Origin of the sequence: Methylobacterium indicum (genome assembly GCF_017347565.1) — a bacterium.
In the GTDB taxonomy this organism is placed as follows: domain Bacteria; phylum Pseudomonadota; class Alphaproteobacteria; order Rhizobiales; family Beijerinckiaceae; genus Methylobacterium; species Methylobacterium indicum.
This window is the reverse complement of sequence record NZ_AP024145.1, coordinates 2,414,259-2,471,287: the sequence shown is the minus strand read 5'-3', so window position 1 is coordinate 2,471,287 and position 57,029 is coordinate 2,414,259. Positions and strand designations below refer to the sequence as shown.

Sequence of the window (57,029 nt, the reverse complement as noted above, 5' to 3'; positions counted from 1 at the left end):
CGAGAGCCCGTTCCACGACGGCCTTCGGCGGCTCGGCGCATGCCGTGGGCGGCAGCGGCGGAGCGGGCGGCTCGGGCGGCAAGATCACCGTCCTCAACAGCGGCTCGATCGGCACCGTGGAGATCAACTCGGCCGGCATCCTGGCCCAGTCGGTCGGCGGCGGCGGGTCGGGCGGCGGCGCGCTGTCCTTGGCGAGCGCCGCATTCGGCGACGCGGTGTCGGTCTCGCAGGGCGGATCGGGCGGGGGCGGCGGCAACGGCGGCGACGTCTCGCTCAACTGCAACAGCTTCTCCGGCCTCTCGGCGAGCCGGGGCACCTGTCAGAGTGTGTCAGGCGCGATGAGGGCGGCAGCCCCGGCGACGAACGCGCTCGTCAGGACCGCCGGAGACGCATCGCCGGGCATGATCGCCCAGTCGATCGGCGGCGGCGGGGGCAATGGCGGCTATGCCATCGCGCTCTCGGCCAGCATGACCGGCGCCATGGCGCTGTCATTCGGCGGGTCGGGCGGCGCCGGTGGTCGCGGCGGCGAGGTCTTCGCCGGGACCAACGGCGTCGCGATCACCACCTTGGGCAACGACGCCCCCGGCGTGCTGGCGCAATCGATCGGCGGCGGCGGCGGCGGCGGCTCGGGCGGTGCGTCGATCGCGGCGGCGCTCTCGGCGGTCGAATCGCTGAGCCTGTCCATCGGCGGCAGGGGCGGGTCGGGCAACGACAGCAACTGGGTCACCATTCACAGTGCCGGCAGCGAGATCAACACCAGCGGACTGAACTCCGCTGGCCTGATGGCGCAGACGGTCGGCGGCGGCGGCGGCGGCGGCGGCTCGGGCGGCGCCTCGATCACGCTGTCCGCCACGACCAACAGGGCGGTGGGCCTGTCGCTCGGCGGGAGCGGCGGTTCGGGCGGCCGGTCGAGCGGCATCATCCTCTTCAACGGCTCGTCGGCGATGGACAGCCGCTACGGGACCGGAGCCATCACCACCACCGGCTACAACAGCAGCGCGATCCTGGCGCAATCGATCGGCGGCGGCGGCGGCGGCGGCGGCAATGGCGGCTTCGCGCTCAGCGGCGCGCTGGCCCTCGGCAATACCGGAGAGGCGGGCGCGATCAGCATCGGCGGATCGGGCGGGTCGGGCGGCGATGCCGGGAACGTCTCCGTCACCAATTACGGGACGCTGACGACGCAGGGCGGCGGCGCGGCGGCCCTGCTGGCGCAGTCGATCGGCGGCGGCGGCGGCAATGGCGGTGGCGCCATCTCGGGGGCGATCGGGGGTGCCGGCGGCATCGCGGTCGGCGCGGGCGGTTCCGGCGGCTCCGGCGCGATCGGCAGCCGGGTCGATGTCGACAACCGGGGTGCCATCACGGTCGTGGCCCCGAACAACGGCCTGGCGGGCCACGCGCCGGGCATCATGGCGCAGTCGATCGGCGGCGGCGGCGGCACGGGCGGCTTCGCGGCGGCGGGCGCGCTCGGCTTCACCGGCGCCGTCAGCGTCGCGGTCGGCGGCGGCGGCGGCCATGGCGGGTTCTCCTCGCCCGTCTCGATCACCAACTGGGCCGACATCTCGGTCGCGGGGCCGATGTCGTCGGCGATCGTCGGGCAGAGTCTCGGCGGCAATGGCGGCGCGGGGGGCTTCGCCCTCGCGGGAGCGGGCGCCATCGGCCTCGGCGTCGCGGCCTCGATCGGCGGCGGCGGCGGCAATGGCGGCCGGGCGGACACGGTTCACATCGCGCTCGCCGACCGGAACGCCGATCTCGAGGCGAACGGTACGCAATCCTCGGCCCTGGTCGCGCAGTCGATCGGCGGCAGCGGCGGCATGGGCGGCTGGGCGTTCTCGGGGGCGCTCGCCGGGGTGGCGGCTCCCGCGATCAGCTTAGGGGGATCCGGCGGCAGGGGCGGCAATGCCGGGGCGGTGACGATCGACACGTTGACGGGCCAGACGCTGACGACCCGGCAATTGCTGTCGCCGGCCATCCTGGCCCAGTCGATCGGCGGATCGGGCGGTGCGGGCGGCTTCAGCGCCTCGGCCGCGGGCTCGCTCGGGGTGTCCCCGACCTTGGCCATCGGCGGCGGCGGCGGCGATGGCAGTGCGGCGGGCTCTGTCTATGTGGACGGCGCCGCGACCATCCAGACCCAGGCGGCGCAATCCGCGGGCATCGTCGCCCAGTCGATCGGCGGCAGCGGCGGCAATGGCGGCTCGGCGGTGTCGGCGGCGGCCTCGATCGCCAATCCCGTCTCCAGGGTGTCGGTCAGCGCGGCCGGCGCGCATGGCGGCAATGGCGGCAAGGGCCAATCGGCCGGCACCGTCACCGTCGCCACGCGGGGCACGATCACCACGGAGGGCGCCCTCTCGCTCGGCATCGTCGCGCAGTCGATCGGCGGCGGCGGCGGCAATGGCGGGTCGAGCATGGCCTTCAGCGCCTCGGCCTCCTTCGGCGACAACAAGAGCGGCGCGGCCTCCGTGGCGGTCGGCGGCAAGGGCGCGGCGGGCGGCACCGGCCAGTCGGTGGCGGTCGCCCAATACGGCGCGATCAGCACCTTCGGGGCGCTGTCGATCGGCATCCTGGCGCAATCGATCGGCGGCAGCGGCGGCAATGGCGGGTCGGCGACCTCCAACGCCATCTCCCAGACGGGGTCCGCCGCGGTCTCGGTCGGCGGCGGCGGCGGCGAGGGCAGCCAGGGCGGCAAGGTCGCGGTGGGGTTCGACCCCTACGAGTATCTCGCGTCCTATCCCGACCTGATCCAGGCCTATGGCGACAATCCCAACGGCGCCATGGAGCATTACACCACGTATCCGGGACGGGCGCCGAACCGGTTCAACGCGGCGCAATACCTCGCCAATTACGGCGACCTCCGCGCGGCCTACGGCGACGACCTGACCGCCGCGGCACGGCATTATGTCGCCGGCGGCTATCGCGAAGGCCGCACCGACGCGGCGTCCGCCGGCGTTCCGGTCGTCGCCATGCCCCGGACCGGCGACATCACGACGGCGGGTGCCCATGCGACGGCGATCATCGCCCAGTCGATCGGCGGCGGCGGCGGCGGCGGCAATGGCGGCGCGGCCTCGGCGAGCGCCACCAGCAACAAGCACGCCGCCTCGGTCGCCATCGGCGGCTTCGGCGCGGCCGGCGCCGACGGCGCGGTGCAGGATGCGGGGGCGGCGGCCTGGACCGGCCTCGTCGGCCAGAAGGTCGGCAACGCGACGCTCGCGATCGCCGGCAAGCTCACCGAGGGATCCGGCGGGGAAGCGGAGGACGACGAGGAGGCGGATAACGGCGCGGCGGCCGGCATCAGCATCGGCGGTGCGGGCGGCAGGGGCGGCCATGGCGGGCCGGTGCGCGTCGAGACCGCCGCCACGATCACCACCAGCGGCAGCCTCTCGCACGGCGTGTTCGCGCAATCGGTCGGCGGCGGCGGCGGCAATGGCGGATCGGCGACCTCCGAATCGAAGGGCGGCAACGCCTCCGCGGCGGTCTCCCTGGGCGGCGGCGGTGGCGCGGGCGGCAATGGCCGAAGCGTCGACGTGGTCAATTCCGGCGTGATCAGCACCGGCGGCAGCCAGTCGATCGGCGTCTACGCGCAATCGGTCGGCGGCGGCGGCGGCAATGGCGGCGCGGCCAACGCGACGACGGAATCGAGCGGTTCAGCCGCCGCGTCGCTCGGCATCGGCGGCATGGGCGGCGGTGGCGGCACGGGCGGCAACGTGTCGGTTCGCAACAGCAACCGGATCGAGGCGACGGGCAGCAACGCGGCCGGCGTGTTCGCGCAGTCGGTCGGCGGCGGCGGCGGCAATGGCGGCGCGGCGACGAGCGGCGCGAAGGCGGCGGAGGCGCAAGACAAAGGGGACACGAAGACGAACGCTTCCGCCGGGCGGGGCCCAGCCGCGCCGTCGACCGGCAGCAATTCCGCGACCGCCGGCGATAGCGAGAGCACGAGAGACAAGAGGTCCAGCAAGGAAGCCGGCGCGGAGGCGGATGGCGGCTATGCGGCGGGTCTCGCCATCGGCGGCGCCGGCGGCGCGGGCAGCAATGCCGGCGACGTCCTCGTCCAGAACAGCGGCACGATCGTCACGGGTAGGGAAGGTCGGGTCGATTCCGGCGCCAACGCCCAGGCTATCTTCGCCCAGTCGGTCGGCGGCGGCGGCGGCAATGGCGGCTCGGCCAGTTCCGACGCCAATGCCGGCAAGGCCAGCGTCGCGCTGTCGATGGGCGGCTTCGGCGGCGGCGCCGGCGCGGGTGGCCTGGTGCGCGCCGGCTCCACCGGCACGCTGACGACCCATGCGGCCAACTCGGCGGCGATCTTCGCCCAGTCGGTCGGCGGCGGCGGCGGCGGCGGCGGTGCGGCCGGCTCGGTGAGCGCCACCAGCGCCGATAGCGGCCGCGCCGACGGCGCCATGACCCTGGGCGGCGCGGGCGGCCGGAACCAGCACGGCGGCAACGTCACCGTCTGGAACGACGGCACGGTCGCGACCAGCGGCGTCGGCGCCAGCGCGATCATGGCGCAGTCGGTCGGCGGCGGCGGCGGCGGCAACGCCGTGTCACGCTTGGCGACGATGAGCGGCGGCCAGACGAATATGGGGTTCAGGCTGGGCGGCGGCGGCAGCGCGGGCGACGGCGGCGCCGTCACCATCAAGTCCAGCTTCGATCCGGCGGTCTACACAGCCGGGTGGATCGACCTCATCAACAGCTATGGTACCGACAATGCCCGGGCGCCGAACGATTATAACGCCGCGGGCACCGGCCTTTGGTCGCCCACTCGGTTCAACGTCGCGCAATATCTGGCCAATTACGAAGATTTGCGGCGCGCCTTCGGCGGCAATTACGCCGGTGCCGCCAATCATTACATCAGCTCCGGCCGGCGGGAGGGGCGCACCGACGCGCATCTGCCCGGTGCCGCCGACTTTACCGGCGCCGAGTGGGGCCGCATCAGCACCACCGGCAACCAATCGACCGCGATCGTCGCGCAATCGATCGGTTCCGGCGGCGGTGTCGCGATCGCCGAGGATTCGCGCGGTCAAGGTAGCGGCGGCGTCTATGTCCCGATGGATCTGGGGGCCAGCAACCGCTGGGCCGGCGGACGCGGATCGTCCGTCACGGTCCTGACCGGAGACGGAACCGGCGGCAGCCGCGCCACCCTGGTCACCACCGGCGTGAACAGCAGCGGCATCGTCGCGCAGTTTTCGAGGGGACGGTCTCGCTGGGCAAGAGCCGCCTGAAAGGGGGCCAGAATGCCGGCGACGTCGATGTCGTCAATTACGGTGCCATCACCACCTACGAGAGCGTGTCGCCCGCGCTGATCGCCCAGAGCGTCGCTGGCGGCGGCGGCCTGTCGCTGACCCGCCAGCGCGCCGTCGAGCTGGGAGACGGCCGCAACGGCTACGGCGGCGTCGTCTCGGTGATCAACGGCGCGCCGATCATCACCCATGGCACCACCTCTCCCGGCCTCATCGCCCAATCCGTCAGCGGCGGCGGCGGCCTCATTTCCAATGGCGCCACCATGATCGCCCAGACCTCGGGAGGCGGGGGGCGGTCCGGAAACGTGAACCTCGGTTTCGCCGCGCCCATTCGGGCCTACGGTGAGGGCTCGGTGGCGGTCATCGCCAGATCGACCCACGACCCGATCATCGACATCGCCCAGGGAGTCGACATCGTCGGCGGCCCGGGCGGGTCGGCGCTGCTGCTCGACAGCCCGATCAACCAGATCACCAATGCCGGCCACCTCACGACGATGGACGGCGCGGCGGGGCAGACCGTCCGCACGCTCTCGGGCGATACGACCTTCACCAACAAGGGCGTGCTGACCGGATCGGTGACGCTGGCCCAGGGCGGCGCCAACACACTGCGCAACCTGGCCGAGGGCACCATCAACGCCGGCACGTCGCTCGACCTGGGCGGCGGCACGCTGCACAATGCCGGCCTGCTGGGCAATGGCGGCGCGTTGGGCAAGACCGTCATCACCGGATCGCTGATCCAGTCCGACACGGCCTCGCTCCAGATCCGGCTCGACCAGAAGACGGGGGCCGCCGACAGCTTCGCGGTCACCGGCACCGGCAAGCTCGCCGGTCAATTACGGCCGACGATCCTCGACCTCACGACGATCAAGCCCGGCACGGTCGTCAGGACGATCCTGACCGCGGCCGAGAACCTCGACGTCTCGGGGCTGCGGATCGGCAGCAGCGCGATCCTGGGCCACGCCTTGAACGCCCGCGACGGCAAGCTGTCGCTCGCCACCACCATCGACTTCGCCCCCCAGGCGCTGTCGCGGAGCGGCCGGGTCATCGGCCAGGTGATCGCCAACGCTCAAACTGCCGGCCAGGGCCATTTCCGGGACATGCTGCCCAGGCTGGTGGGGCCCGTCCAGCACGGCGATCTCGATCAGGCCTACTACAACCTGAGCGGCGCCGGGACCTCCGCGGTCTCGACCGTGGGCACGCAGATGTCGAACGCCTTCATGACCTCGCTCGTCCGCCAGCCCGGCGGCAGCGACAGGAACCAGACCTGGAACCTGTGGGGCCAGGATCTCGGCGGGCTCAGCCAGACCTCGAATCGAGGCGTCGGCATGGGGACCCTCTCGACGCGTCTCGGCGGGCAGGCTCTGGGCATCGATGCCCGGCCGGACAAGGACACGCTCGCCGGGCTCGCTGTCAGCGTCGGCTCGACCAGCTTCTCGACCAGCAACTGGGTGAACTGACGCAGCGACGTCTATCAGTTCGGCCTCTACGGCGTGAAGCGCGTCGAGGCGGCCTATGTCGCCGGGGCCTTGTCCTTCGGCAGTCACGACACCGTGCTCGACCGCATGCTGCCGCTGACCGGCGCGCGCTACTCTTCGCGGTTCCGCGGCTGGCATTACGGCGCGCGGCTGGAGACCGGATACCGCCTGGAGACGGAGGTCGCCGGCCTCACGCCCTATGGCGCGTTGCAGGTGCAGGACTTCCGGACGCCCGCCTCCACGGAGACCGCAGCCGACCCGCAACTCTCGGCGGCCGGGCTCCGGTTCGACCGGCGCTCGACCTGGGACACGCGGTTCGAACTCGGCGCGGCGCTCGACCGGACCTTCACGCTCGACGGCAACCGGGACCTGACGCTCCGCGCCAGCGCGGCCTGGCTTCACCGGGCCTCGTCCAACCCGGACGTGGTCGCGGGCTTCCAGGCGGCGAAGGCGAACCGCTTCAGCGTCGGCGCGACGGCCCCCGCGTCCGATCTCGCGCTGCTGTCGGCCGATCTCGGGCTGAACCTGACGCCCAACCTCTTCGTCGGCGTCAGGGTCGAGAGCGAGTTGGCGGACCGGTCGCACGTCTTCAGCGGCACCGGCCGGGTGAACTATCGCTGGTGAGCCTTTCGTTCGGGCAAAAGCGGGACCGTGGTTCGCATCGAGGTGAACGGGTCTCTTGCCTCGATGCGACCGGCCGATGCCGGGCTTTCGCCGAGACGCCTGCGAACCTCCCCTTGCCCGGCGCAACCGGCGGCCTGGGGGAGACGCAGGCCAAACCGGCCTCTCTTGCGGTCCTGACACTTCAGAGCCGACTGCCCTCCCCCGCACGGGGCATAGGGGCGAACTGATCCCTGGAATGCCGCAGGCTGGGAGTTCCCAGGGCATTTCGGTGCACCCACCGCTCATCGCAGCAGCGAAGCCCCGAAAGGCTCCGCTGCTGGCGTCCAAGTCGATCAGCGTAGCAGCTGCAATATGTCCTGGCTGGCCTGGCTCGCCAGGGACAGCGAGGACACCGCGAATGGCTATCGGGTCAAGGCCTGCGAGTTCACCGCCTCCTCGTTCACATCAGCGTTCGTGAGGATGATCAACCGGCGGGTCAGCGCCAGGCCCGAGCCGGCACGCGACGTGCCCCAGATCATTGAGCGCTGGTCCTCCGTCCCAACAGGGCCTCCCCGCCCCTTGGCTTGATCCGGCGCGGGAGCCTCTTTCAATCCACGACCTTGAGGTCGTTCACATTCACGTCGCCATTCTGAGTGGTGAAGCTCGGTGCGCGGCCGTTCGACTGGGAGACGCCGCTGATGCGATGGTCGCTACTGTCGTAGGTGACCAGCTTGCCGTCGGTCTCGACGAGGAGCCGCCGCTTATCGGGGAAGAATGCGTAGCGCATGCCGTCCTGGCCACCGCTGCTCGACGGCTGGCCCAGCTCCTGCGGCCACCAGGGCTCAGAGCCCTTCATGGGTTCCATCGGCTTCATGGGTTCTATGGGCTTCATCGGTTCCATTGCGCTCGGTCCTCTGGCTGGATGTCTGAAGCCAACGCTACGCTCGAAGCGCCGGAAGGTTTCCGGAAAAATCGGAACCACGAAGTCTGCTGTAGAGCTTGTCTTTTGACGACGTCGAGATAGGCGCCGGGATCACTGCGGAGCGGCGATTTGCGGACCTGCGCTTTTTCAACCAGCCGATCAGGGGCGGCCACTTCGCCGCAATGGAGAACCCGGCTGCGTTCGTCGACGACGTACGAGCAACCCTCAGCCCCATCCAGTCAGCGCGCCTCCCCAAAATAGGTGGATCCGGCACCGTCGATCGCTCTGCCGGTTCGGGTTCCAGTCGGAAGGCCCGGCTTGCCGGGCCGTCTTGCGAGCAGCCGCCATCACCGGGACAAAACGAGGGTTCGTCAGCCCGTTGATGGTGCAGGATTGCAGCCTCTGCCCAGTGCTCGTGACGAAGGCATCGTCGGCAGGCGATGCCACGGGAACTCTCGGCTATTCGGCCGCGGACCGGACCGGCAGCCGCCAATTCGGTCGGACGAAGTGGCAGGTATAGCCGTTGGGATGGCGCTCCAGATAATCTTGATGCTCCGGCTCGGCCTCCCAAAACGGTCCGGCGGGTGCCAGCTCGGTGACCACCCGTCCAGGCCAGAGGCCGGAGGCCTCGACGTCGGCGATGGTCTCCTCCGCTACGCGGCGCTGCTCGTCGTCGACGTAGAAGATGGCAGAGCGATAGCTCAGGCCACGGTCGTTGCCCTGGCGGTTCGGGGTTGTTGGATCATGAATCTGGAAGAAGAACTCGAGGATCCGGCGGAAGCTCGTACGCGCCGGATCGTAGGTGATTTCGATGGCCTCCGCGTGGGTGCCGTGATTGCGGTAGGTCGCGTTCGCTACGTCGCCGCCGGTATAACCTACTCGGGTCGCGACAACCCCTTCCTGACGGCGGATAAGGTCCTGCATGCCCCAGAAACACCCGCCCGCCAGCACCGCTCTCTCGTAGACCATCGTACTCTCCTCGTGCAGACCGGACCCCATCGTTCCAGATAGATAGGTAGCGGGGCCAGCGATCCGAGGCCTTGCGCGGATCATGAGGCTGCCCATGCCACACCCACTCATGTGTGCGATGGAGCTTCGCCGGGCGAAATCGGGAATTCAGCTCGGAAATGACCAGCGGACCAAATGCCAGCCGCCTCCGCGCACTGGTCAGGGTCCAGGATCGCGCTACCTCACAAGGGCCGATGCTCATCGTGAAGCATGTCATGCTGGAATGGGACGCGGTCTTGATCCAACCTCTTTCAACCGGCGATGCCTTGTTCGCGCCAGCCGTGGCTCGGAACAGAGAGCCGATCCTCGATGTCCTGCACCGTCTGCTCCCGGTGTCCGGCTTGGTTCTAGAGGTGGCCAGTGGGTCGGGCGAGCACATCATTCACTTTGCGTCCGCGTTACCCCGCCTGCGCTGGCAACCGACTGATGCTGATCCAAGAGCACTGAGAAGTATCGCGGCACACGCACATGACACCGGCTTGGACAATGTCCTTGCTCCGCAATTCCTCGATGCCCGCGCGCAGCCTTGGCCGGTGGCGTGCGCCGATCCGGTGCTGGCAATCAACATGACCCATATCGCGCCGTGGTCGGCAACGGTGGGGTTGATGGCGGGAGCCGGCGGCATCCTTCCTGAAGGTGGCCTGCTCTACCTGTACGGCCCGTTCAGGGTCGCGGGAGCCCACACGGCTCCCAGCAACGCGACCTTTGATGCGGACCTGCGTGCTCGCGACCCCGCGTGGGGCGTGCGGGATGTCGAAGCGATTTCTGAAGCTGGCCTGGCTCAGGGCTTGAGCCTCGTCGAGCGTATTCCGATGCCGGCCAACAATTTCAGCTTGGTCTATCGGAGAGGCCGCTACCGCAATCCTTGAGAATCTGCCGTGCGTCGCCGACCCTGCCGCGTTTGTCCGCTCGTGGTCGGCTTGAACATGCGCTGTATCGGTCTGATCAGCCCCCACGGGGTGGCCCGAGTGGAATGTTAGTGAACCGTGGGCCTTTGCACCACGGGTAGCTTGGCCGGCGGAGCCGGTCGGGCGAGCGCAGCCGGCCAAGCGGTGAAAGCTGGCACGAACACCTCCGGGGCCGGCGGGCGGTAGCCGAGCGAGGCGTGCGGCCGAACCCCGTTGTAGTGTCTCCTCCATCTCTCGATCAGGATCTGTGCATCCCGCAGAGAGTAGAAGATCTCCCCGTTCAGCAACTCATCCCGTAGCCTCGCGTTGAAGCTCTCGATGTAGCCGTTCTCCCACGGTGAGCCTGGCGTGATGTAGGCTGTCTTTGCGCCCACGGCGGCGATCCACTTCTGCACAGATTGGGTGACGAACTCCGGTCCATCGTCAGAGCGAACGTGCGCAGGCACGCCGCGCAGGATGAACAAGTCCGAGAGCACATCGATCACATCCGGTGCCTTGAGCTTGCGCGCCACCCGGATGGCCAAGCACTCGCGGGTAAACTCGTTGATGACGTTCAGCAGGCGGACCTTACGCCCGTCATGCGTGCACGCCTCGACGAAGTCGTAGGACCAGACATGATCGCGGTGCTCGGGCCGCAGCCGGACACAGGAGCCGTCCCCGTCCCACAACCGGCCCTTCTCGGGCTGACGGGCCGGCACCTTCAGCCCCTCCTGCCGCCAAAGCCGCTCCACCCGCTTGTCGTTGACCAGCCAGCCCGCCGCCCGCAGCAGGGCGGCGATCTTGCGATAGCCGTAGCGGCCATACCGGCGCGCCAACTCGACCAGGTCGGCCAGCAGCGCCGCCTCGTCGTCTCTCCCCCGCGGCACCTTGCGACGCGTCAAGCGATGCCGCCCGAGGGCGCGACAGGCGCGCCGCTCGGAGACCGTCAGCACAGTCCGGACATGCTCGATGCAGGCGCGCCGGCGCGCGGGGCTCAGAAGTTTCCCCGGGCGGCCTCCTGCAGGATCAGCGTGTCGAGCGTGAGATCCGCGATCGCCTTGCGCAGCCACTGGTTCTCGGTCTCCAGCTCCTTCATCCGGCGCACCTGGTCGGACTTCAGCCCGCCGAACTCCTTGCGCCAGCGGTAATACGTGACCTCGGTCACGCCGATACCCCGGATCGCGTCAGCCACGCTCTGACCCTGCGAGACCAGCACGTCCACCTGCCGCAGCTTGGCCACGACCTCTCCCGGCTTGTGCGTCTTCGTTCCCATCGCGTCCGTCCTCCGTCGGCTCAAAGCCATACTTCAGCGCGGACCACTCCGATGGGGGCTGACCACCTGCGCCTTCATCCTCCTGTCGTCCAACGCATACGCCATCGATCCGTTTGAGACCCAATGCAGCAAGGCATTCGACGAGAATGCTGATAGCCGGGCCGGCGCATCCTGGGCCGGCGCGAACAAGGCGAGATACTGCAAGTGCATGCACCACGTGTTCGCGGGATCCGCTGATGATCTCCGGGATTACAATAATATTCCGGTAAAATCCGGGCCGATAGCTCGAATGGAATGGAAGTGCTACGTCGACAGCGACCGTACGACCAAGAGCAAGTTCCGGCCCTGACGCCTGACGATCGCTGCACGCTGCGCATTCCGGCAATCACGCCCGGTAGGTGCCGCAGCAGATCAGCAGCACGCACACCACGCCCCAAGGCAGCGAGACCTGCGTGCTTGATCCGGAGGGCGAGTGCGTCGAGACGGAGGAGCGCGACAGCCTCGTCGACGGCCGCCTCGATCCCGACGCGCAGCAGCCCGGCAACGAGCGCCCCAAGCCTTTTGATCTGAACAAGAACAAGCCGACCTGACCATCGCCACGATCGCCTTGTTATGAGAGCCGCAGCGTTGCCCCAGTTGCCCAATCAGGGCTTCGACCCTCACGGCGTCGCGATTTCACGAATTCGTGCGGGTGGTTCCGAATCACCCTTATGATGAAGAGAGTGTCCCTCCCCTTGAAGGAGGGAAAGTCATGACCAATTTGCAAAACAGGCAGTGCGCATGCGGTAAAGAATTTGCTCCCATCGACGGTCGGCAAATATTCTGCTGTCGCAGGTGTGCAAATCGCATATATAGACGCGAAACCCAGGCTAGAATTCGAAGCGGCGCAACTCTTCGCCCTATTCCTAGGCTTTATACAGCCGATGAGATTGCGCTATTGAAGCGCGATCCTCATGCTGTCTTGCCAAATAGAGATAAGCTAGCAGTATATCGATACTGCATGGTTCATAAGATTATCAGACCCTTCTCCACGGTCTCTGAACGCACAGGCGAAGAAGGCAGAGAGCCAAAAGAGCTCCTCGGTCACAACTGGAAGCGAGATCTCGCCCGCCATCAAGAGCGCATACGTCGTGACGGCGGAAAATCTCTAAACGAACGCTTCAAGCAAATCGTGCCGCACTCGTCAAGACGATCAGAGATCATATCCGAAGCATTCCTCTACATCATGGATCACCGCTGCGCGCCAGAGGAGGCTGTGAAGGAAGCATCCAAGACGGCCTCCCGTTTCTATGCCGAAGAGCTCTGCACGTGCGAGTTCAACGACGCCTGGATGCAAATGCCCGACCCCGAATAGACGGCACCTTCACGCGCTCAGGATGACCCAGGCTCGATGACGCCCTGTCGCCCCGAAGCGATAGTAAGGCATCACCGATAGTCGCCGGCAGAAAGAGTGAGCCCCGCTGGCCGGGAGGCGCAGCGGGGCGGGAGCCGATACGCGACAAGGCTCGTGCCCCGAATAATGGGCAGTGGTTACCCGGCTCTCAACCCGCTGCGGCATCGGCGTCCGCCAGGGCCAACTTCAGGATCCAGCGCGTCCGCATCGCCCTGCGCCAGCATGATTACCAAGTGCCGCAAGAGCCACGTCCCGAAGGCGTCCTTGTCGAGATCGGCCGACACTTCGGCGAAGTAGACCGTGAGCGTGCGCGTCTCCTCGGCGCCGGCCGGCGCAAGGGCTACCAGAGCGTTGAGCGCGGCGGCCTCGACCTCGCTGGCGCCATCGGCCACGGCAAGAAGATGAGCCTCGTCCGGGGCGCTGCTGGCCTCCGCATCGACGTAGTCGCGCACGGCCTGTGTCATTGCGAGGTTGGCGCTGCGGTGCTCCTGAATCGCCGCCAGCAGCGGGCTCAGCTCCTTCGCCGAAGGCAGGGCGATGACAGCCGGCGGCGAGGCCTCCGGGACGAACAGCACCAGTTCGGCGAGACGGGCACGCACGAGATCGCCTCGCTCGCAGCCACCGATGCCGCTGGTCAGCAGGTTCGTGCCCTCCTCAGCCACGTACCAGCGAAGGTGCGCGATCAGGGCATGCGCGCCGGCCCGAGAGGCGCAGGCGGTGCCGAGGAGCTGCATCGAAGCCTCGTGCTCGGCTTCCTCAGCCGCGGCCGCCTCGTCATCGGGCGCGATCTGGAAGAGCGCCCAGGCGCGCCGGTGTGCCCGGATGGCCGGCAGGATCGGATCAGCGCTGGCCGCGGGCGCCAGCAGACCTTCGCGAGCAGGATGTCGTGGCTGTCCAGCTCGACGTGCCAGTAGGTGACCGACGAGACTGGCTCGCGGGCGATGCTGGTGCCACGACCCGGCTGGGTGAAATGCCGTAGGTGAGCGCGGCGATACAGTAAGGCCGCCAACACCCTTTGCCGCTCAACCGGTGCTATGGAAGAGGCAGGTCGTTGCGGCGGTAAAGCTCGCGGAGGACGGCACTGTGGTCGAGATCACCATCGCCGTGCGCGACCATGTCTGAAAACATCTGATCGACGAGGGACAAGACGGGCAGCGTCAGGCCCAGCGTCTCCGCGTGGGCGAGCGCCGTTCCGGTGTCTTTGACCTGGTACTTCGCCGGGCCGCCAGGCGCGAAATCGCGTTCGATCATCCGCAGGGCGTGCTGCTTGAGGATTGTCGAGTCGGCGAAGCCCCCGAGCAGAGCCTCGCGGACCTTGGCGGGGTCGGCACCGCCGCTCTCGACGAAGGTGATCGCCTCGGCCACCGTGACGATCGTCGACGCGACGATCGCCTGATTGGCGAGCTTGGCCAGCTGTCCGCAGCCCGCAGGGCCGACATGGGTCGGGCGCCCCATCGCGGCGAGGACGGGCTCGGCCTGTCCGACCGCTTCCGGGCTACCGCCGGCCATGATCGCCAGGGTGCCGGCGATCGCGCCGCGCTCACCGCCGGAAACCGGAGCATCGACGTAGTGGATACCGGCCTGCGCCGCCGCGGCGGCCTGGCGCTGCGCGGTCTCGACCGGAATCGAGCTCATCACCACGAGCAGGCTGCCGGGCGCCATCGCGGCGAGCGCGCCGTCGGGCCCGAGCAGGATCTCATCGCAGACTGGACCGGAGCTGAGCATGCAGATCACCGCGTCGGCGCCGCGCACCGCCTCGGCCGGATCGGCCGCGAGACCGACCCCGGCCCCCGCGAGGGCGGCGGCCTTGTCGGGCGAGCGGTTCCAGGCGCGCACGGCGTGGCCGGCCCGGCACAGGTTGCGCGCCATCGGGCCGCCCATGATGCCGGTGCCGAGGAAGCCGATCGTCAGCGGTGCCATCAGCGGGCGTCCGCCCCGCTCGCGGTGCGGGCGAGGAAGCGGACCGGACGTTCCTCCTCGATCAGCGCCGGGAAGCCAGCCCGGAACCGGGCGAGATGCGGGGTCTCGAGATGAGCGTGGAAGGCGGCGCGGTCGTCGTAGACCTCGTAGAACACCACCGTGAGCGGGTCGCTCTCGCTGACCGCCACGTCGAAGGCGCGGCAGCCGGGCTCGCCAGCCACGGAGGAGCGGGCGTCGTCATGGGCGAGGTCGAGGAAGGCGTCGAGGGAGCCGGGCTTCACCCGGAACTCGGCGATGACCACGAAGGGCCGGGACGGGGAAGGCATGGCGGAACTCGCGGGAGGGAGAAGCACGCGCGGCGCCGGATCAGTCCGGCGCCGCCGATCGTCGGGCGTCAGGCCGCCTTGGGGGCCGCCATCTGCCGGGTCGTGTCCTCCATCTGGCGGCGCAGGGCGACCACGTCGAGATCGTTGACCAGCTCGACGTCGTCGACGCTCACGATCGTGTCGCGGGCGACCGGCCGCTTGAGCTTGACGTTGTGGGCAAGACCGATCGGCAGGGCGCCGAGCGCGAGGCTCTTCGAGGCGGGGATCGCGTTCGCCCACACCGCGTAGCCGCCCTCGCCGTCGAGCATCTCGCCAGGCTTCAGGTCGCGCTTGGCGGTCGCCACCGCGTCGCCGCGGAACTCCTTCGAGCAGCCGGTCGGCTCGTTACGCAGCACCGCCGACAGCACGCTGACGCTGGTCTCGAGACCGATCATGTGGAACGGCCGCCACATCGAGCCGTACCAGCCGGACGGATCGGTGAGCAGGCCGTACTGCTTGAAGCAGGCCCTGGTGTACTCGCTCGTCGCCTTGAATGTGACGAACACGCCGTAGCGGATGTTGTTGAACACCTCGCGCCCGTCCGGCTCCTGGCTCGCCGCGATGTCGACGAGGCCCGAGCGCGGCAGGCGCCCGCCGTCGGCGACCGGGCGGAAGACCCGGGCGAGGTCCTGCAGGCCGGCCGGCGGGAAGGCGAGGCCGTCATCGGGGCAGTCGAGCCCGGTGCCGTTGGCCACCGCCGCCATCTCGATCGCGGCCTTGGTACCGTCGGTGAACGAATTGTACATCTTCGGGTTGAAGTCGCCCTTCTTCACCTCCTCCTCGGACCAGCCGAAGAAGCCCCACACCGTGTCGGGGGTGGAGTAGCGGTAGCGCGGCTCGAAGTTCATGCCCTTGCCGGCCGAGGTCAGCTCGAAGCCGCAGGAGCGGGCCCAGTCGACGAGCTCGCAGATGATCGCCGGCTGGTCGCCGTAGGCCATCGAGTAGACGACGCCCTGGCGCCTCGCTCGCTCGGCCAGCAGCGGACCGCAGAGCACGTCGGCCTCGACGTTGACCATCACGACGTGCTTGCGGGCGTCGATCGCCTGGATGGCGTGGCGGATGCCGGCGATCGGGTGGCCGGTCGCCTCGATGATGCACTCGATCTCGTCGCAGGCGGCCACCGCCCCGGCATCCTCGGTGACGAAGGTGCGGCCGCTCCTGACGGCATCCCCCATCGAGGTCGCGGCGTAGCGCTCCTCGGGCCAGCCGACGCGGGCGAGCGAGGCACGGGCGCGGCCGGCGTCGAGGTCGGCGACGGCGACGACGTGCATGCCCTCGATGCGCTGGGCCTGGGCCAGCACCATCGAGCCGAACTTGCCGGCGCCGATCAGCCCGACGCGGACGGGCTTGCCGGCGGAGGCACGGGCGAGGAGCAGGGTGGAGAGATTCATCGGTGTCCTCCAACGGGTCGCTTCTTTTGCCGACCGGCCTCTCGCCGCGGGCTTCCTCGGGGGAAGGGCGGGCCGGTCTTGGCGCGGCCTCGGCGGGTCCGCGAAGCGGCTCGGCGAGGTCTGACGTGCAAACGCTAGAAGCGCGCTCCGTGAAGGACAATCCAGATTTCCGAGCCGACCGTGAAGCGTGCCTAAAGCGTTGCGGCGTCCCGCTCCGCGACCGACGCATCCCGCTTCATCGTCCACGCGTCCCGCTCTTGGGTCCACCCGTCGCGCTCGCGGCGGATCCAGTCGAGGAAGGCTCGCACCTTGCGCTGGCGCAGGTAGTCGGGCGGGCACGTCACCCACTGGGTGACGAGGGTGATCCGCGGCGGCTCCGCGAGCGGGCAGGCGACGCGCCCGGCCTTCAGGTCGCCCCACAACATCAGGTCGCTCTCGAGCGCGATGCCGAGGCCGCCGGCCGCCGCGTCGATCGCCATGTGGGTCCGGTCGAACAGGAGGCGGCGCCAGCGCGCGGCCGGTATCACCCCGGCGCGCTCGAACCAGTAGGCCCACTGCACCTGCGACTTCACCGAATGGATCAGCAGGTGCCTGGGCAGATCCTCCGCCGCGAGGCTGCCGGGGGCAGCGAGGGACGGGGCGCAGACCGGGCGGAAGCTCTCCTCCGCCAGCCCCTCGGCGAAGAGACCGGGCCAGCCGCCGGTGCCGTGGCGGATCTCGACGTCGACGCTCTCCTTCAGGAACGTCGTCGGCTCGTTGGTGCCGTCGAGGCGCAGTTCGATGTCGGGATGCGCCGAGAGGAAGCCGGCGAGGCGCGGCAGCAGCCACTTCGTCGACAGGCTCGGGGTCGCCCGCACGGTGAGCGTCGTCACCGAGCGGAAGCCCTGGATACGCTGCGTCGCCTCCACGATCCGGTCGATCTCGGGCCCAATCATCTCGAAGTAGCGCTCGCCGGCCTCGGTCAGCACCACGTTGCGGCCGGCCTTGCCGATCAGCGCGGTGCCGAGGCTGAGCTCCAGCGCCTGGACCTGCTGGCTCACCGCCGAGGGCGTGACGCCGAGATCCTCCGCCGCCCGGGTGATGCTGCCGGAGCGGGCGACGGCGTGGAAGACCGTGATGGCACGAAGCGGGACCGACATCGCGACAGTTTAGCGGCGCTTCACGGATGTGCAATTAATCTGGATTGTCCTTCACGGACGCCTCTCCGTAGTGTCGCCCCCAGCGAGACGAGACGCCCCGACAACAGGGGCGCCGACCGGGGAGGATGACGAGCGCCAACCTCGCGCCTCCTTCCGTCTCGGCCTGAACGATGCCGCACCGCGAGCCCCGCGGATGCCGGCGCGCCGGAGGAAGCCCATGACGTCCAAACCCGAATCCGGACCCTCGCGCCGCCTGTTCCTGGCCGGCGCCGCGGCGATGCCGCTCGTCGCGATCCGCACCCGGCCGGCGCAGGCCGCGGAATTCAACTACAAGCTCGCCACCGGCCAGTCCCTGACCCAGCCGATCAACGCCCGGCTCGACCAGGCCTGCCAGCGCATCCGCGAGGCCTCGGGCGGGCGGATCGAGCTGAAGTTCTTCCCGGCAAGCCAGCTCGGCTCCGACACGGACCTGATCACCCAGGTGCGCAGCGGAGGCATCGAGTTCCTCAACATCGCCGGCTCGGTGATCTCGACGGTGGCCTCGGGCGCGGCGATCACCAATGTGGGCTTCGCCTTCTCCGACTACGACCACGTCTGGCGCGGAGTCGACGGGCCGGTGGGCGCCTATGTCCGCACCCAGATCGAGAAGGCGGGCCTGATCGTCGCCGCCAAGGCCGCCGACAACGGCTTCCGCCAGATCACCTCGAACGCCAAGCCGATCAAGACGCCCGAGGACCTCAAGGGCTACCGCATCCGCGTGCCGGTGGCGCCGATCTTCACCTCGCTGTTCTCGAGCCTCGGGGCGAGCCCGACCTCGATCAACTTCAACGAGCTCTACACCGCGCTGCAGACCCGGCTGGTCGACGGCGAGGAGAACGGCCTCGTCACGATCGAGGCCGGCAAGCTCTACGAGGTGCAGAAGTACCTCACCGAGACCAACCACATCTGGGACCCCTTCTGGATCGTCGCCAACCGGCGCGCCTTCGGGAAGCTGCCCGACGCGCTCCAGGAGATCGTCCGGCGCGAGCTCGACCGTGCCGCGATGGAGGAGCGCGAGGACGTCGTACGCCTGACCGGCACCCTCAAGGGCCAGCTCACCGCCCGCGGCCTCACCTTCGAGACCGCCGACAAGGCCGCCTTCCGCAAGAGCCTGACCCAGGCCGGCTTCTACCGCGACTGGAAGGAGAAGTTCGGGGCCGAGGCGTGGAAGGCGCTCGAAGCCGTGACGGGGGAGCTGGCATGAGCGCGGTGGCCGACCTCCACGGGCGGCCCGCCGCCGCCCTTCCGGCCGACTGGCTCTCCTCGGCCGAGCGGGCCTTGCGCCTCGCCGTCGAGGTGCCGGCCGCAATCCTGGTCGCCGCCGAGGCGGCGATCCTGTTCGCCGGCATCGTCTCGCGGGCGATCGGGCATTCGATCATCTGGAGCGACGAGCTCGCCTCGATCCTGTTCCTGTGGCTCGCGATGCTCGGCAGCGTCGTGGCGGTGCAGCGGGGCGAGCACATGCGGCTGACCTTCGTGGTCGGCGCGCTCTCGCCCCGGGCCAGGGCCTGGTGCGACGCGCTTGCCATCGGGGCGGTCTTCGCTTTCCTGGCGCTCCTGATGCACGCGGCCTACGACTACACCGAGGACCAGTCCTTCGTGGAGACGCCGGCGCTCGGCTGGTCGGGCACGGTACGGGCGCTCGCCGTGCCGGTCGGCTTCGTGCTGGCACTCCTGTCCTGCGCCTTGCGGCTTGCCCGGCACCGCCCGGCCGACCTGATCGGGGTCGGCGCCGTGCTCTTCGGGATCGTCGCGCTCCTCAGCCTCGGCGCGCCCTGGCTCGCCGGGATGGGCAATTTGGCGCTCCTCGTGTTCTTCGTCGGGCTCCTTGGGGTCGGGATCCTGGCCGGCGTACCGATCGCGTTCTCGTTCGCTCTCGCCACCTCGGCCTACCTGCTCACCACCACCTCGACGCCGCTCACCATCGTGGTCGGGCGGATGGACGAGGGGATGAGCAGCCTGATCCTGCTCGCGATCCCGCTCTTCGTGCTGCTCGGCCAGCTCGTCGACGCGACCGGGATGGCGCGGGTGATGGTGGCGTTCCTCGCCTCGCTGCTCGGCCACGTGAAGGCCGGCATGTCCTACGTGCTGCTCGGCGCGATGCTGCTGGTGTCGGGCATCTCCGGCTCGAAGACCGCCGACATGGCGGCGGTGGCGCCCGTCCTGTTTCCCGAGATGCGCAAGCGCGGGATGAAGGACGGTGAGCTCCTGTCAATCCTCGCCGCCTCGGGGGCGATGAGCGAGACGATCCCGCCCTCGATCGTGCTGATCGCCATCGCCTCGGCGACGGGGGTGTCGATCGCCGCCCTGTTCACCGCCGGCATCCTGCCGGCCCTGCTGCTCGCCCTGGTGCTGGCCGTCGTCGCCCGCTACCGCGCCGGGCGCGAGGAGGACGCGGTCGCGATCCCGCGCGCGCCGATGTCGGTGGTGGGCAAGACCCTGCTCGTCGCGCTGCCGGCCCTGCTGCTGCCGTTCCTGATCCGCACCGCGGTGGTGGAGGGCGTGGCCACCGCCACCGAGGTCTCGACGATCGGCATCGCCTACTCGCTGGTGCTCGGGCTCGTGATCTATCGCGGCGGGCTCAAGCGCCGCGAGATCATCCCGATGCTGGCGCGGACTGCATCGCTGTCGGGGGCGATCCTGTTCATCGTGGGGGCGGCGAGCGCGATGGCCTGGGCGCTGACCCAGTCCGGTTTCTCGCACGACCTCGCCCGGGCGATGGCGGCGGTGCCGGGTGGCAAGACCGGGTTCCTGCTGATCTCGGTGGTGGCCTTCATCGTGCTCGGCAGCCTGCTCGAAGGCATCCCGGCGATCGTGCTGTTCGGCCCGTTGCTGTTCCCGATCGCGCACCAGTTCGGGATCCACGAGGTCCATTACAGCATGATCGTGATCCTGGCGATGGGACTGGGCCTCTTCGCCCCGCCCTTCGGCCTCTGCTACTACGCCGCCTGCATCATCGGCGGGGTGGCGCCCGAGGCCGGGATGCGCCGGATCTGGATCTATCTCGGCGCGCTGTTCCTCGGGCTCTTGGTGCTCACCTTCGTGCCGTGGTTCTCGATCGGGTTCCTCTGAAAGACCTAGCAGGTTGCTGAAAAAGGCCAACGAGGTCGCAAAATCATCTCCGGCTCCCTTCCGGAGCCGGTGAAATACGCTGCATCGCTCCTAAAACAGCGGCTTGGCTTGCGTAGGAACGCAACAGAGGTTGATGGAAGAAGAAAAAATTTTCTCCATCTCGGGACTCTTTCAGCAGCCTGCTCGAGGAATTCGAGGAAGTGGATACCGGCTCGGCGCAGAAACCGCGGCAAAATCTAAGAGCTATAGAACTTCGCAATTGCAACGTGATCGCGAAGTTCTCTTATTTAGCGATCACCTGAAGTCAATGACTGCGCTTACTGACTTTGTTGTATTTCTCTTTGCAGCGCGTCCTGTAGGGTATTTCATGGCGCTGAGCGCAAACCGGATCGCGACGCTCTTGGCCGAAGCGTTTGGCGCGAGAGCACCGCGTGATGGTCAGCGTGAGGGTATTGGGTGAAGGAAACCAAATGACCGGAACGCACTCGGAACCGGTCATTATGGTCACAGGTCATGAGGGGCCGCTTCGGGTCAGCAGCGTGGATTCCACCCGCGCGTTCAGAATGCCCGAGTGGGGTCGTTTCAGACACCGACACGTTGGGGCTATGGACGCTTTGAACCTCGTTGTTGAGCGAGCATCGCTGGCGTGACGTCCGCCCCGAAGCAAATCGGCTTGGCACCGCGCGGATGGCTGTGGGCGCTGCGCCGCCCGCAGGATCGGCCAGCACGGTCGCTTTGATAGGGGCAAGCGCAGGAGCCGCGGTAGCGTGCAATCGACTCGGCGATAAGGCGTTTGGCGATGTCAGCGTTGGTTCGTCCGGCTGGCGCTTTACGCGGCCGCTCGGGCGCCGGCCAACTCGGCGGGGCGCCTCGCTCGAACGGGTTCTGGACTGATGGCTGTGTGACCGGCTGCGCCATCGCCTGCCTGATGCAGCGGACCACACCGAACAGGATGACGGCCTAGAACAAGGCCGTAAGCACGATGACCATCACATCGGAGAGTTGCCGTCGGTGCGCGCTGGGCCGGTCGTACTTCCGCGGCTGGGGCCGAGCGCCTGCTGAGCGGCCCAGGCCTGAAATCGCTCCTCGGCCTCGTCCCGCTCGCCCATGTCAACCGCCTGCGATGCTCGTTCGCCTTGGCCGTTGTTTTGGGGTGTCCGGTCGTCAGCAAGAGACCGGCAGGAGCCGATCGACTACGATCCCTGCCATGTGCAACCTCTACAGCTCCGCTCGCTCCCAGGACGAAATCCGGCGTACCTTCGCGGTCGACCGCGACGAAACCGGCAACCTTCCGCCGCTGCCCGGGATCTTCCCCGACCAGATGGCGCCCGTCGTCCAAGCTGTCGACGGCGAGCGGGTGCTGACGATGATGCGCTGGGGCTTCCCGCCGCCCCCGAAGGTCGGCACGCAGCCGGTCACCAACGTGCGCAACGTCGCCTCTCCCTACTGGCGGCCCTGGCTCAAGCCGGCACACCGCTGCTTGGTGCCGGTGACCTCGTTCAGCGAGTACGCCGACACGAAGCCCCGCAAGACGCCGGTGTGGTTCGCCCTCAACGAGAGCCGTCCGCTCTTCGCCTTCGCGGGGATCTGGCGGCCGTGGACCGGCGTGCGCGGCCCGAAGCGGGAGGAGCCTGTCGAGGAGGAGCACTGGCTGTTCTCGTTCCTGACGACGGAGGCGAACGGCGTGGTCGGGCCAGTGCATCCGAAGGCGATGCCGGTGCTGCTCACATGTGCGGAGGAATGGCGTACCTGGCTCGAGGCGCCGGCCGAGGAGGCCCTGCAGCTACAGCGGCCGCTCCCAGGCGAGATGATGGCCGAGGTGGCACGAGGCGAGCGCCAGGACATGATCTAGGGGGCAGGCTGCCGATCGAGACGACCGACCGTGGCAGCCCTGCAGTGACGGCAGCGGTGTCGCCCTGGAGCCGCATACTGCCGATGGTCGGCGCCCCGATCCCCCGGCTGGTCTCGTTTGAAGCGTGGCGCGGGTTGCGTTTGCAGCTCACTCCGCGATCCCACCACTCATGGCGATGAAGTCATGCGCCCTGTCATAGGCGACCCGAATCAGTCCGGCGTGCCACGGGTCCGTCATGTCCAGGCAATCCCACGCACGGCATTCCGGGATGCGCTCACGTGCACGCTCGTGCATGGAGCGAGCGATGAGTTCGAGAGGCTGGCGATCGATATCCATGTGGGCCATTATTAGGCGCCCCACGCCCTACATTTCCACACTGTAGGGGCCATAGGCTACTTCGATCTATCTTGTCTTATCTTGAGGTCCCATTCTCTTGTCGGGGCGTCTCAAAGTGAAACCAGCGCTCATCCGACCGGCGCAAGCAGGATCGCCGTCTTGACCGCGTTCCGCTGCTGCAGCCCGGTCACGCCCTCCCGCGCCAGCACCTCGACCGCGTAGGCGTGCGCCAGGACGGCCGCGGTGACGTCGATGCTGCCCTTCCCGACCTCGAACACCGGCGGCGCCGGCGCCGACGGGGCGGCGAGGTAGGTGGAGATTGCCGCGCTCAGTTGCTCGCGTGTCAGGAGTTACGCTCGGTAGGGCTCGCCACTCATCATCGCTTCGTCTCATAGATTGGGATGATGCTGGGTTCCCGCGTCGGCGGCTACTGCCAAGTGACGACGATCCTGCGTGACAGCATGACTACGAAGGTGTTGCAACGTTGGTCAACTCCACTCGATCCGGTAGAACCGAGGCGCTAAGCGACCTCCCAGGCAGGCAGATAACCTCGTCATGTCCAATCAATCACCTAGAGCGTTTTCCGACGACGTGGAGGCCGGTTCGTCGAAGAAAATGCGGCAAGACAACGACTTAGAGAGCTTCGCGATTGCAGCGCGATCGTGAAGTGCTCTAGATGTATCACCTTCGACCGAACTTGGGAGGGGATATGCGCTTCTTGGCAGGTGAGCAGTTGCATGAAGCCGTGCGACGCGTGCTGCAAGGTTCAGATGCTCGATGTGCGGTGGCGTTCTGGGGAAATGGCGCAGAATCAACCGGTCTCTTCGTAGATGCAAACACAGCGAAAATCGTCTGCAATCTAAGTATGGGTGGCACGAATCCGGGGGTTATTCGTACGCTAAAGAAGCGCGGCGCTGACGTGCGGCAACTCGATGTGCTGCATGCGAAAGTTTATATAGGACGTAGCGCCGCGGTTGTAGCCTCTGCCAACGCATCTTCAAACGGGCTGGCTCTTGAAGGGCTAGAGCAGACACATTGGTCGGAAGCTGGTGTGGAAATCGAACTAAACAACGCAGCTGACGTGATCAGTTGGTTCGACCACACCTGGAGCCAGTCACGCGAGATTACAGAGCGAGACCTACGCCGCGCCGAGATTTTATGGAGAGCCCGCCGCAGGCTAAAACCAACGGTGTCCTTCGCCAATTATGATGTTGATGCTGAAGCCCGCGATGGAACGCTTCCAGTTCCTTGCTGGTGGTCCGGCACCGGTATCTGGAAAGCAGATCCGGAGAGGACCAAGGAAGTCATGGGCTATTATGAAGAGGGTATGTTCACCCTTGAGTTCCAAGACGAGCAGGACACCGCTGTGGTTAGTCCGGGAACCTGGCTGCTCTGGTGGCACCGCGGTGCGACTGGCATTCCCCGTAAAGACAAACTTACTTTCGCCCAGGTCGGAAAATACGTCCCTGGTGTAATGCGTCACCTAGAAGGCGAGCTAGAGAATATTGGCGCGCTTCTTTCGGCTGCGGAGCCGGGACAGGAACCATTCGACGCATCAGATGATCGATTCGTCAAGGCATTTAAGGAGGTGATCTGCAGACCACAGTTTGAAGCTTACAGAAGCGACGAGGGCCCGCCGTGGTTTATCACACTTGCCCTTGAGCTAACTAACTTCTGGCAGCAGTTGAAACAGCGCTATCTTGAGCTACCTGACAGCTGATTTCTGAGCCTGCCCGCGGAGGCAGGGCATTTCCAGCATCAGGAGCCAGTTTGGCCCCTTGCAGCCTTCCGAGACAGCCTGAACTCTTCCCATGTCTCCCGGCGCGTTTGCTCCGCTTCAGCATCAATCTCGCCAAGGGTCTTCGTTCGCCCCCTCGACGCTATCCACTCCTGTCGGCGCTTCTGCTCGGCTTCATAGGCGATCTCACCGAGATCCCGCGCCGGAGCCGGGAGCGCTGGCGTCTGCATGGCACCGAGCGCCACCAGCTCGGGGAAGAGGCTCGGATGGCGCAGGTGCCGCCAGCGGTCGATCGCCTCGAGGTCGTACATGCCGGTGTCCGGATCGGGCCGCGGGAAGCCCCGCATGAAGAGCCGCGGCCGGACGGCGTCGAACTGCGCCAGCGTCAGATGGAGCCGGAGCGCCGCCTTCTCGGCCGGGATGTCGCCTGGCTCGACCCAGAAACGGACAGAGGGGGCTCTGGGTGGTTGTGGCACGGCTCTTCCCCTTGCGGGCTGCAGTGCGCCCTACAGCGCAGCGCATCGCTCAGATGGCGCCCCTGGGCCTAGTCGGTTTGCTGGGCCAGCCACTCTTCGAACGATTGCCCGGCCGCTTCTGGCGGTAGCAGGCCCGAACGGCGGTCGAGAGCTCGGTCGATCGCCTTGCGGTCCCAACGCCGCGTTCCGATCATCGGCCCAGGCACGATCCCACGCCGGACCCAGTCGTCGAAAGCGTCGGTCGTTTCGCAGCCGCAGTACTCGGCCGCTTGATCACGAGTGAGCCCGCGGGGCAGCATTCCGATCGGGAGCTTGGTCATAGCGCGCTCCAGGCCTCGGGACGGGCCGCAGCCAGCCTACGCACCGGAGGCGAAGCCCGCCCGTATGCTCCTTACCGAGCCCGTTTCCGTGTTGCGACCGTGTTGCGTGGAGCAGCCTACGCCACGCCGTAACCGGTTGTAAAACCTGCACCCGTGTTGCAGGCAATCGCAACACGTTCCGACAGACTAGCGGGCACGAAAAAGCCCGCTAAGTCGTTGACCAAGCGGGCTAAACGGGTGGTAGCGGAGGAGGGATTTGAACCCCCGACACAAGGATTATGATTCCGCGTAACGGGGGTTTTGGACGCTGTTCGAAACCTTTTCGGGCGGATCGGCACGCACCCTTTCATGACGATACAGGGGGATTTCGCGTGTTCAATCAAGGATCTGGCAACGGGACCTCGGTACGGATGGTGGCAAGCCCGGGCGGCGATCCGCCCGAATGCCTCCGCCCGAGTTCCGCCCGAGAGCGCCGCATGCCCGTGAAGCTCAACGAGACGCTGGTCAAGAAGGCGCTCGCCGACGTCGAGGCCAAGGCAAAGGCCTATGACCTCATCGACGCCGCGTGCCCTGGCCTGCTGCTGCGCGTCGGCCCGAAGGGGGCCCGGTTCGCGTATAAGTACGAGACCGGACACAAGACCTACAGGCTCACGTTCGGCAGCCCCGAGCAGATCCGCCTCTCCGACGCGCGGCTGATCGCCAGCGACGCGCGGCGCCGGCTGACGAACGGGCTCGGCCGTCCCGACGAACGGTGGCTGATCGCCAAGCTGCGCGACATGGGCAAGCTACCGCCCAGGCCGCCGAAGCGGGAGCCGGATCCCGCCGAGATCGAGCGCGTCCAGGACATACTGCGCTCGGGCGAGTGGACGTGGGAGGAGGCTCGCGCCGCCTATCTCGCGGAAGTCGCGCGCGTCAGGCGCGCCGACACGCACACGGACTATCGCAAGATGCTGCACATGCCCGAGCTCTCCATCTTCGAGGGGAAGCGGGTCCGGCGCATCACGATCGAGGACCTCGCCACCATCGTCTATGTGGTCCACGCCTCCGGCCGGGAGCGCCACGCCGAGCATTTGGCGAGCGTGCTCAGGCCGATGTGGACGTTCCTCTCGCTCCACGGCAACAAGAAGCTGAGCGGCGTCGAGACCGGCATGTCCATGCTCAAGGCCCCCGAGCGCACGCCGGGCGACAAGCCGCGCGCGAACGGGAAGGTCCCCGGCGAGTATTTCGCCTCGGCGCAGGAGATCGGCTACACGCTCGCGGTCGCCCGATGCGGCGTGCTGGAGCCCTCCCTCGGGGTCGCCCTTGAGCTGATGGTCCTGACCGGCCAGCGGCGTCGACCGATCGCCTCGGCCGAGGTCGCCGACTTCTGCGACTTCGCCGAGCAGCCCGGCTGGGGGGTGTGGTCGATGCGCCCGATCCACCGCAAGACCGCGGCCAAGCGCGGGGATAAGACGCTGCACTGCATCCCTCTTCCCCCTGAGCTCTGGAGGCGCCTCCGGGTGCAGATCGAGCGCGCCGGCGACAGCCGGTTCCTGTTCCCGCAGGTCAGGCCGCGCAGGGCGGGGGCCTCCGCCGACGGGCACCTCTCCCCCGCTGCCATCAACCACAGGCTCCTCGACATGGGGGTCCGGGCATCGCCGCACGACCTGCGTCGCGGCCTTTCCTCCCTCTGTCAGACTGCGCTTCGGATCCTTCCGGCCACCGTCGAGCTCATCCTCGACCACAACGAGGGCGTTCCTACGGACAACGTCCTGGAGAGGCACTACACGATGGACAGGCGCCTCGATTTGAAGGTCCCGGTGATGGAGGCGTGGAGTGCCTTCGCCTACCGACAGGCCGATACCGAGGCGGCGAAGCTCCCCTCGATCGAGACGCTCGGGACCGAGCTCGCCCGCCGGCGCCGGGAGCGCGAGCTCGCCGGAAAGGGGAAGCGCGCCAAGCCGGGGCCGGCCGAGGGCGGCGAGGACAGCAAACCGGAAGAGGCCCTGGCCGCATAGCCCAGGGACAACCTCTGATCTGTGAGCCCTCCCCTCTTGCGGGACGCCCCGAAACGACCGAGTCTCCCACGATGAAGACGCTTCCTCTCGATCCGAAACGCCGCCTGGCCTGAGGGCCAGCCACCCGCCGCCGGGGACCCCAGGCGGCTTGCGTTCTCGTACGATGGGGGCCAGCCCCGATGACCACCTTCTTCACCGGCGACACCCATTTCGGCCATGGCGGCATCCTGTCGAACAGGATGACCCGGCCCCGCCCGTTCGCATCGGTCGAGGCGCACGACGAGGCAATCGTGGCGCACTGGAACAACCGCGTGCGCCCCGGCGACCGCGTCTACCACCTGGGCGACTTCGCCTACGGGTGCTCACTGGCGCACGCGCGCTCGATCTTCGACCGGTTGAACGGCCGCAAGGTGCTGATCCGAGGGAACCACGAGGAGCGCGGCGAGAGGCTGCCGTGGGAGGCGATCCACGACGTCCTGCGCCTGAGCGTGCAGGACCAAGGGATGCCGGATGCAGTCCCCGTGTGGCTGTCGCATTACGCGCACCTGGCGTGGCCGGATAGCCACCGTGGCAGGCTCCACCTCTACGGGCACAGCCACGGCGCGATCCCGTCCACCTCGCGCTCCTGCGACGTCGGCGTCGACTGCTGGGGGTTCCGGCCGGTGACCGTGCCGGAGATCCAGGAGCTCCTGGCCGACGTCGCCGCCCGGGAAGCCGGAGGGGCCGCGTGCGCGGCCCTCGCGGAGGCGGCCTGACCCCGGCCCCTCAGGGGACCAGGGCGCCGAGCGCGTCCAGGTCCTCCTCGGGTACCCAGGGCTTCCGGCGCTCCTGGGCCGTGGGAGGCCTCGTCCCGCAAATTGCATCAGCGACGAGGCCGAATGCGAAGGTCTTGGATGGCCCCATCCCGGTGCAGACAAATCCAGATGTGACGACGATCATCCTGTCCGTGCGCAAAAAATTGACGTGCTCTGGAGATCTGGAGATCAGGCCGAGCCACGCAGGAGACGTAATATTCACAACGAGGGCGAGCGGCTCCTCGCGGTGGCTCATGCGGATCCTCCACCCTCTCCTGAAAAGACGTGGGATTTCCTCCCGTCCGAATTTCGTAAGAGGGGCAGCCTGCCAGACCGGGTCCGTGACGAGATCAAGCTCGTTGGCAACCCGGCTCGTCTGGACGACAAGCCGCGGATCGTAAGTCACGCCGTCGGGACCTACCGGCATGTGCATCGGCCTGATTTGTCGATCGATCCAGCGCATGTTCTCCTGTCCCTAATATGCGGTGACGGCTGCAGCTTCGCGCTGCCGGCGAAGCTCCCGACGCCGCAGTGCGAGTGGCGTCAATGGAATGATCACCCCGGCGTAATGCCGCGCGAGTAAATCCTCGGTGCGCTCCCCTCGGCGCGGCGTCGTCGACGGCGGGAGTGCGGCGTCCAGGAGAGCAAGGAGGCCCGGCTCCAGCGCTGCCGGCGAGGTCGGCTTCGGCCGCGGGTGCGTCAGCCGAGGCAGCCGGCGCGGCGTGTGAAAGGGGGCCTCAATCGCCTCTCGCAAGTAGGCGGCCTGGGCTGCAAAATCATGTGCGGGGATCGATCGTACGGTCACCTGACAAATCTCCGAACTAATTTCTCGACAAGTGCTTGGCCGATCGGGACGTACACGACGCCCCCGCCGAGCTCGGCGCATCTGTAGACTTGTGGGATCTCGGGGCCCTCGGCCGCATCGCGGACAAGCGCCCCCTCGCGATCGGCCGCCCCCCGAAGGGGCAGGCGGGACACTGCGGCCCGGACGGGTCCTCTCATCGGGCGCACCTCAGAACGGGATGCTGTCGTCGTCGAGGGGCGGCGGGCTCGCGCAAACCGTGCACCGGATCTGCCGCTCGTCCTCCCATCCGCAGCCGCCTGGGCACGCGTCGGCCTCCGAGCAGCCGCAGGATAGGCAGACCGGCCCGAGGTCCGCCGGGATCCGCCACGCCGGTCCGCGCAGGGCGGCCATCGCGCTTTCCGGCGTCGGCAGCGTGCCGAGCGCGTCGAGGCAGGCGTGGTAGTGGGCGGTGTACGCCCGTGTCGCGGCGGGCGCGGTGAGCTCGGCCCGGCTCGCCATCCCCCCGGAAACGAGGAGCCCGAGCCCGAGGACGCCGATAGCCTCCCGCTCCTCGTCGGACAGCCCGCGCCAGAGCGCCACCACGTCCAGGCGCTCTGGTGCGATCTCGCGGCGCCTGCGCGTGGGATCCGGCACGGGCAGGCCAGCTTCGCGGAGGGGACGCTCGATCTCGTCTTGGAACGCCAGCTCTCGCTCGGCATCCTCGCGCATGGCCTCCCAGTCGGGGGCGTCCTCAAATCCGATGCTGCTCATCATGCCCTCCCGTTGGCGTATGTGGCTTCGGCGACGTCGGCGCGGACCCATTCGAGGGCGTCCTGCGCGTCGAGGCCGGCCCGCCGGGCGAGCGCTACCGCGAGGGCGAGGTCTTCGACGGTGAGGCGCCCCCGGTGGATCGGATAGCCTGGGCGCGGGGGCGCCGGCAGCGAGTGGACGGGCTCCTCGACGATCGCGGGGGCGTGCGAATCGGTCGAGGCGTTTGCGTCGACGACCGGGTGCGCGGCGAACGGGACGACATTCGTCTGCGAGGGCGCGGGCGCATGGGGCGCGACCGGGGCCTGGGTGGGCGACGCGGGGACCGGCACGGCCTCGGTCGATGAGGGCTTGGTCTTGCCGTATGGCTTCGTCAGGCCCAATCGGCAGAGATGGTAATAGACGGTTCCCTCTCTGACGCCCCATAGATCTGCGAGGTCAGGGGCCCGAGGCGTCACGGCGTAGGCGCGGAGGATCTCGGCGTCGCTGGCAGGGATGAGGCGCTTGGCGCCCCCGCGAGGCAGTGTCGAGGTCTCGGACATCGGGGTGGGCTCCTGCGAAGGGATGGGGACTGGGACGGAGGGGGGACCGGCGAGGCTGGGTAACACGCGCTCGACCGCGGCGCGCTCGCACCCGGCGAGTGCGGTGGCGAGCGCGGGGGACGGCTCGGGTAGGCGGAAGCGGCCGGTCGCGGGCTGCTCCGGGACCAGGGCGAGGGCGAGCTCCAGCACGCGGCCGACCGCGAGCTCGAAGGCGCGGGCGGCCTCGCGTGCCTCCGCGGCGCCGGGCTCGCCCCGCTCGGCGGCGCGCGACAAGGAGACAGTCCGCCCGCGCTCGGCGTAGTCGGCGCGCGGGAGGTCGGTGAGCCCGCGCGCTTGCTCGATATACATCAGCAAGTTCTTGCCCATGCCCGCGGCGCGCTCGCCGGCGGCGCGCGAGCGAAGGGCGTATGCGGCCTCAATGCCGACGGCCTCCTGCAAGGGCGACGTCGACCTCGGGCGCTTCACGCCGGGGCTCTGTCCCAGGAGCGCTCGGCCGGTCCTTGCGAAGCCCCCGAGCGTCCTGGGATCGATCCAATGCCACCGCTTTTCGCAGGCCTCGGAGCCGTGGCTCGCCATCAGCGTCGCGACCGCCTGTGGCGATGGTGTGATGTAAACGTTTCTGTCTATGCTTGCGAAGCTCTCCCTCACGACTGAGCCTCCACGAGGCTGACCTCAACGTCGAGGCCCAGAGCAGCCAGCATTTCTACGCCTGCCCATCGGCGATCGCTCAGAACATCCCAGACATACTGCCGAGAGATCTGATGCCGCCGCCCCCACGCGGCGGCCGACCCCGCCTCCGCGACGGCGGCTCGCAGGCGTTCGAGCACAAGTGTCCGATCGCGAAGATCGCGCAAAGCCACGGCTATTCTCCTGGCAGGTTGGTATTTGCCCAGGCTACTCGTCTGCGCGACCGCATACAAGAAGAAAAATGGACTAGATGTGGGTCTTTCGTGTTTCCCAATTCTTTCAACCACAGTTTCACCAACAGCGTGTGGTGGAAACTGTGGTGAATGACGCGCTTTTTGTGGTGGAAACCCTGCGCCCTGGAATTCGGCATGCCGGAGTGCTTTGCTGTCTGCATCCCCGCTGACAGAGAGCCCCCCCGCCATGACCGACGCCGTCGAAGCCCTCCGCGCCGCCCTCTCGATCCCTCAGCCGCCCGCGTTCTGCGAGCTAGAGTGGCTGCCGGAGGGCCGCGTCTATGACCCGAAGAGTGCGTACCGCTGGAGCGCCCGGAAGACCCCGCTCTACGAGAAGGCCGTCCTCGCGGCTCACAGGGGGATGACCGCCCACGGCTTCCATCTCGACCGCGGCCGGGTCGTCCTCGACATGCCGTTCGACGCTGATCTGGCGCTGCTGGAGCGGCGGTTCGGGCAATGGGAGAGGGTCGCCCGGGAAAACCTCGCCCGCGAGGAGGCCTCCGCGGCTCGGCGCGCCGCTCTGCCGGCGGCCGTCACCGCCCCGACGCAGGAGGCCCTCAAGGTGCTGCTGCGGGACCACGAATGGGCTTTCCGGCGTCTCGATGAGGCGCACCGATTCGCGACCGAGGAACGCCTCACGGAGGGGCAACACCGTTTCGCGACAGATCTCCTGTCCGATGCGCAGACCGTGGTCCGCCGGGTCGAGGAGAGGCTGGCGACCCCAGCCGGCGAGGCCGACCTCGCGCGGGCGCAGGATCCTGCTGTGCGCAGGGACGTCCATGCCGCGTGTCGGTATCTCACAGAGCTCGATCAGGACCGGGCCCGGGACGCGAACGGGGTGGGATGGGGTCAGGATACGAGCCTCGTCGGGCACCGGCTCGCGGAGGAGCAGGAGCTCACCGTGCTCCAGGCGGCGCATGCTCTGAAGGTCGTCCACAAGCACCGGCGGCAGCTGCCGGTGGCGCTGAAGGAGCGGCTCTACGGCTGGGAGCCGGCATTCTGGCGCACCCTCCCTCCGCCCCTGCCGCGGGCGCCGTGACGGGTCACGCTGGCGACTTGCATCTTGCCGCTGCAGCATCTCACTGCGGCACCTCCCGACCGCATCGCCCTCTCTCCTCGGAGACCTTCCGTGCTGACACCCGCCGCCCGCCTCGCAGCGATGCTGCAGGCATTCTTCGAGGCGCTCGTGCGCTTCTTCCGTCGCCTCCTCGGGATCGCCGGCGAGGCGGGCTCCATGCTCGCCGAGGACGCCAAGACCGCCTGGTGCGGAGTGACCGCGGTCAACGAGGGCGTCGGCCGCGGCCTCGACTTCGCCGTCGCGAAGCCCGGCATGGCGCTCGCCCGGGGCCTGGGCGGCGCGGCCCTGAGCACCGCCGGGGCCGTCGGCAGCCTCCTCGGCGCGCTCGCCCCCTCGCGACCGACGACCCCGGCGGACCTGGCGCGCCAGGCGGTGGCGGCCGACGACGCGCCGATGCCGTCCCTCCGCCCTGCGGTCAGCACCCGCCCGCGGCTCGGCGACGGCCGGACGCAGCCCTATCTACTGCAGGGCAACGCTCTGGGCAGCGCCGTCCAAGACATCGCCCGCGCTCGGGCGATGGGCGATGCATCGGTGGGTCGCATCCATGCGGACGTGCCCAAGGAAGTCCTGCAGTGGATTTTCGATCTGTCGCACACGCAGCTCGCCGCGGTCTCCCGCCTGCCTGCCGCACACGTCCACGCCCACATCACAGGGCAGACCCCGGCGCCGGGCTTGCCGCCCGCCCCGCCGGCGCAGTCGATCGCAGCCCTCCCGCTCTACTCGCCGGACGAGCTGACCGCGATGTCGCGCCAGGCCATGGCCTACATGCGCCGCGAGACCGCCGAGGTCGGGCGGATCGCCGAGGCGGCAGGGCGGCGGCGCCTCGTCGGCGAGCCAGGGGGACCGGGTCCCGCCCTCGCCCTCTAAGCGGGATGCCAGAACGACGAAGGGCCCGCCGATCCCCCGGCGGGCCCTTCTCGTGTCCGGGTGGCTTAGGCGCGGCCGGTGATCTCGGCGCACAGCCCGGCGAACAGGGTCTGCGTCTGAGCGTGAGCCTGCCGCTCGCCGCTCAAGGCATCCCGCAAGGCCGCGATCTGGGCGCGGAGGTCGACGTTCTCGTCGTGCAGCGCCTCGGCTGCGGCGATCGCGTCGGCCTCGACCGCGCGGCTCTCCTGGAGGCGCAAGGCGAGCTCGCCGACGGATGCGATCCCGTCCAAGCGCTGCCCGGCCGCCCTGAGCCGGGCGTCCGCCACGGCGTGCCGGAGGACCGCGAAGGCCTGCAACCCGCGGCTGGCGCAGTCGAGGCCGATGTGGGCGACATGGTGCGTCATCGAGGCCTCCTCCGGTCGGTGAGTCCCCAAAATGGGCCTGGGCGGGCCGCGTCGGCAAGGCTCCCGAGCCGAAATCCCCAGAATGCGGTGAACGGGGCGTTACCGGTGCGCCTTGGGAGCCTGAAACGCGCTTCTCAAACTCGAAGGCGTCGGGATTCCTGCGATTTTTGGCGTTCTGACAGGGGGTTGGGCCTGTTTAGAACCTCTCTAAGTGGTAACTCGCGGTGAGTGCAGGTCGCGTCGCGCCGAGTGCATGCCGAGTTTGCGGGGTGACTGGTCACGCGGTGGTCGCGTGACGCGTCCTGGTGCCTTGCGAGCCGAGGCTGCATCCTCGCGTGGTCCAACCCGGAGGCCGATATGTCCGACACCCCCGCCGCCGCCCGCCTCACCGGCGCCGCACGAACGTCACGCCGCCGCGCCGTCGCACGCGACCGCAAGCGGCGCCAGCGCGCCTCGGAGGCCGAGCGCGGCCGGCCGGACCTGATGGTCCTCGACCGGGCGATCGTGGACGCCTTGCGCGCGCTGCTGCTGTCCGCCCCCGGGGGCGAGCGGTACACGCGGGCCATCCGCCCCGAGGCCCTGATCCTGGCGGTCGGGGCCCATCTCGTGAAGCGGTCGATCCAGGATCGGGCTGCCGGCCGGGCCGTCGTCGCCTACAAGCGCGAGGAAGTCGCGGCCGCGATCGAGAGCCGGCTGTTCTCGACGCCCCGCGGCCGCCGTGAGGGCGCCATGCCGGACGTGTGACGCGTCACGCGGAAGCGCGTTTCAGTCCCTAGGAGTAACGGGGGGAGCAGGTTCGTCCAAGCAATCCATTCGATCAGGCCGGCTCCAGGACGATGCGTGCTCGGAGGCCTAGCGAGGCAGCTACGGCGAGCTGTCGATCGAGGTCCCAGGCGGCGATGTCCCCGCTGCGGAGGGCCATCCGGACTTTCGGGCTCGCCATCCCGATCGGGTAGCGACGGATGGAGGGGGCCTACTCGAACGCCCGGGAGATCGCCTTGGAGGAAGCCGCATTCAGGGCCGGGAGGAGTTGCCCAGCGAGGTCGGGTCTGCAAGCCTAGGCTGCTTGTGTCTGCAACGCCCAGAGATCGGCTTCGCGCCAGTTGCAGACATTTAATCGGGATCGCCCGAATGGCTGCTCGTCGCCCAATAGCGGACCTTCGGACTTTTCAGGCTTCACCTTAGCCTATCGACTTACTCACGCAAGCTTGGCGCATGAAATCTGCCATCATCTTCTCACCTTATAATCCGGAGCGAATTGCCGGATCTTTAAGATATTTGACGTCGCACGCTAATACATATAAAGCACTTTACACCAAATAAAAATTCGTACTTACCTAAAAATCTGTGTTGCTGCAGCTCCCAATGACCGGAAATTTTTGACCAGAACGAAGCAATGAAGATCGCATCGCCTCTTCTACGGGTGTTGCCGCCCATGTTGTCCAAGTGGCGTAAGCGCTCGGTGAAGGCCGCCTTGTGCCTGTAGTGCTTTGCTCTGGATACAGTGTCTGGCGTCAGATGGCGCTGTATCGGCCCTGTGTCTGGACCTATGACCAACTCTCCTCACGTTGTCGTTGCGGGCACCCGCCGCGTCTGGTCGCTCGAGCAGAAGCGCGCCATCCTGGCCGAGGCGGACGATCCCGCCACGACCGCCTCGGAGGTAGCCCGCCGGCACGGCCTGCACTCCAGCCTGCTGTTCCGATGGCGGCGCGCCTTGCTGGCCGAACAGCAGGCCTCGGTTGCGGCCGCCCCGCCGAGCTTCATCCCGCTCGCCCTGCCGCCCCCAGCCACGACGGCAGACGACGTGCCGGACGGGCCGGGCCTGATCGAGATCGAGCTGTCGGGCGGGCACCGGGTGCGGGCCGCAGCGGGGGCGGACCTGACGCTCCTGCAGGGCGCGATCGCCGCGCTGCTGGGTCGATGATCCCCGTCCCGTCCGGCTCCCGCGTCTGGCTGGCCACCGGGCACACCGACATGCGCAAGGGCTTCGACGGGCTGGCCGCCCTCGTCCAGGACCATCTGGCGCGCGATCCGTTCTCGGGCCAGGCCTTCGTGTTCCGCGGGCGGCAGGGCCACCTGATCAAGGTGCTGTGGTGGGACGGCCAGGGCCTGTGCCTGTTCGCCAAGCGCCTGGAGAAGGGCCGCTTCGTCTGGCCGTCCACCGCCGGTGCCGCTGCCGCGTTGACGCCGGCCCAGCTCGCCATGCTGCTGGAAGGCATCGACTGGCGCACGCCGCTGCGCACCGACCGGCCGACGATCGCAGGCTGAGAGCGGCAGACTACCGAGGTGGCTGCGTCCGTGGTCAGGGCCGGTGGCGACGGCCCTCGGCAAGGGCTAAGCTGTTGGCATGGCTCTCGATCCTGCCTCGCTGCCCGACGACGTCGACGCGCTCAAGCGCCTGATCGTCGGCCTGACGCGCGAGGCGGTCCACGCCAGCACCCTGATCGAGAAGCTGCGCGGCGAGCTCGCCCGGATGAAGCGGACGCGGTTCGGCACCTCGTCCGAGAAGCTCGGCACGCGCCTCGAGCAACTCGAACTGGCCATCGAGGCGCTGGAGGTCGACGAGGCCGAGCGCCTGGCCGGCACGCCGGTCGTCGCCGAGGCGAGGGAGACCGCACGGCTCAAGCCCGCCCGGCGGGACCTGCCGGCGCACCTGCCGCGCGAGAGCGTGGTCCACGCCGGTCCCTGCGCCTGCCCGGCCTGCGGCGGGAGCTTGCGCCGGATCGGCGAGGACGTCACCGAGAGCCTCGACTACGTGCCGGGCCGGTTCAAGGTCGTGCGCCACGTCCGCGAGGCGTTCGCCTGCCGTGCCTGCGAGCAGGTGGTGCAGGCACCGGCTCCCCACCATGCGGTTCCCCGCGGGCGGGCCGGTCCGGGGCTCCTGGCCCACATCGCGGTGGCGAAGTTCGACGACCACTTGCCGCTGTATCGCCAGGCCGAGATCTACGCGCGCGACGGCGTCGAACTGGCGACCTCGACGCTCTCGGGCTGGCTCGGCGCGACTGCGGCCACGCTGCAGCCGCTGACCGAGCTTCTGCGCCGGGAGGTGATCGGCGCCTCGGACGTCCTGCACGGCGACGACACGCCGATCCCGGTGCTGGCGCCCGGCACGGGCAAGACGAGCACCGGGCGGCTGTGGACCTACGTGCGGGATGAGCGTCCCCATGGCGGCGCCCGTCCGCCGGCGGCCGTGTTCTTCGCCTCGCCCGACCGTCGAGGCGAGCGACCGCTCGCGCACCTGGCGGCCTTCTCCGGCGTGTTGGTGGCCGACGGCTATGCCGGCTTCAACGGGCTGTACGAGGCCGGGCGAGTGGGCGGCGGCCTGACCGAGGCGGGGTGCTGGGCGCACGTGCGCCGCAAGATCTTCGACGTGCACGCCGCGACGGGCTCGGCTCTCGCGGCGGAGGCGCTGGAGCGGATCGGGGCGCTCTACGGGGTCGAGCGCGACCTGTACGGCAAGCCGCCCGATGCCCGCACCCGCGAGCGGCAGACCCGCTCGAAGCCGCTGGCCGAGGCGCTGAAGGCGTTTGCCGAGACGAGCCTGGCCCAGGTGCCGGGCCGCTCCGACCTGGCCAAGGCTTTGCGCTACATGCTGGCACGCTGGCCGGCGCTCATGCGGGCCTTCGACGACGGGCGTCTCGCCCTCGACAACAACGCGGCCGAGCGGGCGCTGCGCTGTGTGGCGGTCGGGCGCAAGAACTACCTGTTCGCGGGATCCGAGCTGGGCGCCGAGCGTGCGGCGGCGTTCTACACGCTGATCGAGACGGCCAAGATGAACGGGCTCGATCCCGAGGGTTACCTGCGCGACGTGCTCACGCGCATCGCCGATCACCCGGCCAAGCGACTGGCCGATCTGCTGCCTTGGAACTGGATGCCAACCAGTGAGGCCGAGCAGGCCGCCTGACCAGTGGCTCCGTCACCGAGCGCTTACCAAGTGGCCATTGAAACGTTCGAGATCTCGGCCTTACACGAATGGCATGTCCTAACGGCGCCTTTCGTGACCTCACGTCCGATCGCCTCAGCCGACGATCCTTCGGACTACCTAGTCGTGGACCGAGCCCCGCGTTCGGCCTCCGCGGTACCGGGCACCAAGCCCTTGGTCGCGACGTGGCTGACGAAGGCGTCGATCCATGCATCGAAGCAGGCCATCGCCTCGTCCTCCTGCATCATGCCGTCGGCCTGATCGTCCGCGTAGGACCGTCCGAGCCCGACATGCGCGTGGCGCCAGAGCGCGTCCGGCACCTCGATGCCGCTGTAGCGACATTGCCAGACCAGACCCTGATAGGCCTTGCGCTCCTCGCCGCCATAGGGCTCGGATTCGGGATCGAACCACACCTTGTGCTGCAGGATGCGCGGGCGGCGGTCGGCGTCGAGCTCATTGCCGCCCTCGTTGCCATAGCAGAAGAAGGCGGCGGTGCGGCCCTCAAGGTGGTTCCGGGTCAGCTCGTGCCAGAGCGGTGAACGCTCAAGGGCCTGGGCCTTCAGGGTGCTCTTCTTGTCGATGAGGTCTGGCCGCGGGTTGCCACCGCTCATACAGACCAGGCGGTCGAACATCGCCTTCAGGTTGGTTGTCGGCCCGTACCACCAGACCGGCCCGATGATCGCCCAGGCATCCGCCCGCGCCAGGCGTTGATAGAGCTTCTCGTTCCACATCAGGTCGGGCTGATGGTCGCTGTCAGGGCCGTAGCAGTTGCAGGGCCAGACGCAGAGCGCCATCGAGGAGCCGACGCAACCGTTGCAACCCTGGATCTTGGGCTTGCCGTGCTCGTTGCCGATATCGATGTGGTCGACCTGCCAGCCCGCCGGCAGGCGTCCGAGCATATGGTGCATCAGAGCCCTTGCCTTGCCGTCGAGGCCAGGGCAGCCGTCCAGCCGCCGCGCCGAACCGGCGACGATCAGCGCCTGCAACGGTCGAGGCTCCAGCGGCAATCGATCAATGTCTGCCTTGAGGTCGTCCACGGCGCCGGTCGTCATCTGTGGCTGTGAGGAAAAGGTGTGACGCGCTCCTGACCCGTGAACGCGACTCGTCGATCTGTGCGGATGAGAACGAGCCCGGCGGTCATCACAGCAGGTCCTCGATCCGGATCGGCAATTCCCGGATGCGCCTGCCGGTGGCATGATGGACTGCGTTCGCGATCGCCGCGTTCATGCCGACGATGCCGATCTCGCCGAGGCCCTTGATGCCGAGGGGGTTGGCGCAGGTATCGTCCTCCGGCAGCATCACCACCTCGACGCCGCGCACGTCGGCGCAGACCGGAATGTGGTACTCTGAGAGATTGTCGTTGACGTAGCGCGCAGCAGCCTCGTCGATTTCTGTTTTTTCGAGAAGAGCCGCCGATAGGCCCCAGATCATCCCGCCCATGTACTGGCTGTGGGCGGCGATCGGGTTGACGATCCGCCCGGACGCAAAGGCCCCGAGCATCCGCGGCACTCGGATCTCTCGGGTGCGGGCATGGACCCGCACCTCCACGAACTGCGCCCCGAAGGCGTAGGCCGCCACGTCCGGCCGCTTGTAGCCGCGGAGGATCGGGTTGGTGCCGGCATGCAGCTTGCCCATCGCACCCGGCAGTGCGCCGTCCGGGATGTTCTCGGCGAAGGCCTCGACCACGCCGGGCGAGAGCCGCGAGACGGCGTCGCTCAGCGGCTCGGCCGCGCCGTCTTCGGCGGTGAGGCGGCCCTCTGTAAGGCGTAAGCTCCCTGGGTCACGGCCGGCGAGCGGGCCGGCATCGTGGGTCGTCGCGGCGCGGGCGAGGCGGTCGCGAACCATCTCGCAGGCCGCCGCCACCGCGTTGGCGAGGCTCGCGGTGTGGCTCGATCCGGCCGCGAGGGGCGCGGCCGGCAGGGTGGTGTCGCCCATGGCGACGTCGATCGACGAAGCGTCGAGGCCGAGCCGGTCGGCGGCGGTGATCGCCACCACCGTGTAGGCGCCGGTGCCGATGTCGTGGCCGGCCGCCTCGACCCGGGCGGTGCCGTTCGGGCGCAAGGATACTCGGGCGGCGCAGGCCGCGATGTTGGTCTCGTAGACCGCGCTGGCGCAGCCGAGGCCAACCAGCCACTCGCCGTCCCGCATCGACCCCGCCCGCGGGTTGCGGTCCGCCCAGCCGAAGCGGGCCGCGCCTTCGTCGAAGCAGGCCATCAGCCGGCGGCCAGCGAAGGGCAAGCCGCTCACCGGGTCTGTCTTCGCGTCGTTGCGGCGCCTCAGCTCGATCGGGTCTAGCCTGAGCTTCTCGGCGAGCTCGTCCATCGCGCTCTCCAGCGCGAACATGTATGGCGTCTCCGGCGGCGCCCGCATGAAGCCCGGGGTGTTGCGGTCGGCATGCACGATGTCGACCCGGGTCAGGATGTTCGGGCAGGCATAGAGCCGTGCCGTCGATTCGTTGCCCGAGACGTTGTATCGGCTCGGCCGCGAGGTCACCTCGGCGCCCTCGTGCACCAGCGCCGTCAGGCTCCCATCACGCGTCGCACCCAGCCGGATGCGGTGGCGCGTCTCAGCCCGGTAGGTGGCGATGGTGAAGCCCTGGTCGCGGGTCGCCACGAGCTTGACCGGTCGGCCAAGACGACGGGCCGCCACCGCGATCCAGGCGGTGCGGGCGGTCGCTCCCCCCTTCGAGCCGAAGGCACCGCCGACATACTTCGAGACCACCCGCACCCGCTCGGGCGGGATCCCAAGCTGGCCCGCCACATTGGCGCGCAGCCCGTAGACGAACTGGCTCGGCTCCCAGATCGTCAGGTTGCCGTTCTCCCAGGCGCAGGTGGTGGTGAACAGCTCGATCGGGTTGTGGTGCTGGGGCGGCGTGGCGTAGGCCTCATCCAGCGTCACCTCGGCGATTTTGAGTGCGCCCTCCGCGTCGCCGATCGCGTAATCCTGGTGCTCGCCGTCGTCGCGCCGCTCGCGCTCGGCGCCGACCGCGTCGAAGCTCGCCGCCGGGGTCTCGGCGGCGTAATACACCCGCACCCGGAAGGCGGCCTCGCGGGCGGCCTCGTAGGTGTCGGCGAGCACGATGCCGATGATCTGGCCGTCGTGCCAGACCTGGTCGTCCTCCATCGTGGTGGTGGTCGGCCCGCCGCTCGCCTGCTTCGGGGGCCTGGCCTCGGATCCGACGGTCTCGTGGGTCAGGATGTCGATCACGCCCGGCACGGCCCGCGCTTCGTCGAGGTCGAAGCCCGTGATCCGTCCGCGGGCGATGAAGCTGGTCAGCAGGAAGGCGTGGGCAGGATGCGCGACAGGCTCGTCGGAGGCGTAGACGGCGCGGCCCGTCACCTTGGCGCGGCCGTCGATGCGCGGGGTCGGCTGCCCGATCAGGGTCGGCATCGTTCAGATCTCCATCGCGGCGGCGTCGAGGAGGGCGCGCACCAGGGTGCGGCGGCCGAGCTCGGGCTTGAAGGCGTTCTCGCCGTGGGTGACGGCGCCCGCGAAGGCCGCCTGCGCGGCGGTGACGGCCGTCGCCTCGTCGAGGCGCTGCCCGCGCAAGGAGTCCTCCGCCTCGCGCGCGCGCCACGGCCGGGCGGCGAGCCCGCCGAGACCGACCCGCGCCTCGCGCACGGTCCCGTCCGGCGCGAGGTCGAGGGCGATGGCCGCCGAGGCGAGGGCGAAGTCGTAGGACTCGCGGTCGCGCACCTTGCGGTAGAGCGAGCGGCGGTACCAGGGCGCGGCCGGAACCCGGATCGCCGTGATCAGCTCGCCGGGCCTCAAGGTGGTCTCGATATGGGGCGTGTCGCCCCAGGGCCGGTGCAGCCCTTCGAGCGGCAGGGTGCGGGTGCTCCCGTCCGGGGCGACGAGATCGAGGCTCGCGTCAAAGGCCACCAAAGCCACCGCGAGGTCGCCGGGATAATGGGCGATGCAGTGGTCGCTCACACCGAGCACTGCGAGCCGGCGGTTGACGCCTGGAATGGCTGCGCAGCCGCTGCCGGGCTCGCGCTTGTTGCAGGCGTGCCAGCTGCGGTCGCGGAAGTAGAGGCAGCGGGTGCGCTGCAGCAGGTTGCCGACCAGCGTCGCCATGTTGCGCAGCTGCGCGCTCGCCGCCTGGACGAGCGCGTCGCGGATCGCCGGGTAGTCCCGGCCGATGACCGGATGGTCGGCCGCCTCGCTCATCCGGGCGAGGCCGCCGAGCACCAGGCCCGATCCATCCGCCGCGATGCCGCCATACTCACGCCGAAGCGGATTGATGTCGACGAGGCGCTCGGGGCGCAGCACGTCGAGCTTCATCAGGTCGAGGAGCGTCGTGCCGCCGGCGAAATAGGCGGCCTCTCGGCCCGCGAGGCTCAGTGCCGTCGCGGTGTCGCCGGCGCGGGAATAGTCGAACGGCCGCATCAGGCCCCCTCCCCTCGCATCAGGGCTGCGGCTTGGCTCACCGCCTCGACGATCTTCGGGTAGGCGGCGCAGCGGCACAGGTTGCCGCTCATGGTTTCGCGGATCTCGTCGGGGCTGCCGGCGTGCCCCTCCGTGACGCAGGCGATGGCGCTCATGACCTGGCCGGGGGTGCAGTAGCCGCACTGGTAGGCGTCGCGATCGAGAAAGGCCTGCTGCATCGGATGCAGAGGGGCCCCCTCGCCGGAGAGACCCTCGATGGTCGTCACCTCGCCCTCGACCGCGGCGACGAGGCAGAAGCAGGACAGGACGCTGCGGCCCTCGATCAGCACCGTGCAGGCGCCGCACTGGCCCTGGTCGCAGCCCTTCTTGGTGCCGGTGAGCCCGAACCGCTCGCGCAAGGCGTCGAGCAGGGTGACCCGGGGATCGTGGTCGAGGCGGGCCTCGCGCCCGTTGATGCGCAAGGTCGTCTGCATCAGGCGCCACCCCACTGCATGCTCAGGCCGCCGTCGATGGTCCAGGTCTGGCCGGTGACGTAGTCGCCGGCCTCTGAGGCGAGGAACAGTGCCAGCCGCGCGATCTCCTCCGGCTGTCCGGCCCGGTGCCAGGGGATGCGCTCCATCGACTGCCGGCTTTTGTCCGGATCGTCGAGGCGGCCCTGCGTCATCGGGGTCTGGATCAGCCCCGGCGCGATGTTGTTGACGTTGATCCTGTCCGGGGCGAGCTCGCGCGACAGGCTGCGGGTGAGCGAGCCGAGACCGGCCTTGGCCATGCCGTAAGGCGCACTCGAAGGCGTCGGAAGGTGCTGTGCCACCGACGAGATCGTCACGATCCGCCCGCGCCCGCCATGTTGACGGCGCAGCCGTACGAAGGCGCGGCAGCAGAAGACCGGGCCCATCAGGTTGACCCGCAAGACCCGCTCCAGGTCCTCGTCCTTCAACTCCGCGACCTCTGCGCCGTCCGAGCCGATGCCGGCATTGTTGACGAGGAGGTCGAGGGGGCCGAGCCGGTCGACGGCCTCGGCGAAGAACGCCTCGACAGAGACCGGATCGCCGACATCGCCCTGCATGACGTGGGCGTGCCGTCCCGCGGCCTCGACCCGCCGCTTCGTCTCGGACGCCCCGTCGACGTCGGTGTGGTAGACGATCGCGACGTCGGCGCCGGCCTCCGCGAACGCGACCGCGATCGCCTGGCCGATGCCTGAATCCGCCCCCGTGATCAGGACGCGATTCCCTCCGAGCTTCATGATCCGTCTCCCGTCAGTCGATGGTGTTCGTTCGGAGCCGGTCCCGGACCGGCTGCAGTCCTCGGCCGCGGTGAAGACCGGCCCATTCGAGAGGAACGGTATGTCGGCGATGGGCGACACCCCGCCTTTGCTGGACCCTACTTGGCCGCCTGCGGTGACAGCTCGACCTTCAGCCATCCAGGCCGCCGTGCGTCGAAGGCTTCGTAGGCCGCGATGGCGCCCTGCATCGGCTCGACGACGGTCAGGAGCTTCACCGGATCGATCGTCCCGGATGCGACCAGGTCGAGAAGGTGGGGTATGTACTTGCGGTGGTGGCAGTTCCCCATCCGCAGCGTCAGGTTCTTGTTCATCGCCTCGCCGATCGGGAAGTCGCGCAGGCTCGGCGGATAGACGCCGACGATCGCCAGCGTCCCGGCCTTGGCCAGGGCCGCCACCGCCCAGTCGAGGGCCCGCGATGGCGCATCGCCCGGCTTCCAGGCGTGCTCATGAGCGTGGCTGGCACCGACCGCCTGCTTGAGCCTGTCCACCACCCCGCCGGCCGCCTCACCGGCCTTGTCGCCCACGGAAGCGGCCGGGCCGTGATGCGCGTGCTCGGCATCGACCCCGACCGCGTCGATCGCCCGGTCGACGCCGATGCCGCCGGTGAGCGCCACGATGGTCTCGACCGGATCCTCGCGGTCGAAGTCGACAATCTCGGCGCCCTGCGCCCGGGCCATCTCCAGCCGGTCGGCGTGGTGGTCGACCGCCAGGATGCGGCCGGCCCCCATCAGGCGGGCGCTCGCGATGGCGAATTGCCCGACCGGGCCGCAGCCGAACACCGCCACCGTATGGCCCTCCTCGATCTCGGCGAGGTCGGCTCCGAACCAGCCGGTCGGGAAGATGTCCGAGCACATCAGCGCCTGGTCGTCGGTCACGCCGTCCGGCACCTTGACGAGGCCGACATGCGCGAAAGGAACGCGCGCCTTCTCGGCCTGAAGGCCGTTCACCGCCCCGGCAGGCCCGGGGCCGCCGAAGAACGCCGTGCCGGCACGTCTGCCACCCGGATTGGCATTGTCGCACTGGGCGAAGTAGCCGGCGCGGCAATAGGCGCAGGAGCCACAGGCGATCGTCGAGCAGACCACCACCCGGTCGCCGGGCCGGACGTTGCGCACCATCGGGCCCACCGTCTCGACGATGCCGACGCCTTCGTGCCCGAGGATGGTGCCTGTCTCCATGCCTTCGAAGGAGCCGCGCACGAAGTGCAGGTCCGTGCCGCAGATCGCCGAGGCGGTGAGCCGCACGATCGCATCCGTCGGGTCATTGATTGTCGGCTCGGGCGCCTCGTCGAGACGGATGTCGCCGACGCCGTGGAACACGACCGCCTTCATGAAGAAATCTCCTGGCCGATATGCTGACGCAACCAGCGACCATGACCGATGTTCCAGAGCTAGATCACCCTAATGCGCTCAAGATTGATCCATGCTCAAAGCAAATGCCTCCAGATATATTGATCCACGTTAAGGCGATCTGTCCGCACTGTCGCGCATCTGCGGGCCGTCATCGAAGACGAGGATTTCGTATCACGGCCGGCAGACCATCGATCCGGCAATGCTCTACCCTCGTATTCTTCCGGGTTGGGCCCGTCACACCGGATGCGTCGCGTGTCCCGACGGCTCGCGCCTGTCCGTCCCGTCTCCCCGCTCATCCGACGTCCGGATCCGCACCGGCACCGACTTGGCGGCCGGCGTCTTCGACGGCCCGTCATGGTGGGAGAGCGGCATCAGCGGGTTCATCTCGGGATAGTAGGCGCCGAGGCAGCCGTCGGGCAGGGCGAACGGCACCACCTTGAGGCCGAACACCGCGCGCTCGACCCCGTCCTCGGCGTCGCCGACGAGGGAGACGACCTGGCCCTCGCTCAGGTTCGCTCGCCGCATCTCGTCGGGGTTGATGAGGAGCACGTCGCGCGTGCCCTCGATGCCCCGCATACGGTCGCTGTAGCCGTAGATCGTGGTGTTGAACTGGTCGTTCGAGCGCATCGTAATCAGGCGGTACCGGCCGGGCGCGTCCGGCCAGCCGGTCGCCGACAGCGTCTCGGGCGTCGTGAACTCGGCCTTGCCGCTCTCCGTCTTCCAGATCCGCTCGCGGGCCGAGTTACCCCGGTAGAACCCGCCGGGCGTCCACATCCGCTCGTTGAAGCCGTGGAACTGCTCGGGATAGGTCTCGGCGATCTGGTCGCGGATCAGCGCGTAATCGCCGACCCACTCGTCCCAGCGAACCTTCGGGTTGGGGGCGAGCGTCGCCTTGGCGAAGCCCGCCACGATGTCGACCTCGGACTTGAGGTGCTCGCTGGCGGGCGTGCGTCGTCCCAGCGAGCCGTAGATGCAGCTGAAGGTGTCCTCCATGCTGACGGCCTGCGGTCCAGTCGCCTGCACGTCCTCCTCGGTGCGGCCGCGGCAAGGCAGCAGGTAGGCGATCTCCCCGTTCACGAGGTGGGAGCGGTTGAGCTTCGTGGCGACCTGCACGGTGAGGCGCATCGTCGTCCAGGCGTTCTCCATGCGGTCGCGGTCGGGAATGGCGCGCACGAAGTTGCCGCCGAGGCCGAAGAAACTCCGGACCTTGCCGGACAGGATGCCCTCGCAGGCCTCGACCGTGTTCATGCCCTTGTCGCGCGGCGGCTCGAAGCCGAACTGGGCCGCGTAGCGGTCGAGCGGCACCAACTCGGGCTTTTCGGTGATACCGACCGTGCGCTGCCCCTGGACGTTGGAATGGCCGCGCACCGGAGAGATGCCGGTGCCGTCGCGGCCGATATTGCCCTTCAGGAGCAGCATGTTCACGAATAGCGCGACGTTCTCGAACCCGTGCATGTGCTGGGTCAGGCCCATGCCGTAGATACCGATGACGCGATCCGCCTCGACGTAGACTTGGGCGGCAGCCTCGATGTCCTGCCGGCTCAGGCCGGATTCACGCTCGATCTCGGCCCAGGCGGTCGCCCGCACCTTCGCCTCGAAGGCCGCGAGCCCGCTCGTGTGCTGCTCGATGAAATCGACGTCGAGCACCCGACGGCCCTCCCGGCGCGCCGCGTCGTCGGCGGCGAAGACGTGCTTGCAGATCCCCATCAGCACGGCGATGTCGCCGCCGGCGCGGACCTGGTGGTACTGCGTGCTGATGCGGGTCTCCTTGCCCGTCAGCATCTCGACCGGGCTCTGCGGGTTGGTGAAGAATTCGAGGCCGCGCTCGCGCACGGGATTGAACGTGACGATCTTCACGCCGCGCTTCGCGGCCTCCTGGAGCGGGTGCAGGAAGCGCGGGCTGTTCGACCCGGTGTTCTGGCCGAAGAAGAACATCGCGTCGCAGTTCTGGAGATCGTCGAACACGACCGTGCCGACGCCGGCGCCGATGACCTTCTTGAGCGCCACCGAGGTGGTCTCGTGGCACATGTTCGAAGAGTCGGGCAGGTTGTTGCAGCCGTAGAGCCGGGCGAACAGCGCGTAGAGGTAGGACGTCTCTAGGCTCGCGCGCCCCGACGAGTAGAACACGACAGACTTTGGATCGAGGAGCCTCAGCTCCGATCCGATCTCCCAGAACGCCTCGTCCCAGTTGCAGGGTACGTATTTGTCGCTCGCCCGGTCGTACCGCATCGGGTGGGTCAGGCGGCCCTGCTGTTCGAGGTCGTAATCCGTCCACTCCCGCAATTCCGTGAGCGTGTGCTTGGCGAAGAAATCCGGGGTGCAACGCCGGGTCGTCAGCTCCCACAGGGTCGCCTTGGCGCCGTTCTCGCAGAACTCGAACGGATGATAATTGGCCGGCTTCGCCCATGAGCACGACACGCACATGAAGCCCTTGGGCTTGTTCTGGCGAAACAGGGTCTCGGTGGCGAGCGGCGTCGCCCATTCCTTGCCGAAGATCCGCGAGATGCCCCGCACCGAACCCCAGCCGCCGGACGGACCGTCGTAATGGGCGGTGTCTTCTTCGCCGTGCATCCGCATTCCTCCGTCTGCGATCGACAGGCCGACGAGGCGCCCGCCCCCGCCGACCGGGGCGGCTCCGGCATCCGCCCAGATGTCCGCGGCACCGGAAATCGTCGACGCAAGCCTCGCGAGGCGACGTCCCGCGTCATGGCTTGGCTGCCGTCATGGTGCGGCCTTCCTGCCTGATGCGGCCAACAGCTTCAGGCTTGTCTCGTTCCGGCCCTCTGAACGGGAAACCTCGCAGCTTTAAAGCAGTTTAATTGTCTAATACGGACATGCCATGCCATGCCATGCGCGAGGCGCACGCGTCCAAGTTTGCAGACAAGCGAGAGGATTGCCAGGACGACGGGGATATGCGAGGTCGCGGACGCCGCGACGGCTCCTCGCCCCGCCGACGGAACCTACATACATATACTGAGTATAATGACATGGCGCGGCTCGCGAACGCCGCCCGGGGATCGAGGAGCGAGACCACAAGCGGAATGGCGCAGATCTTTCGTCCGGGCGCCGACACCCTGGCGCGCGTGGTCCTCGCAGGCATCGCCGTGGTTCCGGTCCTTGCGGTCGGGATGGTCACCACCCTGTGGCGCTCGCCCTACGCCACCGCCCAGGACGTGACCCGCGAGCAGCCGGTGCCGTTCAGCCACGAGCACCATGTCGGCGGGCTCGGGATCGACTGCCGCTACTGCCACACCTCGGTCGAGAAGGCCGCCTTCGCGGGCATCCCGCCGACGGAGACCTGCATGAGCTGCCATTCGCAGATCTGGACCAACGCGCCGATGCTGGCCCCCGTCCGCACCAGCCTCGCCGAGGGGCGGCCGCTGGTCTGGCGCCGGGTCCACGCCCTGCCGGACTACGTCTACTTCAATCACTCGGTGCACGTCGCCAAGGGGGTCGGGTGCTCGACCTGCCATGGCGCGATCCAGACCATGAAGCTGGTGCGGCAGGTCGCCCCCCTGAACATGGGCTGGTGCCTCGACTGCCACCGCAATCCCGGGCCGAACCTGCGTCCGCGCGAGGCGGTGTTCGACATGACCTGGACGCCGCCCGACGACCAGGCCGAGCAGGGCGCCCGCCTCGCCGCGGCTTACCACGTGAAGTCGTCGGCGCGCTTGAGCGAGTGCTCGATATGCCACCGCTGACCGGCCTCCACCGCCGCGAAGCGCTGCGGCTGCTCGGCGCCGGCATCGTGCTCGCCGCCGGGGGCTGCTCCCGGCCGGACGAGGAGATCTTGCCCTACGTGCGCCAGCCCGAGCAGCTCCTGCCCGGGGTGCCGGCGCGCTACGCCACGGCACTTTCCCTCGCCGGCTTCGCCCGTGGCGTCCAGGCCATCGCGGTCGACGGCCGGCCGATCAAGATCGAGGGCAATCCGCTCCATCCCGGCAGCCGCGGTGCCACGGACGTCTTCCTTGAAGCCGCAATCCTCGATCTCTACGACCCCGACCGCTCCCGCGCGCCGAGCGAGCGGACGAGCGGCATCGCCTCCTGGGAGGCGTTCGGCAAGGCCTATGCCCGGCCGCTCTCCGAGGCGCGGGCACGACGCGGGGCGGGCTTCCGGTTGCTGACCGGCCGGGTCACCTCGCCGACGCTGCTGCGCCAGATCGCGGCCTTTCGAGAGGCGATGCCGGAGGCGGCCTGGCACGTCCACGAGCCGCTCGACGAGGCGAACGCCCGGGCCGGCGCCGTCCTGGCCTTCGGGCGCCCGTTGCGCGCCCTGCCCCACCTCGACCGGGCCGAGATCGTGGTCTGCCTGGAGGCCGATCCCCTCGGGCCGGGGCCGGACCAGATCCGCCTGTCCTCCGCCCTGGTGGAGCGCCGCCGCGATCCCTCCCGGTTCGGCCGGCTCTTCGTGGCGGAAGGCCTGCCGACGCTGACTGGCATCAAGGCCGACGCGCGCCGCGCCCTGCCGCCGGCGGCGACCGCCGCCCTCCTCGTCCACCTCGCCAACGGCTTCGGCGCCGGCCTGCCCGAGCCCAGCCTGCGGGATGACGAGCGCCGCTTCGCGACGAGCATCCTGGACGATCTGCGCGCGCATCACGGCCGCGCCGTGGTGCTCGTGGGCGAGGCGCTGGAGCCTCCCTTCCACACCCTCGCCCATTGGCTCAACGCCCGGCTCGCCGCGCCCATCGACTGGATCGAACCGCCGGACGCGCTGCCGGACCATCCGCCGGACGATCTCGCAGGCCTGTGCGAGGACATCGCGGCGGGCAAGGTCTCCTGCCTGGCAATCCTCGGCACGAACCCGGTCCAGACCGCGCCGGCCGGTCTCGATTTCCCTGAGTTGCTGGGCCAAGTGGGATTCAGCGTCCAAATCGGCACCCATGCCGACGAGACCGCGGGCGCGACGCACTGGCACCTGCCCCTCACCCACGACCTCGAATCCTGGTCCGACCTGCGGGCGGCCGACGGGACCGCGAGCCTGGTCCAGCCTCTGGTGCGCCCGCTGTATGGCGGCCGCTCGGCGCACGAGATCCTGAACCTGCTCACCGGCACGGAGGCGCGGCGCGGCTACGACATCGTGCGGGAGACCTGGCAGGGAGCCTGGGAGCCGCACCGGCGTCCGGACGACCGCGAGTTCGAGGGCTGGTGGCGCCGCTGCCTGCACGACGGGACGATCCCGGCAAGCGCCGCCGCACCGGTCGCAGGTCCCGAGCCTGCCCTGCCGGTGCTGCCGCCGGCGCCCGCCCCGGCCGACCTCGCCCTCCTCCTCACGCCCGACCCGGCCCTGTGGGACGGGCGCTTCGCCAACAACGCCTGGCTTCAGGAATGCCCGCACCCGGTGACGAAGCAGGTCTGGGGCAACGCGCTCCTCCTCTCGCACCGCGAGGCGGCGCGGCGCGGCCTTGACGACGGCCAGGGCGTGAGCATCACCGTGCGCGGCATCTCGGTCGTCGCCCCGGTGGCGGTGGTGTCGGGCGTCGCCGACGGGGTGGCGGGGTTGAGCCTCGGCCACGGCCGTCCCCGAGCCGGGCAGATCGGCAACGGCATCGGGACCGACGGCTACCGGCTCATGCGGGAGGGTGCCGGGCGGCTCATCCGCGACGCGAGCCTCACGCCCCTCGACGAACGACACGCGATCCTGCGGACGCAGAACTACACCCAGATTGAGGGCGAGACCGAAAAACTCTTTCCGCACATCGACCTCGCGGCTTTGGCCTCCTCCGCGCCCAAGGGCAACGGGTCAGACCAGCCCACGCTGCTCGCCCCCTGGACCGGCGACGCCGACGGCCACGCCTGGGGCATGGTGATCGACACGATGGCGTGCATCGGCTGCAACGCCTGCGTGATCGCCTGCCAGTCCGAGAACAACGTGCCGGTGGTCGGGCCGGAAGAGATCGCCCGCGGCCGGATGATGCACTGGCTGCGCATCGATATCTACGACGCCGGGAAACCGGAGCGGATCGAGGCCGGGTTTCAGCCGGTGCCATGCATGCATTGCGAGCACGCGCCCTGCGAGCCGGTCTGCCCGGTGGCGGCCTCCGTCCATGACGGCGAGGGGCTGAACCTCCAGGTCTACAATCGCTGCGTCGGCACCCGCTTCTGCGAGGCGAACTGCCCCTACAAGGTCCGCCGCTTCAACTTCTTCGGCTACGCCGACGGACAGGAATACGCGAATCTCGGTGCCGCGCCGGTGCGGGCGCAACGCAACCCCAACGTCACGGTGCGGGCCCGTGGCGTGATGGAGAAGTGCACCTACTGCGTCCAGCGCATCGCGAACGAGCGCCAGGCGGCCGAGCGCGACGGGCGCCCGATGGGCGACGTCTCGACCGCTTGCCAGTCCGCCTGCCCGACCCGCGCCATCCGCTTCGGCGACCTGAACGCGCCGAACAGCCCGGTGGCGGCGCAGCGCGCCGATCCGCGCCACTACGCGCTCATGGCGGAGCTGAACACCCGGCCGCGCACCACCTACCTCGCCGACATGCGCAACCCCGCGCCGGAGGACCGGACGTGAGCGGGCAGCCCCACCCGCTGATCGACGCCGAGCGCCTCGGCTACGGGGCGATCGCGGCCGCGGTCGCCGATCCGATCCAGCGGACGGGCTTCGGCCGAGCCTGGGCGATCGCGCTCCTCTGCACCCTGCCCTTCGTCGTGCTCACGCTCGGCGCCATCGGGGCGGTGCTGACCGTCGGGATCGGGCTGTCGGGGGTGAACACCACCGTGGTCTGGGGCTTCTCGATCGCCAACTACGTCTGGTGGATCGGCATCGGGAATGCCGGCACGTTGATCTCCTCGATGCTGCTGCTGACGCGCCAGCGTTGGCGCGCCTCGATCAACCGCTTCGCCGAGGCGATGACCCTGTTCGCCGCCGCCATCGCCGGGCTGTTCCCGATCATCCATCTCGGCCGGCCGCTCTACGCCTACTGGCTCGCGCCCTACCCGAACACCATGGATCTCTGGCCGCAATGGCGCTCGGCCCTGGTCTGGGACTTCTGGGCGATCCTGAGCTACCTGCTCTTCTCCGCCCTGTTCTGGTTCACCGGCCTGCTGCCGGACCTCGCCACCATGCGCGACCGGGCGCAAACGCGGGCCGGCCGGGTGATCTACGGGGCGCTGGCGCTCGGCTGGCGCAACTCCGCCCGGCACTGGCGCGCCTACGAGACCTACCACCTCACCATGGCGGCGCTGGCCGTGCCGCTGGTCTGCTCGGTCCACTCGATCGTCGGGCTCGACTTCGCCGCGAGCCTGATGCCCGGCTGGCAGGAAAGTATTTTCCCGCCCTACTTCGTCGTCGGGGCGATGTTCTCGGGCTTCGCCATGGTTGTCGTGTTGGCGATCCTGATCCGCTGGGGCCTCAACCTCCAGGCGGTGATCACGCCGGCGCATTTCGACGCCATGGCGAAGGTGATGCTGTTTGCCAGCGTCGTCATGGCATTCTCCTACGCCACCGAGTGGTTCACGGCCTGGTATGGCGGCGAGCATGCTGACCGCACGGTCATCGGCACCTTCTTCACGGGCGACTACGCCCCGCTCTACGGCGCGCTCCTGTTCTGCAATTGCCTGGCGCCTCAAGCCCTGTGGTGGCGTCGGGTACGGCGGAACCTGTGGTGGCTCGCCGGGATCTCGGTGCTGATCAACGTCGGCATGTGGCTCGAGCGGATCCTGATCGTCTGGAACACGCTCTCGCATGGCCACGCGATCACCCTCTGGCGGACCTACCACACCAGCCTCTACGACCTCGCAATCCTGGTGGGGCCGCTCGGGCTGTTCGCCTTCCTGTTCCTGGTGCTGGCGCGCCTTCTGCCGATCGTCTCGATGCACGAGGTCCGGCAGCTGGCGCGGGACGAGGGGGTGGCGCAGCCATGACCACGCCCCTCCTCGCCGAGTTCGACACCCCCGACGCCCTCGTCTCCGCCCTCCGTCGCGCCCGCAGCGAAGGCCACCGCGCCGTCGATGCCTTCACGCCGTTCCCGCTCGAGGAACTCGCCGAGGCCTTCGATCCCGCCCCGCGCTGGATCCGGCCCGCCATGGCGCTCGCCGGATTCGGCACGGCGGCCGCGATGTACGCCCTGCAATGGTGGAGCGCCGTCCACGACTACCCGCTAAATTCCGGTGGCCGTCCGCTGCACAGCTGGCAAGTCTTCGTGCTGGTGCCGTTCGAGGTCGGGGTATTGGCCGCCGCCATCGCGGGCTTCGCGGCCTTCCTCGTCACCTGCGGGCTGCCGCAGCTGCACTACCCGTTGTTCGTGATGCCGCAATTCGAGCGGGCGAGCCAGGACCGCTTCCTGCTCCTCGTCGCCCCGAAGGGCGATCCCGAACCCTTGCGTCGGCTCCTTGAGGAGGCCGGGGCCGGGCTGGTGGCGGAGACGCATCCGTGACCGGCCGGCTCCTGCCCTCCATCCTCCTCCCGTCGCTCCTGCTGCTGACCGCCTGCGACGACCTCTCGATGACGCAGCAGAAGCGCTACGACGTCTACCGCCGCGCCGATCTCTGGGCCGACGGGGCCGAGGCCCGCACGCCGCCTGAGGGTACCGTGCAGCAGGGGGCGCTCGCCGACGACGCGGCCCTCGACGACCCGCCCGCCGTTGATGCCGCCCTGCTCCAGCGCGGGCGCGAACGCTACGAGGCGATCTGCACCCCCTGTCACGGGCTCACCGGCCACGGCGACGGCATGATCGTCGCCCGCGGCTTCCCCAATCCCCCTTCCTACCACGAGGACCGCCTGCGGGCGGCGCCGGCCCGCTACTTCGTCGACGTCATCACGAACGGCTACGGCGTGATGTACCGCTACGCCAACCGGGTCGCGCCGCGGGACCGCTGGGCGATTGCCGCCTATATCCGCGCCCTCCAGCTCTCCCAGGGTGCCCGCGTCGCCGAGGTGCCGGGGTTGGCGGACGCGATCCCCGCAGAGGCGAACCCGGGGGCGCGCCCGTGACCGAGGCCCTCGCCCGCGGCTGGCTCCTCGCCTGGATCGCCTTCGGCGCCGCCCCCGCAGGCAGCCTCGTGCTGCTGCTCGTCCACCGCATCACCGGCGGGCGCTGGGGCGAGGCGCTGGCCCCGGTCCTGCGGCCGACTGCGGCGCTCCTGCCGCTCGTCGCCCTCGGCTTTCTCGGCGTCGCGGTGGCGCTCCCGGCGCTCTATCCGTGGGCGGCCGATCCGGGCGTGGTGAAGCCGGGCGTCGCCTCCCTCTATCTCAACCCACCGCTCTTCATCGTCCGCAGCGCGGTCGCGCTCCTCGGCTGGTCGGTGCTGGCTGGGCTGGTGCTCACGGGGCGCGGCTCCCGGCTCGTCACCGGCCTCGGCCTCGCCTTCTACGGCCTGACCATCAGCCTCGTGCCGGTGGACTGGATCCTATCACTGGAGCCGCGCTTCACCTCCTCGGCCTTCGGAGCCGGCCTTGCCCTGCACCAGGTTCTCGCTGCACTGGCGCTAGCGGCCGTCGCGAGCCCGCGTGGGCTCGGCGGCAGGACCGCCCCCGACCTCGCCAACCTGCTCCTCGCGACGCTGCTCGGCGTGCTCTATGTCGGCCTGATGTCCTACGTGGTCGCCTGGTACGGCGACCTGCCGCCGAAGGCCGCCTACTACCTGCGGCGCGAGGTCGGGCCCTACCCGGCCCTGATAGGCGCGGCCGTGGCCGCCGGCGGCCTCGTCCCGTTCCTGTTCCTGCTCGTCGGGGCGGTGCGCCGCAGCCCCGGGGCCCTGCGGCTCGTCGGCGTGCTGGTCCTCGTCGGGCTCGCCTTGCGCGTCTGCTGGCTGGTGCTGCCGGCCTGGGGGGCCGGCGCCGGCGGGGCGGCCGTCGCCGCCGGCCTGTGGCTCACGGGCCTCATCGTCCTCGCGCGCCTGGCCTTGCGCCTCGCCGGCCGGCTCGGAGGGACGCTCCGGCATGCCTGACGCCTCCGCACCGGTGCGCGACGATGCGGTCGGGCACGCCGAGGGGCCGCCGGAAGCGCCCGACATCCGTTTGAAGCCGGTACTGCTCACCGGCCTGTTCATCGTGATCTTCGTCGCCGTCACCCTGGCGGCCCTGCGTTTCTACCGCGACACGGTGATCACCAGCCCTAATACCGAGCCGGCCCGCACCTTCGCCGGCCCCGCCCTGCAGCGCGACCCGGAAGGCGATCTCTCCCGCCTCTTCGCCGACCAGCGCCGGCGCCTCGACACCTATGGGTGGGTCGACCAAGCCCACGGCATCGCCCGCATGCCGGTGACCGAGGCGATGCGGCGCCTCGGTCAGCGCGGGGCGGAGGCCTACGCCGCCCCGCTCCAGCCGGAGCGCGTCCCACCCTTGGGCAGCCGCGGAGGCGCCGCGAGCCCCCTGCCCCCGCCCGGCACGGTCGCCGCCTCGCCGAAAGAGGTGCGCTGATGTTCGGCCGCCTCATGCCGGAAACCGCCTCCGTCCAGGCCGTGGTGACCGACAGGATCTTCATCGGGCTCACCATCGCCTCGGCCCTGATCCTCGCCCTCGTGGTCGGCCTCATCCTGGTCTTCTCGATCCGCTTCCGCCGCGGCTCGAAGGCGAACCGCCATCCGCTGCCCGAGATCGTCTCGCGCGAGTTCGAGATCGGCTGGACCGCCGCGACGATCTTCCTGTTCGTGTTCATCTTCTGGTGGGCGGCCTCGGCGGAGATCGGAGCCTACTCGGCACCGCCGAACGCCATCGAGATCCACGTCGTCGCCAAGCAGTGGATGTGGAAGACGCAAGCCTCGAACGGAGCGCGCGAAATCAACGAGCTGCACGTGCCGGTGAACGCGCCGGTCAAGCTCATCATGACCTCGCAGGACGTGATCCATTCGTTCTTCATCCCGGCCTTCCGGTTGAAGCGCGACGTGCTGCCCGACCAGCAGACCGAGGCGTGGTTCCAGGCGACCAAGACCGGCACCTTCCACCTTCTCTGCACCGAGTATTGCGGCACCGACCACGCCCGGATGATCGGCCGCGTCATCGTGATGGAGCCCGAGGCCTATGCAAGCTGGCTGTCGGCTCAGCCGGAGGGCGACGACCTCGCCCACCAGGGCGAACGGCTGTTCTCGGAGCGCGGCTGCGCCGGGTGCCACGCCCCAGGCTCGGCGGTGCACGCGCCGAGCCTCGCGGGGATCTGGGAGCGCCCGGTGCCGCTCGAAGGCGGCCGTTTCGCCACTGCCGACGCCGCCTACATCCGCGACTCGATCCTCCAGCCGAAGCGCGACGTCGTGGCGGGCTACGCCCCCGTGATGCCGAGCTATGCCGGCCTCCTCGACGACGGCGAGATCCAGGCAATCACCGCCTACATCCGCGCCCTCGGCTCCGAGCCGGCGGTGGTGCGGGCGCTCGGGACGCCGGAGCTTCGCTCCAACGTGCCGGGCGGGGTGCGGGAGCGCAGTCCCGCTCTGGTACCCGGCGCCCCGGTGCTCGATCAGCCCGCTCCGGCGGGTCCGGCGTTACGGCCATGAGCGCCGCCGCCACCCACCCTCCCCCATCCCAAGTCGGGCTTGCCCGACTCGGGCACGAGGATTCGGGACTCGGGCAAGCCCGAGTTCCGTGGGGGCAAGGACGTGAAGTCGGAGGCTCCCGATGAGCACCACCGCCAGTCCCACCGGCCTCGCCGACCCGGACGAACTCGACCTGCGCCTGCCGGTGAGCTACCTCGCCGAGGGGCACAGCGTCCGCTCGTGGCTCCTCACCACCGACCACAAGCGGATCGCGATCCTCTACGCGGTCACCATCACGGTGTTCTTCTTCATCGGCGGCGCAGCGGCCACGCTGGTGCGGCTCGAACTCGCCACGCCCGAGGCCGACCTGCTGCGGGCCGACACCTACAACAAGCTGTTCACGCTGCACGGCGTGGTGATGGTGTGGTTCTTCCTGATCCCCAGTATCCCCAACACGCTGGGCAACTTCCTCGTCCCGCTGATGATCGGGGCCCGGGACGTGGCGTACCCGAAGCTGAACCTCGTGAGCTGGTACCTCAACGTCGGCGGTGGAATGCTCGCCGTCGCGGCCTTGCTGCTCGGCGGGGTCGATACCGGCTGGACCTTCTACGTCCCCTATTCCACGGTGTTCTCCAACACCTGGGTCTCGCTCACCGTGCTCGGGGTGTTCACCACCGGCTTCTCGTCGATCGCCACGGGGGTGAACTTCATCGCGACGATCCACCTCCTGCGGGCGCCGGGCATGACCTGGTTCCGGCTGCCGCTCTTCGTCTGGGCGATGTACACGACGAGCCTGATGTTCGTGCTGGCGACCCCCGTGCTCGCCGTCACCCTGCTCCTGGTCTTCGCCGAGCGCACCTTCGGGCTGCCGATCTTCGATCCGGCCCGCGGCGGCGACCCGATCCTGTTCCAGCATCTGTTCTGGTTCTACTCGCACCCGGCGGTCTACATCATGGTGCTGCCGGCGATGGGCGTGGTCTCCGAGCTGATCACCTGCTTCGCGCGTCGAAAAGTGTTCGGCTACACCTTCATGGTCTACGCCCTGGTGGCGATCGCGGTGATCGGGTTCTTCACCTGGGGCCACCACATG

General features: G+C 69.0%; 51 protein-coding genes and 1 pseudogene (2 of these 52 cut by a window edge). 28 read left to right on the top strand and 24 right to left on the bottom strand.

Annotated features, from left to right (window positions below; all coding sequences use genetic code 11):
* The 3 genes from miv_RS11610 to miv_RS11600 all read left to right on the top strand — a co-directional run.
* Positions 1-5,210 carry the 3' portion of a beta strand repeat-containing protein gene (locus tag miv_RS11610; protein WP_207182913.1) on the top strand. Its footprint begins 976 nt before the window's first position, so 5,210 of the gene's 6,186 nt are visible here — the last part of the coding sequence; its start codon lies beyond the left edge, outside the window; it ends in the stop codon at positions 5,208-5,210.
* A 65-nt stretch (positions 5,211-5,275) separates the two neighbouring features.
* On the top strand, positions 5,276-6,685 hold the full coding sequence (locus miv_RS11605; protein ID WP_207182912.1) for a hypothetical protein: 1,410 nt from the start codon (positions 5,276-5,278) through the stop codon (positions 6,683-6,685).
* 33 nt (positions 6,686-6,718) lie between these two features.
* Positions 6,719-7,327, top strand: a complete 609-nt coding sequence (locus tag miv_RS11600) for an autotransporter outer membrane beta-barrel domain-containing protein (protein WP_207182910.1) — start codon at positions 6,719-6,721, stop codon at positions 7,325-7,327.
* 586 nt (positions 7,328-7,913) lie between these two features.
* Here the strand turns inward: miv_RS11600 and miv_RS11595 are convergent.
* Together miv_RS11595 and msrA are read right to left on the bottom strand one after the other, a co-directional pair.
* Positions 7,914-8,207, bottom strand: a complete 294-nt coding sequence (locus tag miv_RS11595; RefSeq protein WP_207182908.1) for a hypothetical protein — start codon at positions 8,205-8,207, stop codon at positions 7,914-7,916.
* Positions 8,208-8,687: 480 nt separating this feature from the next.
* Entirely contained in the window at positions 8,688-9,197 is a 510-nt protein-coding gene (gene msrA / locus miv_RS11590; protein ID WP_207182906.1) for a peptide-methionine (S)-S-oxide reductase MsrA, read from the bottom strand.
* A gap of 254 nt (positions 9,198-9,451) precedes the next feature.
* Between msrA and miv_RS11585 the strand changes: the two genes are divergently transcribed.
* Positions 9,452-10,105, top strand: coding sequence for a DUF938 domain-containing protein (locus tag miv_RS11585; protein WP_207183464.1), 654 nt, complete (start codon positions 9,452-9,454; stop codon positions 10,103-10,105).
* Positions 10,106-10,212: 107 nt separating this feature from the next.
* Here miv_RS11585 and miv_RS11580 read toward each other — a convergent pair.
* Positions 10,213-11,396, bottom strand: a protein-coding gene (locus miv_RS11580; RefSeq protein WP_207182905.1) for an IS3 family transposase whose coding sequence is annotated in 2 segments (ribosomal slippage) — positions 10,213-11,132 and positions 11,132-11,396 — 1,185 coding nt in all. Because the reading frame shifts where the segments join, the coding sequence is not laid out codon by codon here.
* Between the two features lie 398 nt (positions 11,397-11,794).
* On the opposite strand from miv_RS11580, the gene miv_RS11575 reads away from it, so the two are divergent.
* A complete protein-coding gene (locus miv_RS11575; protein ID WP_207182903.1) occupies positions 11,795-11,986 on the top strand; it encodes a hypothetical protein in 192 nt (63 codons plus the stop codon).
* A 410-nt stretch (positions 11,987-12,396) separates the two neighbouring features.
* The gene (locus tag miv_RS11570) at positions 12,397-12,750 is read left to right on the top strand and encodes a hypothetical protein (RefSeq protein ID WP_207182901.1); all 354 of its coding nucleotides are present in this window, start codon (positions 12,397-12,399) and stop codon (positions 12,748-12,750) included.
* 176 nt (positions 12,751-12,926) lie between these two features.
* Here miv_RS11570 and miv_RS11565 read toward each other — a convergent pair whose 3' ends face one another.
* From miv_RS11565 to miv_RS11545, 6 genes and pseudogenes are all read right to left on the bottom strand, one after another.
* Positions 12,927-13,523 carry a hypothetical protein gene (locus tag miv_RS11565; RefSeq protein WP_207182899.1) on the bottom strand — a complete coding sequence of 199 codons (597 nt, stop codon included), beginning with the start codon at positions 13,521-13,523 and terminating at the stop codon, positions 12,927-12,929.
* A gap of 134 nt (positions 13,524-13,657) precedes the next feature.
* Positions 13,658-13,741: pseudogene (locus tag miv_RS33910) on the bottom strand (Hint domain-containing protein); the annotation flags it as partial.
* Positions 13,742-13,821: 80 nt separating this feature from the next.
* Complete coding sequence (locus tag miv_RS11560; RefSeq protein ID WP_207182898.1) at positions 13,822-14,709, bottom strand: NAD(P)-dependent oxidoreductase; 888 nt, start codon at positions 14,707-14,709, stop codon at positions 13,822-13,824.
* Positions 14,709-15,035 (bottom strand): putative quinol monooxygenase, encoded by a 327-nt coding sequence (locus miv_RS11555; protein WP_048427356.1) that lies wholly within the window; start codon positions 15,033-15,035, stop codon positions 14,709-14,711. The genes miv_RS11560 and miv_RS11555 overlap by 1 nt, the downstream gene beginning before the upstream one ends.
* A 68-nt stretch (positions 15,036-15,103) precedes the next feature.
* The gene (locus miv_RS11550; protein ID WP_207182896.1) at positions 15,104-16,465 is read right to left on the bottom strand and encodes an NAD(P)H-dependent oxidoreductase; all 1,362 of its coding nucleotides are present in this window, start codon (positions 16,463-16,465) and stop codon (positions 15,104-15,106) included.
* A 191-nt stretch (positions 16,466-16,656) separates the two neighbouring features.
* Positions 16,657-17,604 carry a LysR substrate-binding domain-containing protein gene (locus tag miv_RS11545; protein ID WP_058617509.1) on the bottom strand — a complete coding sequence of 316 codons (948 nt, stop codon included), beginning with the start codon at positions 17,602-17,604 and terminating at the stop codon, positions 16,657-16,659.
* 217 nt (positions 17,605-17,821) lie between these two features.
* Between miv_RS11545 and miv_RS11540 the strand changes: the two genes are divergently transcribed.
* The 4 genes from miv_RS11540 (at position 17,822) to miv_RS11525 (ending at position 22,567) form a co-directional block, all read left to right on the top strand.
* The gene (locus miv_RS11540; protein WP_048427359.1) at positions 17,822-18,847 is read left to right on the top strand and encodes a TRAP transporter substrate-binding protein; all 1,026 of its coding nucleotides are present in this window, start codon (positions 17,822-17,824) and stop codon (positions 18,845-18,847) included.
* A complete protein-coding gene (locus tag miv_RS11535; RefSeq protein WP_207182895.1) occupies positions 18,844-20,715 on the top strand; it encodes a TRAP transporter large permease in 1,872 nt (623 codons plus the stop codon). Before miv_RS11540 ends, miv_RS11535 begins: the two co-directional genes overlap by 4 nt.
* Positions 20,716-20,848: 133 nt before the next feature.
* Positions 20,849-21,175: a hypothetical protein gene (locus miv_RS11530; RefSeq protein WP_207182894.1), complete on the top strand. Its 327-nt coding sequence runs from the start codon at positions 20,849-20,851 to the stop codon at positions 21,173-21,175.
* Between the two features lie 747 nt (positions 21,176-21,922).
* Positions 21,923-22,567: an SOS response-associated peptidase gene (locus tag miv_RS11525; protein WP_207182893.1), complete on the top strand. Its 645-nt coding sequence runs from the start codon at positions 21,923-21,925 to the stop codon at positions 22,565-22,567.
* A gap of 147 nt (positions 22,568-22,714) precedes the next feature.
* On the opposite strand, the gene miv_RS11520 is transcribed toward miv_RS11525, so the two are convergent.
* On the bottom strand, positions 22,715-22,903 hold the full coding sequence (locus tag miv_RS11520; protein ID WP_207182892.1) for a hypothetical protein: 189 nt from the start codon (positions 22,901-22,903) through the stop codon (positions 22,715-22,717).
* A 128-nt stretch (positions 22,904-23,031) separates the two neighbouring features.
* Positions 23,032-23,181: a hypothetical protein gene (locus miv_RS11515; protein WP_207182891.1), complete on the bottom strand. Its 150-nt coding sequence runs from the start codon at positions 23,179-23,181 to the stop codon at positions 23,032-23,034.
* 431 nt (positions 23,182-23,612) lie between these two features.
* Between miv_RS11515 and miv_RS11510 the strand changes: the two genes are divergently transcribed.
* Positions 23,613-24,623, top strand: coding sequence for a phospholipase D family protein (locus tag miv_RS11510; RefSeq protein ID WP_207182890.1), 1,011 nt, complete (start codon positions 23,613-23,615; stop codon positions 24,621-24,623).
* A 38-nt stretch (positions 24,624-24,661) separates the two neighbouring features.
* On the opposite strand, the gene miv_RS11505 is transcribed toward miv_RS11510, so the two are convergent.
* Both miv_RS11505 and miv_RS11500 read right to left on the bottom strand, forming a co-directional pair.
* Positions 24,662-25,117, bottom strand: a complete 456-nt coding sequence (locus tag miv_RS11505; protein ID WP_244748949.1) for a hypothetical protein — start codon at positions 25,115-25,117, stop codon at positions 24,662-24,664.
* Between the two features lie 68 nt (positions 25,118-25,185).
* Entirely contained in the window at positions 25,186-25,437 is a 252-nt protein-coding gene (locus miv_RS11500; RefSeq protein WP_207182889.1) for a hypothetical protein, read from the bottom strand.
* 476 nt (positions 25,438-25,913) lie between these two features.
* Here miv_RS11500 and miv_RS11495 point away from each other — a divergent pair, with 476 nt between their 5' ends.
* Together miv_RS11495 and miv_RS11490 are read left to right on the top strand one after the other, a co-directional pair.
* A complete protein-coding gene (locus miv_RS11495) occupies positions 25,914-27,434 on the top strand; it encodes a site-specific integrase (protein ID WP_207182888.1) in 1,521 nt (506 codons plus the stop codon).
* Between the two features lie 179 nt (positions 27,435-27,613).
* Positions 27,614-28,189, top strand: coding sequence for a metallophosphoesterase (locus miv_RS11490; protein ID WP_207182887.1), 576 nt, complete (start codon positions 27,614-27,616; stop codon positions 28,187-28,189).
* Between the two features lie 10 nt (positions 28,190-28,199).
* Here the strand turns inward: miv_RS11490 and miv_RS11485 are convergent, their stop codons facing one another.
* From miv_RS11485 to miv_RS11475, 3 genes are all read right to left on the bottom strand, one after another.
* The gene (locus miv_RS11485; RefSeq protein ID WP_207182886.1) at positions 28,200-28,691 is read right to left on the bottom strand and encodes a hypothetical protein; all 492 of its coding nucleotides are present in this window, start codon (positions 28,689-28,691) and stop codon (positions 28,200-28,202) included.
* Between the two features lie 549 nt (positions 28,692-29,240).
* The gene (locus miv_RS11480) at positions 29,241-29,783 is read right to left on the bottom strand and encodes a hypothetical protein (RefSeq protein WP_207182885.1); all 543 of its coding nucleotides are present in this window, start codon (positions 29,781-29,783) and stop codon (positions 29,241-29,243) included.
* On the bottom strand, positions 29,783-30,970 hold the full coding sequence (locus miv_RS11475) for a hypothetical protein (RefSeq protein ID WP_207182884.1): 1,188 nt from the start codon (positions 30,968-30,970) through the stop codon (positions 29,783-29,785). Before miv_RS11475 ends, miv_RS11480 begins: the two co-directional genes overlap by 1 nt.
* Positions 30,971-31,429: 459 nt before the next feature.
* Here miv_RS11475 and miv_RS11470 point away from each other — a divergent pair, with 459 nt between their 5' ends.
* Complete coding sequence (locus miv_RS11470) at positions 31,430-32,281, top strand: hypothetical protein (protein ID WP_207182883.1); 852 nt, start codon at positions 31,430-31,432, stop codon at positions 32,279-32,281.
* Positions 32,282-32,371: 90 nt separating this feature from the next.
* Positions 32,372-33,187, top strand: a complete 816-nt coding sequence (locus tag miv_RS11465; protein WP_207182882.1) for a hypothetical protein — start codon at positions 32,372-32,374, stop codon at positions 33,185-33,187.
* Between the two features lie 65 nt (positions 33,188-33,252).
* Here the strand turns inward: miv_RS11465 and miv_RS11460 are convergent, their stop codons facing one another.
* Positions 33,253-33,591 carry a hypothetical protein gene (locus tag miv_RS11460; RefSeq protein ID WP_207182881.1) on the bottom strand — a complete coding sequence of 113 codons (339 nt, stop codon included), beginning with the start codon at positions 33,589-33,591 and terminating at the stop codon, positions 33,253-33,255.
* Between the two features lie 357 nt (positions 33,592-33,948).
* Here miv_RS11460 and miv_RS11455 point away from each other — a divergent pair, with 357 nt between their 5' ends.
* From miv_RS11455 to tnpC, 4 genes are all read left to right on the top strand, one after another.
* Positions 33,949-34,335 carry a hypothetical protein gene (locus miv_RS11455; RefSeq protein WP_207182880.1) on the top strand — a complete coding sequence of 129 codons (387 nt, stop codon included), beginning with the start codon at positions 33,949-33,951 and terminating at the stop codon, positions 34,333-34,335.
* 805 nt (positions 34,336-35,140) lie between these two features.
* On the top strand, positions 35,141-35,515 hold the full coding sequence (gene tnpA / locus miv_RS11450) for an IS66-like element accessory protein TnpA (RefSeq protein ID WP_207182879.1): 375 nt from the start codon (positions 35,141-35,143) through the stop codon (positions 35,513-35,515).
* On the top strand, positions 35,512-35,859 hold the full coding sequence (gene tnpB, locus miv_RS11445; RefSeq protein ID WP_060847241.1) for an IS66 family insertion sequence element accessory protein TnpB: 348 nt from the start codon (positions 35,512-35,514) through the stop codon (positions 35,857-35,859). The genes tnpA and tnpB overlap by 4 nt, the downstream gene beginning before the upstream one ends.
* Before the next feature lie 79 nt (positions 35,860-35,938).
* Entirely contained in the window at positions 35,939-37,495 is a 1,557-nt protein-coding gene (tnpC, locus tag miv_RS11440) for an IS66 family transposase (RefSeq protein ID WP_207182878.1), read from the top strand.
* Between the two features lie 134 nt (positions 37,496-37,629).
* Here tnpC and miv_RS11435 read toward each other — a convergent pair whose 3' ends face one another.
* The 7 genes from miv_RS11435 to miv_RS11405 form a co-directional block, all read right to left on the bottom strand.
* Entirely contained in the window at positions 37,630-38,550 is a 921-nt protein-coding gene (locus miv_RS11435; RefSeq protein ID WP_207182877.1) for an NAD(P)H-dependent oxidoreductase, read from the bottom strand.
* Between the two features lie 103 nt (positions 38,551-38,653).
* Positions 38,654-40,903, bottom strand: coding sequence for a xanthine dehydrogenase family protein molybdopterin-binding subunit (locus miv_RS11430; RefSeq protein WP_207182876.1), 2,250 nt, complete (start codon positions 40,901-40,903; stop codon positions 38,654-38,656).
* 3 nt (positions 40,904-40,906) lie between these two features.
* Complete coding sequence (locus miv_RS11425; RefSeq protein ID WP_207182875.1) at positions 40,907-41,902, bottom strand: FAD binding domain-containing protein; 996 nt, start codon at positions 41,900-41,902, stop codon at positions 40,907-40,909.
* Entirely contained in the window at positions 41,902-42,375 is a 474-nt protein-coding gene (locus tag miv_RS11420; protein WP_207182874.1) for a (2Fe-2S)-binding protein, read from the bottom strand. Before miv_RS11420 ends, miv_RS11425 begins: the two co-directional genes overlap by 1 nt.
* Positions 42,375-43,145, bottom strand: coding sequence for an SDR family NAD(P)-dependent oxidoreductase (locus tag miv_RS11415; RefSeq protein WP_207182873.1), 771 nt, complete (start codon positions 43,143-43,145; stop codon positions 42,375-42,377). Before miv_RS11415 ends, miv_RS11420 begins: the two co-directional genes overlap by 1 nt.
* A 137-nt stretch (positions 43,146-43,282) precedes the next feature.
* Positions 43,283-44,512 carry a zinc-dependent alcohol dehydrogenase gene (locus miv_RS11410; protein ID WP_207182872.1) on the bottom strand — a complete coding sequence of 410 codons (1,230 nt, stop codon included), beginning with the start codon at positions 44,510-44,512 and terminating at the stop codon, positions 43,283-43,285.
* 255 nt (positions 44,513-44,767) lie between these two features.
* Positions 44,768-47,104, bottom strand: a complete 2,337-nt coding sequence (locus tag miv_RS11405; RefSeq protein WP_207182870.1) for an FdhF/YdeP family oxidoreductase — start codon at positions 47,102-47,104, stop codon at positions 44,768-44,770.
* 470 nt (positions 47,105-47,574) lie between these two features.
* On the opposite strand from miv_RS11405, the gene miv_RS11400 reads away from it, so the two are divergent.
* The 9 genes from miv_RS11400 to ctaD all read left to right on the top strand — a co-directional run.
* A complete protein-coding gene (locus miv_RS11400; RefSeq protein ID WP_207182868.1) occupies positions 47,575-48,234 on the top strand; it encodes a cytochrome c3 family protein in 660 nt (219 codons plus the stop codon).
* A complete protein-coding gene (locus tag miv_RS11395) occupies positions 48,222-51,044 on the top strand; it encodes a 4Fe-4S dicluster domain-containing protein (RefSeq protein ID WP_207182866.1) in 2,823 nt (940 codons plus the stop codon). The genes miv_RS11400 and miv_RS11395 overlap by 13 nt, the downstream gene beginning before the upstream one ends.
* On the top strand, positions 51,041-52,396 hold the full coding sequence (gene nrfD / locus miv_RS11390) for an NrfD/PsrC family molybdoenzyme membrane anchor subunit (RefSeq protein WP_207182864.1): 1,356 nt from the start codon (positions 51,041-51,043) through the stop codon (positions 52,394-52,396). Before miv_RS11395 ends, nrfD begins: the two co-directional genes overlap by 4 nt.
* Positions 52,393-52,908, top strand: a complete 516-nt coding sequence (locus miv_RS11385; RefSeq protein ID WP_207182862.1) for a DUF3341 domain-containing protein — start codon at positions 52,393-52,395, stop codon at positions 52,906-52,908. The genes nrfD and miv_RS11385 overlap by 4 nt, the downstream gene beginning before the upstream one ends.
* Positions 52,905-53,465, top strand: a complete 561-nt coding sequence (locus miv_RS11380) for a c-type cytochrome (protein ID WP_244748948.1) — start codon at positions 52,905-52,907, stop codon at positions 53,463-53,465. The genes miv_RS11385 and miv_RS11380 overlap by 4 nt, the downstream gene beginning before the upstream one ends.
* Positions 53,462-54,421 (top strand): hypothetical protein, encoded by a 960-nt coding sequence (locus tag miv_RS11375; protein ID WP_207182859.1) that lies wholly within the window; start codon positions 53,462-53,464, stop codon positions 54,419-54,421. Before miv_RS11380 ends, miv_RS11375 begins: the two co-directional genes overlap by 4 nt.
* Positions 54,414-54,893 carry a hypothetical protein gene (locus miv_RS11370; RefSeq protein ID WP_207182857.1) on the top strand — a complete coding sequence of 160 codons (480 nt, stop codon included), beginning with the start codon at positions 54,414-54,416 and terminating at the stop codon, positions 54,891-54,893. The genes miv_RS11375 and miv_RS11370 overlap by 8 nt, the downstream gene beginning before the upstream one ends.
* Positions 54,893-55,960: a cytochrome c oxidase subunit II gene (coxB, locus tag miv_RS11365; RefSeq protein WP_207182855.1), complete on the top strand. Its 1,068-nt coding sequence runs from the start codon at positions 54,893-54,895 to the stop codon at positions 55,958-55,960. The genes miv_RS11370 and coxB overlap by 1 nt, the downstream gene beginning before the upstream one ends.
* A 121-nt stretch (positions 55,961-56,081) precedes the next feature.
* Positions 56,082-57,029, top strand: partial view of a cytochrome c oxidase subunit I gene (ctaD, locus tag miv_RS11360; protein ID WP_207182854.1) — the 5' portion only. Its footprint extends 744 nt past the window's final position; 948 of the gene's 1,692 nt are visible here — the first part of the coding sequence; it begins with the start codon at positions 56,082-56,084; its stop codon lies off the right edge, out of view.

What these genes read in the sequence shown, in the direction of transcription:
- miv_RS11595 (WP_207182908.1), bottom strand. Translation starts at nt 8,207, where the DNA reads ATGGAACCGATGAAGCCCATAGAACCCATGAAGCCGATGGAACCCATG.
- msrA (WP_207182906.1), bottom strand. Translation starts at nt 9,197, where the DNA reads ATGGTCTACGAGAGAGCGGTGCTGGCGGGCGGGTGTTTCTGGGGCATG.
- miv_RS11585 (WP_207183464.1), top strand. Translation starts at nt 9,452, where the DNA reads ATGCTGGAATGGGACGCGGTCTTGATCCAACCTCTTTCAACCGGCGAT.
- miv_RS11570 (WP_207182901.1), top strand. Translation starts at nt 12,397, where the DNA reads ATGGTTCATAAGATTATCAGACCCTTCTCCACGGTCTCTGAACGCACA.
- miv_RS11565 (WP_207182899.1), bottom strand. Translation starts at nt 13,523, where the DNA reads ATGCAGCTCCTCGGCACCGCCTGCGCCTCTCGGGCCGGCGCGCATGCC.
- miv_RS11560 (WP_207182898.1), bottom strand. Translation starts at nt 14,709, where the DNA reads ATGGCACCGCTGACGATCGGCTTCCTCGGCACCGGCATCATGGGCGGC.
- miv_RS11555 (WP_048427356.1), bottom strand. Translation starts at nt 15,035, where the DNA reads ATGCCTTCCCCGTCCCGGCCCTTCGTGGTCATCGCCGAGTTCCGGGTG.
- miv_RS11550 (WP_207182896.1), bottom strand. Translation starts at nt 16,465, where the DNA reads ATGAATCTCTCCACCCTGCTCCTCGCCCGTGCCTCCGCCGGCAAGCCC.
- miv_RS11545 (WP_058617509.1), bottom strand. Translation starts at nt 17,604, where the DNA reads ATGTCGGTCCCGCTTCGTGCCATCACGGTCTTCCACGCCGTCGCCCGC.
- miv_RS11540 (WP_048427359.1), top strand. Translation starts at nt 17,822, where the DNA reads ATGACGTCCAAACCCGAATCCGGACCCTCGCGCCGCCTGTTCCTGGCC.
- miv_RS11535 (WP_207182895.1), top strand. Translation starts at nt 18,844, where the DNA reads ATGAGCGCGGTGGCCGACCTCCACGGGCGGCCCGCCGCCGCCCTTCCG.
- miv_RS11530 (WP_207182894.1), top strand. Translation starts at nt 20,849, where the DNA reads ATGGAAGAAGAAAAAATTTTCTCCATCTCGGGACTCTTTCAGCAGCCT.
- miv_RS11525 (WP_207182893.1), top strand. Translation starts at nt 21,923, where the DNA reads ATGTGCAACCTCTACAGCTCCGCTCGCTCCCAGGACGAAATCCGGCGT.
- miv_RS11520 (WP_207182892.1), bottom strand. Translation starts at nt 22,903, where the DNA reads ATGGATATCGATCGCCAGCCTCTCGAACTCATCGCTCGCTCCATGCAC.
- miv_RS11510 (WP_207182890.1), top strand. Translation starts at nt 23,613, where the DNA reads ATGCGCTTCTTGGCAGGTGAGCAGTTGCATGAAGCCGTGCGACGCGTG.
- miv_RS11500 (WP_207182889.1), bottom strand. Translation starts at nt 25,437, where the DNA reads ATGACCAAGCTCCCGATCGGAATGCTGCCCCGCGGGCTCACTCGTGAT.
- miv_RS11495 (WP_207182888.1), top strand. Translation starts at nt 25,914, where the DNA reads ATGCCCGTGAAGCTCAACGAGACGCTGGTCAAGAAGGCGCTCGCCGAC.
- miv_RS11490 (WP_207182887.1), top strand. Translation starts at nt 27,614, where the DNA reads ATGACCACCTTCTTCACCGGCGACACCCATTTCGGCCATGGCGGCATC.
- miv_RS11485 (WP_207182886.1), bottom strand. Translation starts at nt 28,691, where the DNA reads ATGCGCTGGATCGATCGACAAATCAGGCCGATGCACATGCCGGTAGGT.
- miv_RS11480 (WP_207182885.1), bottom strand. Translation starts at nt 29,783, where the DNA reads ATGAGCAGCATCGGATTTGAGGACGCCCCCGACTGGGAGGCCATGCGC.
- miv_RS11470 (WP_207182883.1), top strand. Translation starts at nt 31,430, where the DNA reads ATGACCGACGCCGTCGAAGCCCTCCGCGCCGCCCTCTCGATCCCTCAG.
- miv_RS11460 (WP_207182881.1), bottom strand. Translation starts at nt 33,591, where the DNA reads ATGACGCACCATGTCGCCCACATCGGCCTCGACTGCGCCAGCCGCGGG.
- miv_RS11455 (WP_207182880.1), top strand. Translation starts at nt 33,949, where the DNA reads ATGTCCGACACCCCCGCCGCCGCCCGCCTCACCGGCGCCGCACGAACG.
- tnpA (WP_207182879.1), top strand. Translation starts at nt 35,141, where the DNA reads ATGACCAACTCTCCTCACGTTGTCGTTGCGGGCACCCGCCGCGTCTGG.
- tnpB (WP_060847241.1), top strand. Translation starts at nt 35,512, where the DNA reads ATGATCCCCGTCCCGTCCGGCTCCCGCGTCTGGCTGGCCACCGGGCAC.
- tnpC (WP_207182878.1), top strand. Translation starts at nt 35,939, where the DNA reads ATGGCTCTCGATCCTGCCTCGCTGCCCGACGACGTCGACGCGCTCAAG.
- miv_RS11430 (WP_207182876.1), bottom strand. Translation starts at nt 40,903, where the DNA reads ATGCCGACCCTGATCGGGCAGCCGACCCCGCGCATCGACGGCCGCGCC.
- miv_RS11425 (WP_207182875.1), bottom strand. Translation starts at nt 41,902, where the DNA reads ATGCGGCCGTTCGACTATTCCCGCGCCGGCGACACCGCGACGGCACTG.
- miv_RS11420 (WP_207182874.1), bottom strand. Translation starts at nt 42,375, where the DNA reads ATGCAGACGACCTTGCGCATCAACGGGCGCGAGGCCCGCCTCGACCAC.
- miv_RS11415 (WP_207182873.1), bottom strand. Translation starts at nt 43,145, where the DNA reads ATGAAGCTCGGAGGGAATCGCGTCCTGATCACGGGGGCGGATTCAGGC.
- miv_RS11410 (WP_207182872.1), bottom strand. Translation starts at nt 44,512, where the DNA reads ATGAAGGCGGTCGTGTTCCACGGCGTCGGCGACATCCGTCTCGACGAG.
- miv_RS11405 (WP_207182870.1), bottom strand. Translation starts at nt 47,104, where the DNA reads ATGCACGGCGAAGAAGACACCGCCCATTACGACGGTCCGTCCGGCGGC.
- miv_RS11400 (WP_207182868.1), top strand. Translation starts at nt 47,575, where the DNA reads ATGGCGCAGATCTTTCGTCCGGGCGCCGACACCCTGGCGCGCGTGGTC.
- miv_RS11395 (WP_207182866.1), top strand. Translation starts at nt 48,222, where the DNA reads ATGCCACCGCTGACCGGCCTCCACCGCCGCGAAGCGCTGCGGCTGCTC.
- miv_RS11385 (WP_207182862.1), top strand. Translation starts at nt 52,393, where the DNA reads ATGACCACGCCCCTCCTCGCCGAGTTCGACACCCCCGACGCCCTCGTC.
- miv_RS11370 (WP_207182857.1), top strand. Translation starts at nt 54,414, where the DNA reads ATGCCTGACGCCTCCGCACCGGTGCGCGACGATGCGGTCGGGCACGCC.
- coxB (WP_207182855.1), top strand. Translation starts at nt 54,893, where the DNA reads ATGTTCGGCCGCCTCATGCCGGAAACCGCCTCCGTCCAGGCCGTGGTG.